37 protein-coding genes (1 of these 37 running past the window's edge) are annotated in these 57,671 nt (G+C 36.9%); 14 read left to right on the top strand and 23 right to left on the bottom strand.

Annotated elements, in window-relative coordinates; genetic code table 11:
* A protein-coding gene (locus L2586_RS00190) for a PepSY-like domain-containing protein (protein ID WP_235290733.1) crosses the window boundary here: on the bottom strand, positions 1-327 show its 5' portion. The gene continues 135 nt to the left of window position 1, outside the view; only the first 327 of its 462 coding nucleotides appear in the window; it begins with the start codon at positions 325-327; its stop codon lies beyond the left edge, outside the window.
* 466 nt (positions 328-793) lie between these two features.
* Positions 794-2,107, bottom strand: a complete 1,314-nt coding sequence (locus L2586_RS00185) for a DUF1349 domain-containing protein (protein WP_235290732.1) — start codon at positions 2,105-2,107, stop codon at positions 794-796.
* 215 nt (positions 2,108-2,322) lie between these two features.
* Between L2586_RS00185 and L2586_RS00180 the strand changes: the two genes are divergently transcribed.
* Together L2586_RS00180 and L2586_RS00175 are read left to right on the top strand one after the other, a co-directional pair.
* Complete coding sequence (locus L2586_RS00180) at positions 2,323-3,894, top strand: DUF1800 domain-containing protein (protein WP_235290731.1); 1,572 nt, start codon at positions 2,323-2,325, stop codon at positions 3,892-3,894.
* A 12-nt stretch (positions 3,895-3,906) separates the two neighbouring features.
* The gene (locus tag L2586_RS00175) at positions 3,907-5,460 is read left to right on the top strand and encodes a DUF1501 domain-containing protein (RefSeq protein ID WP_235290730.1); all 1,554 of its coding nucleotides are present in this window, start codon (positions 3,907-3,909) and stop codon (positions 5,458-5,460) included.
* Between the two features lie 93 nt (positions 5,461-5,553).
* On the opposite strand, the gene L2586_RS00170 is transcribed toward L2586_RS00175, so the two are convergent.
* The 8 genes from L2586_RS00170 to L2586_RS00135 form a co-directional block, all read right to left on the bottom strand.
* Positions 5,554-7,044 (bottom strand): T9SS type A sorting domain-containing protein, encoded by a 1,491-nt coding sequence (locus L2586_RS00170; RefSeq protein ID WP_235290729.1) that lies wholly within the window; start codon positions 7,042-7,044, stop codon positions 5,554-5,556.
* A gap of 111 nt (positions 7,045-7,155) precedes the next feature.
* Positions 7,156-7,725 carry a methyltransferase domain-containing protein gene (locus L2586_RS00165; protein WP_235290728.1) on the bottom strand — a complete coding sequence of 190 codons (570 nt, stop codon included), beginning with the start codon at positions 7,723-7,725 and terminating at the stop codon, positions 7,156-7,158.
* A gap of 10 nt (positions 7,726-7,735) precedes the next feature.
* The gene (locus L2586_RS00160; protein ID WP_235290727.1) at positions 7,736-8,851 is read right to left on the bottom strand and encodes a DUF2914 domain-containing protein; all 1,116 of its coding nucleotides are present in this window, start codon (positions 8,849-8,851) and stop codon (positions 7,736-7,738) included.
* A gap of 190 nt (positions 8,852-9,041) precedes the next feature.
* The gene (locus tag L2586_RS00155; protein WP_262914093.1) at positions 9,042-9,542 is read right to left on the bottom strand and encodes a lipocalin family protein; all 501 of its coding nucleotides are present in this window, start codon (positions 9,540-9,542) and stop codon (positions 9,042-9,044) included.
* Between the two features lie 211 nt (positions 9,543-9,753).
* Positions 9,754-12,351, bottom strand: a complete 2,598-nt coding sequence (locus L2586_RS00150) for an alpha-amylase family glycosyl hydrolase (RefSeq protein ID WP_235290725.1) — start codon at positions 12,349-12,351, stop codon at positions 9,754-9,756.
* 20 nt (positions 12,352-12,371) lie between these two features.
* On the bottom strand, positions 12,372-13,316 hold the full coding sequence (locus tag L2586_RS00145) for an L-threonylcarbamoyladenylate synthase (RefSeq protein WP_235290724.1): 945 nt from the start codon (positions 13,314-13,316) through the stop codon (positions 12,372-12,374).
* A 9-nt stretch (positions 13,317-13,325) separates the two neighbouring features.
* Entirely contained in the window at positions 13,326-14,684 is a 1,359-nt protein-coding gene (locus L2586_RS00140) for a Gfo/Idh/MocA family oxidoreductase (RefSeq protein ID WP_235290723.1), read from the bottom strand.
* A gap of 48 nt (positions 14,685-14,732) precedes the next feature.
* Complete coding sequence (locus L2586_RS00135) at positions 14,733-17,174, bottom strand: TonB-dependent receptor (RefSeq protein ID WP_235290722.1); 2,442 nt, start codon at positions 17,172-17,174, stop codon at positions 14,733-14,735.
* 197 nt (positions 17,175-17,371) lie between these two features.
* Here L2586_RS00135 and L2586_RS00130 point away from each other — a divergent pair, with 197 nt between their 5' ends.
* Both L2586_RS00130 and L2586_RS00125 read left to right on the top strand, forming a co-directional pair.
* Positions 17,372-17,881, top strand: coding sequence for a thioredoxin family protein (locus tag L2586_RS00130; protein ID WP_235290721.1), 510 nt, complete (start codon positions 17,372-17,374; stop codon positions 17,879-17,881).
* 279 nt (positions 17,882-18,160) lie between these two features.
* Complete coding sequence (locus L2586_RS00125; RefSeq protein ID WP_235290720.1) at positions 18,161-19,993, top strand: MutS-related protein; 1,833 nt, start codon at positions 18,161-18,163, stop codon at positions 19,991-19,993.
* A 139-nt stretch (positions 19,994-20,132) separates the two neighbouring features.
* On the opposite strand, the gene L2586_RS24595 is transcribed toward L2586_RS00125, so the two are convergent.
* Genes L2586_RS24595 through L2586_RS00105 form a run of 3 tightly spaced genes read right to left on the bottom strand, consistent with a single transcriptional unit; the run spans position 20,133 to position 24,482 of the window.
* Positions 20,133-21,413, bottom strand: a complete 1,281-nt coding sequence (locus L2586_RS24595; protein WP_284283767.1) for an amidohydrolase family protein — start codon at positions 21,411-21,413, stop codon at positions 20,133-20,135.
* A gap of 6 nt (positions 21,414-21,419) precedes the next feature.
* Positions 21,420-22,760, bottom strand: coding sequence for an amidohydrolase (locus tag L2586_RS00110; RefSeq protein WP_235290719.1), 1,341 nt, complete (start codon positions 22,758-22,760; stop codon positions 21,420-21,422).
* 12 nt (positions 22,761-22,772) lie between these two features.
* On the bottom strand, positions 22,773-24,482 hold the full coding sequence (locus tag L2586_RS00105; protein WP_235290718.1) for an amidohydrolase family protein: 1,710 nt from the start codon (positions 24,480-24,482) through the stop codon (positions 22,773-22,775).
* A gap of 316 nt (positions 24,483-24,798) precedes the next feature.
* Between L2586_RS00105 and L2586_RS00100 the strand changes: the two genes are divergently transcribed.
* Genes L2586_RS00100 through ppgK form a run of 7 tightly spaced genes read left to right on the top strand, consistent with a single transcriptional unit; the run spans position 24,799 to position 33,814 of the window.
* Entirely contained in the window at positions 24,799-26,688 is a 1,890-nt protein-coding gene (locus L2586_RS00100; protein WP_235290717.1) for a tetratricopeptide repeat protein, read from the top strand.
* A 53-nt stretch (positions 26,689-26,741) separates the two neighbouring features.
* Positions 26,742-29,666, top strand: a complete 2,925-nt coding sequence (locus L2586_RS00095) for a glycoside hydrolase family 3 N-terminal domain-containing protein (RefSeq protein WP_235290716.1) — start codon at positions 26,742-26,744, stop codon at positions 29,664-29,666.
* Between the two features lie 3 nt (positions 29,667-29,669).
* Complete coding sequence (locus L2586_RS00090) at positions 29,670-30,887, top strand: FtsX-like permease family protein (protein WP_235290715.1); 1,218 nt, start codon at positions 29,670-29,672, stop codon at positions 30,885-30,887.
* 34 nt (positions 30,888-30,921) lie between these two features.
* Positions 30,922-31,305, top strand: coding sequence for a hypothetical protein (locus tag L2586_RS00085; RefSeq protein WP_235290714.1), 384 nt, complete (start codon positions 30,922-30,924; stop codon positions 31,303-31,305).
* Positions 31,306-32,190, top strand: coding sequence for a peptidylprolyl isomerase (locus L2586_RS00080; RefSeq protein ID WP_235290713.1), 885 nt, complete (start codon positions 31,306-31,308; stop codon positions 32,188-32,190).
* Entirely contained in the window at positions 32,183-33,064 is an 882-nt protein-coding gene (locus tag L2586_RS00075) for a peptidylprolyl isomerase (protein ID WP_235290712.1), read from the top strand. The genes L2586_RS00080 and L2586_RS00075 overlap by 8 nt, the downstream gene beginning before the upstream one ends.
* A 6-nt stretch (positions 33,065-33,070) precedes the next feature.
* Positions 33,071-33,814 (top strand): polyphosphate--glucose phosphotransferase, encoded by a 744-nt coding sequence (gene ppgK / locus L2586_RS00070; RefSeq protein ID WP_235290711.1) that lies wholly within the window; start codon positions 33,071-33,073, stop codon positions 33,812-33,814.
* 320 nt (positions 33,815-34,134) lie between these two features.
* On the opposite strand, the gene L2586_RS00065 is transcribed toward ppgK, so the two are convergent.
* Positions 34,135-34,746, bottom strand: coding sequence for a response regulator transcription factor (locus L2586_RS00065; protein WP_235290710.1), 612 nt, complete (start codon positions 34,744-34,746; stop codon positions 34,135-34,137).
* Positions 34,747-34,779: 33 nt separating this feature from the next.
* A complete protein-coding gene (locus L2586_RS00060) occupies positions 34,780-35,871 on the bottom strand; it encodes an acyltransferase family protein (RefSeq protein ID WP_235290709.1) in 1,092 nt (363 codons plus the stop codon).
* 172 nt (positions 35,872-36,043) lie between these two features.
* Here L2586_RS00060 and mtaB point away from each other — a divergent pair, with 172 nt between their 5' ends.
* On the top strand, positions 36,044-37,366 hold the full coding sequence (gene mtaB, locus L2586_RS00055; protein WP_235290708.1) for a tRNA (N(6)-L-threonylcarbamoyladenosine(37)-C(2))-methylthiotransferase MtaB: 1,323 nt from the start codon (positions 36,044-36,046) through the stop codon (positions 37,364-37,366).
* Between the two features lie 151 nt (positions 37,367-37,517).
* Here the strand turns inward: mtaB and rpoN are convergent, their stop codons facing one another.
* A complete protein-coding gene (gene rpoN, locus L2586_RS00050; protein ID WP_235290707.1) occupies positions 37,518-38,999 on the bottom strand; it encodes an RNA polymerase factor sigma-54 in 1,482 nt (493 codons plus the stop codon).
* Between the two features lie 220 nt (positions 39,000-39,219).
* Between rpoN and L2586_RS00045 the strand changes: the two genes are divergently transcribed.
* The gene (locus tag L2586_RS00045; protein ID WP_235290706.1) at positions 39,220-41,001 is read left to right on the top strand and encodes an aminopeptidase P family protein; all 1,782 of its coding nucleotides are present in this window, start codon (positions 39,220-39,222) and stop codon (positions 40,999-41,001) included.
* Positions 41,002-41,700: 699 nt separating this feature from the next.
* On the opposite strand, the gene L2586_RS00040 is transcribed toward L2586_RS00045, so the two are convergent.
* The 7 genes from L2586_RS00040 to L2586_RS00010 all read right to left on the bottom strand — a co-directional run bounded on the left by L2586_RS00040 (position 41,701) and on the right by L2586_RS00010 (position 51,755).
* Entirely contained in the window at positions 41,701-42,621 is a 921-nt protein-coding gene (locus tag L2586_RS00040) for a PfkB family carbohydrate kinase (protein ID WP_235290705.1), read from the bottom strand.
* Positions 42,622-42,864: 243 nt separating this feature from the next.
* Positions 42,865-43,605, bottom strand: a complete 741-nt coding sequence (locus tag L2586_RS00035) for a GLPGLI family protein (RefSeq protein WP_235290704.1) — start codon at positions 43,603-43,605, stop codon at positions 42,865-42,867.
* A gap of 231 nt (positions 43,606-43,836) precedes the next feature.
* Positions 43,837-46,668, bottom strand: a complete 2,832-nt coding sequence (locus L2586_RS00030) for an outer membrane beta-barrel protein (RefSeq protein WP_235290703.1) — start codon at positions 46,666-46,668, stop codon at positions 43,837-43,839.
* 198 nt (positions 46,669-46,866) lie between these two features.
* Positions 46,867-47,277 (bottom strand): hypothetical protein, encoded by a 411-nt coding sequence (locus tag L2586_RS00025; protein ID WP_235290702.1) that lies wholly within the window; start codon positions 47,275-47,277, stop codon positions 46,867-46,869.
* The gene (locus L2586_RS00020; RefSeq protein WP_235290701.1) at positions 47,277-50,240 is read right to left on the bottom strand and encodes a VPS10 domain-containing protein; all 2,964 of its coding nucleotides are present in this window, start codon (positions 50,238-50,240) and stop codon (positions 47,277-47,279) included. Before L2586_RS00020 ends, L2586_RS00025 begins: the two co-directional genes overlap by 1 nt.
* 48 nt (positions 50,241-50,288) lie before the next feature.
* Positions 50,289-51,596, bottom strand: coding sequence for a DEAD/DEAH box helicase (locus L2586_RS00015; protein ID WP_235290700.1), 1,308 nt, complete (start codon positions 51,594-51,596; stop codon positions 50,289-50,291).
* A 9-nt stretch (positions 51,597-51,605) separates the two neighbouring features.
* Positions 51,606-51,755, bottom strand: coding sequence for a hypothetical protein (locus tag L2586_RS00010; RefSeq protein WP_235290699.1), 150 nt, complete (start codon positions 51,753-51,755; stop codon positions 51,606-51,608).
* 458 nt (positions 51,756-52,213) lie between these two features.
* On the opposite strand from L2586_RS00010, the gene L2586_RS00005 reads away from it, so the two are divergent.
* Positions 52,214-57,671 (top strand): SdrD B-like domain-containing protein (locus tag L2586_RS00005; protein WP_235290698.1); only part of this gene is annotated, 5,458 nt, incomplete at its 3' end.

Raw genomic sequence — 57,671 nt, 5'->3', positions numbered from 1 at the left:
AAGATCTACATCATCAATAGTGTAGCCTGCCATTTCCGTATCTAACATCGTGGTAAGTGAAGCCGGAAGCTCTTTCGTCGTCACCTCTTGTTCCGTTTCTACCCAAACTCCGTCTTCTGTAAATAATGCTGAAAATTCTTGATTATTCATCTTGAACTCTGCTTCCCAATTACCATCATCTTCTTGATCCCAAACAATACCTTTAACAGCAGCATACTTTCCTTCGAAAGCTTTTAATACTTCAGCAGGAACTTCTTGAATCTCTTGAGCAAATGTATTCATTACTAATAAACACATTGCGCCTAAAACCATAATTACCTTTTTCATAATTTTTAATTTTTTTGTTGTTTAATTTTTTTTCTAGATATCCATAAAACTGATTTCAATCCAGGTTAATTATGAGTTATTATACTTATCAGTTAGAAGATATTCGCTATTATATCGCAGGATACAATAGGTCATTTTTAAACTCAAAAAAGGATGAATAGTCGCCTATGGACCTATGAGGGATTAGGGGTGTAAGCCAAGTACGCAGTGTAAGGACTTCTTAGCCATTTTTTCAGAAAAACTTCTTGGTCGCGCACAATATGAACCTAAGATTGGCTTTCGTTTTAGAGTTTTGAATCACAGAGCCAAATTTGAAACCCATGATTCTCATAGCCCGACTGCATGACAGACCATGAAATCATTCCTGGCATAATCTTCCAGAAACTCGCAATCCCACCTCCCTTCAATAAGGGCAGGCAGGAAGGCGGCGCGATCTGCGAAACTTTGAATCTTGAATTGAAATATTTTAGTCCTCTGATATGCTTAATGCAGATCCTGAATAATTGGTCAACGATGAAGTATTATGAATTTCTTTTCCTAATGCATTTGTAATTGTAATTATTCCATGATTCTCTAGTACACCTTCATTGATAAATGCACTTCCAGTCCCTTGTAAGTCTACACTCAGTGTTATGCCTGATTCCACCGTAAACTGCGCTCCTTTCTCCAAATGAAAACCAGAAAACAATGGTGAATCCGATGTCAAACTAGGTGCATTCATTTCTGTACAATTGCAATTGGGGATAACTACATAATCACCAGCAATCGGAACACTACCATTCCAGTTTGCTACATTTCCCCAATCATTAGATTGTGAACCATTCCAAATTTTACTTCCTTCTGGGTACAGTGGCACTGTGGGATAACCAAATAATGATAAAATCAAGCCTTCATCCGCAGTCATAAAATCTGTATTTTCATTTTCTTGTGGCAGATTTACATCATTAAACCTTGCAAATGAAAACCGACCAATGAGATCTGGATTCCAATTAAAATCAGTACTATAATCATCATTAAGAATATTCGTATTACTGTTCATAACATTTGCAATATTATTGTCCCAATGCGCATTAATAGCAGGCCAGTCCGTATACGTCACATATCCGATCTGACAAGTTTCTGGCAAATCTGGTCGAGAATACCTTCTATGAACAACCCAGGTTATATTATCAAAACTTCTCATCACGAGTATAGTCCCATTAACCTTTACCATCCTCATGTAAATTTCACTCACGCCTATGTTTGAAATATTCAGATTAGAATTACTGTTGATGGTATTTTTAACTTCTAACTGAAAGGGACCATTGGCATTTGTATTCGCTCTTCCTATGGATAAGAACACATAATTTTCTCCTCCGGCAGTCCAGCCACTTATCCCATTTGTGAAATTTCTAGGACTTCTTATCATCATCCCAGCCAAAGAATATACTGTACTCGGTAATTGATCCAGACCTGCACGATTCCTAACAATTATCCTAGTGGTAAATACGAAATCGCCTGTGATCTCTTTAAAAATTAATGCACCTCTTAGATCAGCATACCAGGAAGTGGTCCAAGGCATCATGTATAAATCACCGGGATAAGTTCGAGAGATATCAAACTCCTCTAAATGCTCTGCAGGTTGCCCACCCGGCGTCATCCATCCTTCTACTTCCGTTATATTATTCCAATCAGACAAATTACACGGGCTATTGAATTCATCATTCAATGCTGATTGCTGTCCCATTAATACATTGACAGAAATAAAAAAGAATATAAAAAACCAGACAATATTTCTCATAATTAATATAAATATAGGCATCGAAACACCTTGGTGAAGTAGAAATTAACATTCGGGAACTCTCAGTTGACATAGTTCCAAATTGGTTAAGTATTGACATAAAAGAATAAAAAGTAAAGATTTTTTGAGTACAAATGTCAAACTCGTGTCCTCTATGTATAAAAACCAGCATTAAATTGTTAACATGATCAGTTCATTATTATAAAAACCAGCCGATGAGTACACTTAACCCATATACTGGAAATTGGGACTCCAAGAGGGCTTCTTTCCTGCTTGGCAGAACAATTTACGGAAAAACTAAAGCGGAAATCGAGGAGACCGTAAGTTTAGGGCTAGAACAAACGCTTGATAAATTATTCGAAGAGTCTGAAACTCCTGCCCCACCTATTCATCACAAGTTTGAAGATGATCCAGATGCGCCGATCGGAACAACTTGGGTAGACAAATACTATCCACTAAATGATATCCAAGGATTAAGAAATGCTCGAAGAAATTCAGTAATCATATGGCAAACTGGACTTCTACAGGAAAACAAATTTTCACTTCTGGAGAAAATGGTCTTATTCTGGCATGAGCATTTCCCTGTTAATGACATCAACCTAGGTGAAGTTAGTTATGAATATCTTTCAACTATAAGGGCGCACGCCTTAGGGAATTTTAGAACATTGACAGAAAAAATGACGCTTTCACCTGCAATGCTGATTTTTCTGAATGGTAACCAAAACAATAAAGAATCTCCGAACGAAAATTATGCGAGAGAGCTTTTGGAATTATTTACGATCGGCCGAGGAGAAGCAGTTGGAGATGGAGATTACACGAATTATACGGAAACCGATATTGTAGAAATTGCTAAGGCCCTAACTGGCTGGAAAGCCCGTATTTCTGAAACCGGATTTGCAGAAGCCTACTTCCTCAACTTTAGACATGATACAACTAACAAGCAATTATCGGCTCGCTTCGACAATGTGGTTATTCCGAATGAAGGAGAAGAAGAATATAAGAAAGTTATAGAAATCATCTTAGCTAAGAGAGAAGTAGCTAGGCATATTTGCCGTCAGCTTCACATCTGGTTCGTGGGTGCTAACATCGATGATGATGTCGAAATGAACATCATTAATCCGATGGCAGATATCATGTATGTTAATGATTATGATATTAAGAAACCACTTAGAGCCTTATTGGCTTCGGAATATTTCCATAGCGAAGTCCATCGGGGCTGCATGTTGTCCTCTCCATTAGATTTCTTGTATAAGTCTATTAATACATTTGAAATAAAAATGCCAGAGGATATCATTTCCAAGTATTACATCTGGGAAGCTATTGCACAGGCAGGAGCACTATTAGAAATGGTAATTATGAATGTTCCTTCAGTAGCAGGTTGGAAAGCATATTATCAAGCTCCAGGGTATTATCAATTTTGGATTAATTCGGTCACCTTAGGATTTCGAGAAGAAGTTGCGAACGCTTTAATTGTAGGAAATGAAATTCGAGGATTTAGGCTAGGGATAGATGCACTTGAATTTATTTCAAAAATTGACAATGCTTCAGATCCTAACTTGCTGATTAAAAATATTGCAGACTTGATCTTTGAGTTTCCATTATCACAAAATCAAAGCGACTACCTCAAAGAAGTACTCATACCAGGACTTCCAGACTTCGAATGGACCGTAGAATATGGCAAATACTTGGAGAATCCTGAAGATCTAGCACTGAAGATATCCGTCTATACTAAAGTGGCAACGCTATTAGCAACCATGATGAAGATGCCGGAATACTATTTAATGTAAAAACCAACTAAAATGAAAAGAAGATCATTTCTAAAATATAGCTCCTTATTGTCCACGCCATTTATCGTTGGTGGAATTCCTGTAGCATCAATTGCTAGAAATAGCATGCTTAATCTCGTCAATGAAGAATCAGACAGAGTATTGGTTTTAATCCAGTTAAATGGTGGGAACGATGGTCTATCCATGCTTACGCCGCTGAATTCTTATGATGCATTGGCAAATGTAAGATCAAATATTATTTTGCCGCAGAATAAATTGCTAGGAATAGATAATAATCTTGCGCTTCATACTGAGATGACCGGCATGAAAAGCATGTATGATGATGCTAAGGTCAATGTTATACAAAACGTTGGTTATCCTGAGCAAAATCGTTCTCATTTCAGGTCCACAGATATCTGGAATTCTGGATCATCTGCCAACGAATTTCTGCAAACTGGATGGATCGGTCGATATCTTGACACCCAATTTCCAGGATATCCTTCAGACTATCCGAGCCCTGAATATCAAGATCCTTTTGCCCTAACGATCGGTTCTATTGTTTCTGAAACATGTCAAGGTTTTGCTGGGAATTTCAGTATGGCTTTAGCAGATCCAACTAATGTTACTCAGCTCAATACTCCTACTAATAATGAACTAGTCAGTGGATGTGGAGCAGATCAATTAGGCTTTTTGGTCAATGAGATCGAGAAAACAAATGAGTATGGAGATCGAATCAAGGAAGCTTATGAACTTGGAAATAATCTGAGTAGTCAATATGATGATGAAAATCGATTATCTGCTCAGTTAAAGACGGTTGCTAGACTGATATCAGGTGGCCTTGCTTCTAAGTTTTATGTTGTAAGCTTAGGTGGATTCGATACTCATGCAAATCAAACAGAAGATTCAGACCCAAGTGTAGGAATCCACGCGGGTTTGTTAAAAACACTAAGTGATGCGATTGCAGCATTTCAGGATGATGTAAGTAAGTTAGGATTAGAAGATCGAGTATTGGGAATGACCTATTCAGAATTTGGTCGTCGAATCAGGTCTAATGATAGTTATGGAACGGACCATGGAGATGCTGCTCCTCTGATTGTTTTCGGAAATTGTGTCAATGCAGGAGTTGTCGGCACCAATCCAGAAATCACTACCGATGTGGGCGGAAACGATGGTATAAATATGGAAACTGATTTCAGGAATATTTACGGTTCTGTTTTGATGGATTGGTTTGATGTAGAAGAATCAACGGTAAAAGATATGTTCCATGATGAGTTCAGTTACATTCCTATTGCATCTACATGTGCTGCACCAAGTGCGGTAGAGGATATTATTGGTTCGAAAAAATTAACGGCTTATCCGAATCCAATATCGGATGTATTTACAATAGAATTTGAAACAGAGACATCTTATCAGCGGATCAGTCTGCATGATGGCTTAGGCCGAGAAATCCAAGTGGTGAGTAATCGAAAGTTTGAATCTGCATCTCATCAATTGCGAATAGATATGAGAAGTTACCCGTCTGGGAATTACTTTGTCAGAATGCTAGGTTCTAATGGAACAAGGTCTGTGAAAGTGGTTAAGATATAAGGAGAGCTTTGTACCATGAAATGTCTTGCCTCACTCTTAAGAGCGAGGTCCTATAAAATGAGACACTTTTTAGGCTGCTGAGGGCGCAAGAACTTAGTTTTTCACAAACTTCCCTTTCATAGCAGCACCTACTCCATCTGTTGCCGTAAAGAAATACAATCCAGCACCGAGTCTTTCTGTATTGATTTCATAGCGATTCCCATTGAAATTTTCTTGTATCAATTTCCGGCCATTAATATCATAAACCATTATGCTCATCTGACTACTATCTTCAAAAACTAATGTTGCACGTTCATGGACAGGATTAGGGTATATTTTAAAGGTAGCAGGCTTCAAATTTAAACCGCCTACAGCTGAAGAGGTCGAAAACGAAGGAAGCTCCACCACATAAGAATCTACCGATTCGCCATCTTCCGCGCCACTCCAGTCAGACCCGAATAATACTCGCGTTCCGCTAGGGCTAATCACAGCATGCGGTTCTCCCCAATAATCAAACTGATCTTCATCGCTTCGATGATGTCCTATTCTGCAAACTTTAATATTTCCATCTTCTACTTTCGCAATAACCAGTTCTTGGTCTAACAATTCTTGGCCATCTTTATCATATCCCATCATAGACGCGGCAAGCCATCCACCTTCTGTATTTTTATGAGCGAGAGATGAAATATGCGTACCTGACTGCGGATAATCATAACCCTGACTTTCGCTAATCACCGGAATACACTCGCCTGTTGTTAAATCATGCGCAATGATGTCTCCTATGCAGCCACCATTAGGTCCTTCGGCAAATGCGATCGCGAAATAGGCATCGTTTCCATTCGCTAGCTTACCAATGCTAGAATGCTCTGATTTATTGACATTTAAGTCTAAAACCTTATTCCCTAGGCTATCGTAAACATGAGTTTCATGATAAAATCTATTCCCACTTGGTGCAACTGTTGGTGCCGTATAATTCAATTCTGATATTTCAAAAGTCGTCAATTCCTTTGTCGAGATTCGGTAACAATACCCAGTTGCATTTTCACATCGAAAAGTGAAGACATCGGAATCCCAAGACATCATTTGGATGTCATTTCCCATACTAATCCCGCCACCACATGCTGACACTTCTATCATATTTACAAGTGTTTCTTTAGATTGATCACTTACGGAATACTTAATGAAATCTTTAGTCGAATTATCAGGATAGTAAAAAATATTCGGATCATTAAAATCCCAAAATATTTGCTCTATATCATCAGGTGAAACATCATCAAGAGACCTTATAAATTGATAATTCATTCCATCTAATAATTCATGATGTCCAGCCGTCTGATTGTATAAAATCATCATTGATTCATCCGCATTCCAAGCTTGGATCGTACTGTACATCGGGACAATTACTTCACCTGCTCCAGCATTTGAAATTCTTCTAATGGTTGTCCCGAAGGAAGGATCTATGATCGTACTTAAGTAGGCCGGTTTCTCAATGTCTTGCATTGGGTGAAGACTTAGATCATTGACCATAAGACCTTCAGATAGATCTTGCCCTATCATAAAAACTGGCAAGCAAAACATATACAAAACGATAAATCTTAAATTCATACTAGGTCTATTTATTGACAAATGCAACATACGAAACACGTGAAGATGTGGTGCCTAATATTTGGTCAATGTTAAAGGAATGTCGGGAAAGGTGGCTCAATTAATATGTGCTTAAGCCTTCCTGATTGTAAGCATTTCATATTTCGTTTCCGAGCTATGATTCGATGCTTTATCTACAAACTTGTAGATTAATTCAGTCTGCGCAATCGGTTCTACATCCGCTCTAGCCGACACAATAGATTCCAGCGTTTCCAATTTCTTTCCTACTTTCTGAATACAGATTGTGATGATGGTCTCCGACTTAGCCTTTGTGAGTAATCGATTTAATAATGCTTTTTCCTTTTCAATTTCCTTCTTCCCAAAATGAAACATGCTATCTAAAAGTATAAATTCAAATTGATCGAAATCCGAGTAAGTATAAATATCATCTACGAATCCGACAAGGGACAAATTTTGAGCCTTTGCGATTTTATTAAGTTGATCGATTCCGACTCGAGAGTGATCTATTCCTGTTACGTCGAATCCTAATTTCGCCAATGGAATAGCATCTCGGCCTTGACCACAACCCAAATCTAGCAGTCTTCCTTTTACCTGAATACTTTTGTAAAACTGAATCAATTCAGGATAAGCCTTTCCAAATAAATTTTCTGTTTGATAATAATCGTCGTAGCCTATTTTCATTTTCCGTTTATTAAAATTCCTTAACGACCACGCCCCTAGGCTTTAAAGATGGATCCTCAATTATTTCAAAACTAATAACACCTAGAACCAGCTCTTCTTCAGTAAGTACTTCCACCTTCCATAAACCTTCCTTAACATTATTTTTGTAGGTATAACCTCGATAACCGCCATCTCGGCCACCTGTAATATCATATCCGATATTATCCACTACTTCCCAATTTTCCGACACTTCATTATAATAATTCCAGCGATGAAATATCGATTTCTCTAAAGCCGTCGGAGCAAAAATGGAAGAGAAAATATAGACGTTTTCACCAGGTTCTTGAATATACTTCGCCCTGTGCTTTCTCCAAAACTTATACCATACATCCGTTTCGTAGGTAACTACATATTTATTATCTTCTTTATAAACATCATGTGCTACTACACCATCATATAATGCCAGAGGAACAGGAGGAATGAGCTTGAAAAAGTAAAATAAATTGATCAATACATAGATAGACATCACGATTCCTATCAATTTACCTAAGTGTACTTCCTTTCTTGTACTAGGGCTTTTTCGATAAATGACTGTAATTAAAAGCAGTGTGCTGACTAAACTTACAAGACCAGAGAGCAGAAATATCCACACGTTCATTTGCTTGATAAAGACAGGGATCATGAAGGTGAAAAAAGTGAAACTTATAAAATAGTAGACACTGAATTGTAAGTACTTATTGGAAATCCTTTTCTTCAGAAATTCATTGGCAAAAAGTAAGGCCAGTAGAATGATAAAAAAGTAAGCCGTCTTCGTTAACGAAACACTTCTAAAGAAATAAATAACATAAGCACTCGAAAGTCCTCCGAAAAAGAACTGAATGGCCAATGGAAAATAATCTTGGTACCGATCTATAATAGTGTCTTTCCACTTACCGTCATCCACTAAGTTGTATAAGTAAAGGGTTAGACTTAAAAAAGTCATATGAAAACACAAGACTACTAGATCGTAAGTTCGGTCTATTCTTCCAAGTGTAAGCGAATCAAAAATAAATCCACCAACAAAGAAGAGCAAAGGAGCATACTTCTCATGCTTCTTAATAAAGGCATGAAACGCACTTTCTCTATATTTGGCTAATGTTCTTTTCATACTGTTTCCAAGAAGGTAGTAAATATAAAAGAATCAGAAACTATATTATGCAGTTTCCTGTAAAAGCTAGATTAAGTATGAGTTTCAACAAAAATCCCTACCTGCATGAAAATCGGGTCTTCTTACTTTTACTGGCATTTTTGTGACATGGCGAAAGCCACATAGACTTACTAGCCTCTTTCTAAAGTCCTTACTTCTCCATACCTTGATTAACCCATAGCAAATCCGAGGTATTATATCCAATCTCTTCAGCAATCTTTAGATACTCCGCTTTAATATCCTCAGGCATTTCCTGTTCACGAGACAACAACCATAAATAATCCAGGTTCTTACCAGCAACCATCGCATATTGATAATCATCATCCAGCGCAATCACATTATAACCAGAATAAAAAGGTCCAAAAAACGAAACTTTAAGCATGGCAATATCATCATCTCCAACAAACTTTGCTTTCCCAACGGATTGTGTCCATTTTTCTTTTTTGGTATTGTATCCTTTGTTATCAACTTTAATCGTACCGTTGTCATTTAAAGAATAGGTAGCAGTCGTATTGTCCAAGTTCTTTTCAAATTTGAAATCCAATCTGGCAATCTCATACCAAGTACCCAAATATTTTTCTTTGTCAAATGGTTTAACCGCTTCTGCATCTTTAGGTATCGAAGTCGTAGCACAAGCATTCAGTCCTAACATCACAACACCAGCAAAAAGTAGATTATATAATTTTGTATTCTTCACGTTTAATCAGTTTATTATTTCATTTAATCATTGAAATTGCATATTTGTACCTACAGAAAAAAAGAAAAAGTTTTCTCTAAATTCAATCACACTTTCCACTATTAAAACAACTAGATCAACATAAAGTTGTTCGAAATTGACCTCTAATAAAACCTTCCAAATACTATTATTGCTTTACCCAAACTCGCATACCTTCGGGCGGCAAATTAATGGCATGATCTCCACCTTTCAAGATACTGTAATCACCTGAAACACCTTTCACATGATCGAAAGCTTCATTGTTTCCGATCAATTTCCAATTCCCCTCAGATAATTCATGGATATAAAATGTAAAATCATACTCCGCAGAATTTAACAAGACGAGAACCCTGTCCGCAATGATATATCCCAGCGCTTTCTCATCCCTCGGGGCAATCCAATGAAAATAAGAATAATGAGGATGTTCTGCTAACCTGAAGATAGCTCCCTCTTCACTAAGCCTAAATTTTATCAATCCTTGCCAGTAATCATGCATTCCTTTATAGTCGCAAATTTCCGTAGAGCCTACATTTTCCCAGATAAAATTGTTAGGCAATCTCATGTTGTACGTATCTCCCTTTCCATGAAAAGCTAATTCTTGCCCATCATTCATCACTTTAACAACCTCTCTCAATTCTGCAAGGCCTTTGCTACGCATAAATTCAGAACCTCCATGGAGTACAATTGGACCAAGTGAAGTATGCAATAGCAATGCAGCCATTTTATATCGATTCTCATCTACTCCTTTTCTGCCATCCCAGTCATGCAATGCAAACTGATCTGCAAGTGCCCAGTTATCATGAATATCGAGGTAGTTAATCCCACTTAGCAAGGTAGTATCATCTGGAAAACCTCCACTCAAAGCTTTCATTACATCGCCACGAAATGCATAATTCCCACCTGGCCATCCACGATCATACTGCTTATTCACAGGAGTGTTCGTCGTTCCTTTGAAAGCTGTCCTAGAGTCATCTTGAAAAAAGGTTATCGGTGCATTGTGCTTGTACCAATCCCATGAAGGATTTGCTTCGAAATCAGGATCATTCGACCCGATCCACGGCTCGCCATATATGATGATATCATCGCCTAATGCTTTCCGCAAAGCTATTAGCGTCTGGCGATCGATCTGTCCAGCTAGATCTATTCTAAATCCATCTACTCCGAATTCTTCAATCCAATGCTTACACTGGTCTATCAACCATCGCTGCACCATCGGACGGTTTTCTGTCTTCACTTCATTTCCGAAAGCTCCGATATGCTTAAAGTTCTTGGTCCTATAATAATAATCTTTCCCGAATACATTGAAATTGAGATAATTCGATCCACCGTCCATATCTTCTCCTGTATGATTCGGCACGATGTCAATGATTACAGCAATGTCTTTTTCGTGAAATGCCTGTACTAAATCTCTAAATTCCTCTCTTTCTTTTCCTGGTTCTTCTCCTTTCGATCTAAAGGTAGATTCTACAGCAAATGCATGTGTAGTTCTGTATCCCCACTGATAATTCTCTTCTGCAATACCATACTTTTTCATGTATTCATCATCCTGAAATGATGCTTTCCAGACTTCCTCTGGATAATTAAAAAACTCCTGCATAGGCATCAAATGAAGGACATTTACTCCCAAATCTAACAAGTAATCAAAACCTATCGCTTCATTTCTAGTGTTTTTCAATCCTGTTTTGATCATCGCTGGCATCTTACCTTTGATTTGATCATCAACTGGTAACTGATCTGTGAAGTCAATCAAATGAACTTCGTAAGCTACTACATCTTCCATCGCCGGAATTCCATTCTTGAGTGGAGTGGCCGCTTTCGTCGCATAAGTAACTCTCGAGCGTCCGAAAGAACCATCTTGAACACGTGCATATGGATCAGAAACATGGCCATCATATTCCTCGAAATCAGGCATCTCAACTTTGAAATCATAGTAGATTCCGGCTAGATCTCCTTTGGCTTTATATTCCCAAACACTGCTTTCGTCTTCTTGCATTTCTTGAACATCATAGGCCTCACCACCTCCATCTTTGTAAAGGAATAATTTCACACTTGTGGCTCTAGGGGAAAAAACACGGAAATCGGTTGTCTTTTTATCTTCACTCACATTCGCTCCTAAATGTTTATCACTATATAACATTCGATACCATCCATCAAAAGAACACGTAACTTCTACATCATCAAATGAAAAATAATGAACCCTTTTCTTATCAAAAGATTCACTGGTGTGGACCAGTAGAGTTTCTTCTGTATTAGGAAGAACTGCATCGATTTTTATCTCCTTACCTTTCCAATCCTTTAGCTCGTAATCAGATGGTACAAAGGATTTATCCATTCCCCTCACCGTAACCCATAATGTTCTATTATCTATTATTTCTGCCTTTAAATATGGCGCTTCAATATGATTCATAAGTATTAAATTTCCACCCTTTGCATTGGTCGCTGAACGTGGTGGATCTAGCCATTGACCATTATTAATTCTATATTTAAAACCATCTTGTGGCTTCAATTGCTCAAAATTGACATTCTTAACCTTTAAAGTCCAATAATCTTCCTCCTTATTTAACTGCCACTTCATATCATCCATGTCTTGACTCCAACCTCTGAACGAACCCGTAACAACAACTTTCTCAGGCTGAACATCATAGACATTTTCACTAAATAAGAAAACAACATCATCACCATCCAGAGCATAGCCATTCGAAATATCTGATGTTGTAAAATTCTGTGCTGTTAAAAAAATTGGCAATAAAAAAAACAACAACATTCTCATATCGCCGCCCTTTTCAACTTATCATTGATCGCTTTTCCTAGACCTTCATCAGGTACATATTCTGCGATTATCAGATCAATATCCATTTCATCTAACTCATGCATATAAGAAAACAAATGCCTAGCGGCTTCGTTCACATCTCCAGTTTTAGAAAGAATGAGTTGATTTTCCAAAGGGATCATCTTATGAGGATGCTGAAAAGTTAGCACACCGATTCTTTCTATATTGTATTCTTCTAAGTCTTCTAGGCTAGGTTCTATGATCAGTGGTATCCGAGGAGAATAGTGACTTTTCAGCATTCCAGGTGCTAAAGGGTTACTCGTCGAATGTTCTTCGAAGGTCACATTCTCACCTAGCTGTTCTAGAGGCACACCTCCTTTCCTCAAAACATGAAAATGATCTTCTCGCCACTCTACTATAGTAGATTCTAGTCCTACAGTACATGGGCCACCATCTAGAATATAGCTTATTTTTTCACCTAATTGAGCATTCACATGTTCTGCGGTGGTTGGGCTAATGTATCCGAACGGATTAGCACTTGGCGCAGCCAATGGAAAGTCTAAGGCTGCTAATAGTTTAAGGGTAAGTGGGTGAGCAGGTATTCGTACGGCTACCTTATTCGATCCTGCCGTAATTAACTCTGGAATGAGGTCCGTTTTCTCAAGAAGAATGGTCAATGGCCCCGGCATATACTGAGCCGCTAATGCTTTCACCTCGTCGGGAATATTTTTTATAAGCGCAGATATTTTACCTAGATCGTTCGTATGAATGATCAATGGATCAAAGAATGGCCTGTTCTTTACTTCAAATATTTTAGTGATTGCTACTTCACTTAGTGCATTTCCCGCTAAGCCATATACTGTTTCTGTAGGAATAGCTACTAACTCATCCTTTAACAGCAAATCTATTGCCTTTTGTAAATCACTTCCAATAACTGACATGATGTAAAATTAGAGATATTTTTCTGGATGAATATAGCCTTTTCTGTACGCACGCTGTAATAATTTGCTTGCTTCTAAATCATCAACTATTACGCGATTCAAATGATCATATTTTACAGGTCTTCCCAAGTCCATCGAAACATTTGCCAAAATACAAGACGCGCTAGAAATTAAGCCTTCTTCTATGTCAGCAACTGGTTTATTACCAGTTTCTATACACGATAATAAATCAAGCATATGACCTCTGGTCGCAGGAGCAGCATGTATTTCAATCCCTTTTTCGCCTACATCTTCTGGAAATAACTCTTTTTCTAGAACGGCATCGCCCCTGATGACCTTATTATCATTTCCAACAAACTCATACTTATGTACATCACCTTTTAACACTCCATTTTCTCCATAGATTTTGAAACCCCATGGATAATCAGGATCTGGTGCTTTGCCCCATGTTCTATGCTGCCATAGCACATTTAGATCTGGATATTCGAAAATGGCCGTTTGTGTATCTGTTATATTAGCATTGCTTTCTTTCTGAACATAGATTCCACCAGCAGATGAAATCCTAGAAGGCCATCCAAGACCTAGCATCCATCTCACCGCATCTAGCATATGTACACACATATCCCCCATTATTCCATTCCCATACTCCATATAGGCTCTCCACCTTCTATGTGGTAATCCATCGAAAGTTCTCATCGGCGCGGGGCCACACCATAAATCATAATCAAAATAAGATGGTATTTCTTCCGCTGGAGGGTTTCCTCTAAAGCGCATATGGTAGTAACTAAAGACTTCTATATGAGCGACTTTCCCTAATAGTCCTTTTTCTACGATATCATTCTTGGCTTGAATAAGATGTGGTGTACTTCTTCGCTGAGTTCCAATCTGAACTTTTCGATTGTATTTCCTCGCTTGGCTCAAAATTGCTTCTCCTTCTAGTACATCTGTACTTACTGGTTTCTGCAAGTATACATGAGCTCCAGCTTGAATAGCGGAGATCGCATTCAGAGCATGCCAGTGATCAGGAGTTCCGATTAAAATCAAATCGAACTTATGCTGTTTCAGCATTTCCTCGTAATTTCTATAGATCCGAGGTTTCTTTTTGCTTTTCTGTCTTTCACTTATCATCGTCGCAGCATGGTCTAACATCATCTCATCCACATCTGAAATGGCGACAACATCCACTTCTGCAACTTGGATCAATCGAAAAACATCACTCTTACCATACCAGCCCGTTCCGATGACACCCACTTTCATGTTGTCAAATGAACGAATCAAGTCATAGCCATGCTGACCTAAAAAGGACAGTGCAGTTAACGCTGAGGTCGACTTTAGAAAATTTCTTCGATTAATATTAAAAGAGCTCACGGCGCTAAAAGTAAGAAATCTTTAGGATATACTTTCGCCTTTATTTCCTTAATTGCTAACTCTATTAGCTTCTTCTTCTATTCCTGTTTTTCTTTTTCTCGATTTCACGTTCGAATTTCCGAAATTATAGCTAAGACTTAATGCTACTTTTCTGCTATCCCACTGACCCATTCCTTCTGAAACTAATCCATTAAATTCTGATTTTCCAGACCATCCTGACTTATAAAACAAGTCATTCATGCTCAATTTCATATTCAACTTATCATCTAAGAATATTTTCTGCAATCCAAGATTCAAACTCCATGTAGGACCATACTTGAAGACACCTCCCCATACACCAGGACCAGAATAATATCCTGAAATTTCTCCTTTAAATCCAGCTGGCAAAGTGAAAGTCGACTGTTGGAAAATACTGTAAGTAAATGTCTGGACATCTACAATTGCACCTTCTCCATAGTCCGCTTGATTGTCAATGTAAGCCGCATTAACATTAAGGTACATGTTCCACCATTTTTTAATATCAACTGGTGCTGAAATATTCGCACTAAATAATTCTTGCTCAGCAAGATTCTCCCAAGTGATGAAACCTGCTTTAGGATTGGTATCATCTGGAGCAATTAATCGGGTTATCTGATCCGAAGTTTTGCTGTAGCTCAATTTCAAATTATAACGATAAAACAAAGAGTATCCAAGCTCTAAATTGTTAACGATCTCAGGTCTCAAGAAGGGATTTCCTTTTCTAAAAGAAAGCTCACTAGACTGAATATTGAACGGGTTCAAAACATTGTAATCTGGTCTATTGATTCTTTTGCCATAATTAAGAGATACGGTATTCATTTGATTAATCTGATAAGTTAATCCTACCGTCGGAAAATGATTCGTATAATTTAATTCAACTGGCGGCTCTTGTAGTTCTGGGAGAAACGCTTGGAGGTTTCCTGTTGCATCTGTGATTTCACTTCTTACACCAGCAGAAACTGATAATTTCTTAGTGATCGGCCTAGCATAAGTCAGGTAAGCTGCATATACATTTTCCGTATAGTCAAACTGGTTAGATCGTCTATTGTTAATGACTTGACTACCATTTTCTACATTATAAAAACGGAAAGTATTATCTGTCCCGACCTTACTCAACTTAGTCCCTAATCCCACTTTGCCTCCAAATAAATCGTGGTCGTAATCTACCTTAAATGTTAAAATATCAATATTCACAGGAGTCTCATAGGCTGTATTAAACTCAGAGAGTAAATTCGTACTCGTCGGATCAAAATATTGATTAGGCTGTAAAGTGTTATTGTTATTATTATAAATGCCGTAATCGAAATCGACGATCACGTTTTGGACTTTGTCAGAAAAGGCGTAGTTAACATTGACATTAATATTATTTCTATTCGCATCACCTTCATTCTTCGCATAAAGTATACTATCAATTTTTCCAGCGGACTGTTCAGAAGAAATATCCGTCGTATTGGTGCTGTTAGAATTGTTATGGCCAGTTCCTCCTGTAACCAAGATTCCAATGGTCTGCTTAGGCGTTATAAAAAAGTCTGTCCCTACTTTATAGTTTGTAAAATTATAGGTCCCTAGATCTAGTGAGTTTTCATTTAAAATGAAATTATTCTGACGATTTATGAAATTGGTTTCGTGATACTTTTCTCCCATGCCACTGCCCAATGTTCCGAATACATTCACTTTCTTATTTCTATAATTTCCAGATGCATTCACACCTCCTACAGAATATCTACCTTGACTAGCATTAATACCGAAGGAACCATTATAACCTAGGTTTTTATCTTTTTTCAATCTTATGTCTATGATACCAGCGTTCCCTTCAGCTTCGTACTTTGCTCCAGGATTAGTGATGATATCTATTCTATCTATCTGTTCTGCAGGAAGATTAGTCAAGTAAGCTACTAGGTCATCTCCAGAAAGCGGCAATCTCCTTCCGTCTACATAGATCAGGACTCCAGATCTGCTGAGCACAGAAATGTTATCATTGTTATCAACAAGAACACCAGGTGCCTTTCTCAATAACCCCATCCCATTATCACCTACAGAATTAATAGTTCCTTCCACATTAAAAACGGTTCGATCTGGCTTTATTTCTACTAAAACTCTGTTCGCAGTTATAACAGCTTCTGCTAACTGCACACTAGAAGCTTCGAAAACCAATTTTCCTAGATCGACTATTCTTTGATTCTCATTTAGGTCAATATTAGATTTCCTTAGGTCATTATAACCTACATATGTTGCTTCTAAATAATACCTTCCATAAGGAATGTTCGCAAAATTCACTACCCCTTGATCATCAGAGGTTTCGATTTTTGTAATTGTAGAATCTACTGAATTATATAGGACTGCATTAGCATATATAACAGGCATGGATTCATTATCTGTTAGTACGGTTTTTACTTGGCCAGTTTGGCTATAGGCAACGCTATAGGAAAGTATAAGCAAGAAAAATATTAATTGATTCTTAATGGATTCCATAAGGTAATTTTGCGCGAAATTACATATAAAAAAATGCTAGCCGTTAATGAACTAAGTTAAAAAGCTAAATGTTAACAAAATATTATAGTTTGTATTGTAGGGAACACTTCTTATAAAATGGTCTTATGTTTGTATAGGATTTAATACAATTCCTTATATTTGAAGAAGATATGAAAACTGCAGTAAAATATATTAACATGAAAAGTTCATTTTTAAAAATATTTATATTAGCAATATTTGCATTCTCTAGTACTGCAATTCTTGCTCAAGACAAGTCAGATTACTCAGCTCATCAGGATGGTTGGTTAGTAAACTTAGATGAAGCATATGAAATCTCTAAGCAAACAGGAAAGCCAATTCTTGCTAATTTCACAGGAAGTGATTGGTGCGGATGGTGTAAGAGGCTAAGTGCCAATGTTTTTGTTCATGATGAATTTAAAAAATGGGCAAATGAAAATGTGGTTCTATTAGAATTGGATTTTCCACGTAGAACTCAAATTCCTACAAAATATAGACAACAAAACGCTAATCTTCAGCAAGCTTTTGGTGTGAGAGGATTTCCTACGATCTGGGTTTTTAACTTAGATAAAGTAGAAGCTACTAATCAATTCAATATTGAGGCTTTAGGAAAGACTGGTTATGCTAAGACTGTAGCTGACTTCACAGGAGGTGTAGATCAAATGATAGCAAGAAAAGCAGGAGAATAAACAACTTAGATTTCTTTATGTAGAAGAATCAAGTTTTAAAAAAATATAAACTCACGGTTACACGAATGTAACTGTGAGTTTTTTTTTGATAAAAATCTAACACATCAAAATATCTTTTTTCCATGTGCCGGCTACATTAAAGATATTAAATGAATAAATATTACTTCTTCTCTTTGTAGCTGTACTAAAAGTTTCTCTTTAACCTAGCGCAAAAACAAACACCTTATTTATAAATACCCATCTATTTGATAATGCACGCTAAAAGCATAAATTTGCGCGATGAGGTACCGAGAACAGGATCATATTATATCCACCTATGAAGACAGAATAGAAGAATTCAAGAAGTCCTTAGTTGAAAATAAAAAGCTCAGCTCTCAATATTCTTATTTACGTCTGGCTATTTTCTTAGTGGTTATACCTCTAATGTATTTCCTAGCTCAGCTAAATGTTTATGCCGTTATTATAGGTCTAGTCATTGCTATCATATTTTTTGTTCAAGCCGTAATCCGACAGCAAAAATATGATAAGCTAGTTCGAAAATCCGAACACCTCATCTGGATTAATGAGAATGAGATCAGTACCATAGAAACCTTCGATAATGGATATTATGATGGCGAAAAATTTGAACAACCACATCATTTGTATACCGATGATCTTGATATTTTCGGAGCTAATAGCATGTATAGCTTAATCAATAGAGCAAAAACTTTTAATGGTATTCACTACCTAAGTCAGCTATTCTTAACACTTCCAACTAAAAAAGAAATAGCTGATCGTCAAAGTGCTATTCTTGAACTAGAACAAAAATTGGATTGGAGGCAAGATTTTGCGAACACCCTTTTCGAATTCGTCAATGGAGAAAAACGTGACTTTGCTAAAGAGATAGATGCCGAATTACAATTGGAATTAAATTTTGTACAGGGGAAGGTATTAAACTTATACAGAAAAGCATTGCCAATTATTTGGCTAGCCGTTGCAACTCTCTATTTTATCAATATAGACATAGCGAATATCTTCGCATCTGTATTTTTCATGTTCAATTTGGTATTGACCTTTAGAAAAGTAAAAGAAACTACTCATGTTCAAGGCAGACTTTCTAATGCAAGTATTATGCTTAGAAGTTATGGAGATGCATTAGATACTATCTTTTCAGAGCAATGGACTTCACCTTTGCTAAAAACGCAAGTTGAAAAATTCAAAGTATCCGCTGAAAAGGATAGTTCTACGAAAGTACTAAAACAGCTGCAACAAATTATAGAACAACTTGATTATCGGCTAAACTTCATTCCTGCTATCATTCTGAACGGAATGTTTTTGTGGGATTTCAGAGTCTTGTATAAACTGGTAGGCTGGAAAGAAGAGCATGCTGGAAAGTTGAATGAACTTTTCGAATTTGTTGGAGAAATGGAGGCTTTTAGTGGACTAGCTAACTGGTCTTACAATCATCCTCATTACACTATGCCAACCATCGAGGAAGAATATTTCAGTCTTGCCGCCATTGACATCAAGCACCCTCTAATTCCATCTGAAGAAAATGTTGGAAATGATTTCAGCATTCAGAAGGGTGAATATTTGAATATCGTTACTGGTTCCAATATGTCAGGAAAAAGTACTTTATTGAGAACACTGGGAATCAACATGATTCTGGGCTATACTGGCACAAGAGTGGCGGCTAAATCTCTAAGCTTTCCTATTGTAAAATTAATCAGTTACATGAGAATAAAAGACATTCTCGAAGAAAGTGTATCTACTTTTAAAGCGGAGCTTAATCGGATCAAAATGATACTTGATATTCTAAAAACAGATGCACAGTGTTTTATATTGATCGATGAAATGCTGAGAGGTACTAATAGTCGTGACAAATTAATTGGCTCTATCGGAATTGCGAAACGGTTACTTGCAGAAAAGACTTATTCGATGATTGCAACGCATGATATTAAACTGGCAGAACTTGGTCTGGAGATTCCAGAAGGAATTGCTAACTATTACTTCGATATAGACTATGCTGATGGAGAATTGGTATTTGACTATAAAGTAAAACAAGGTATTTGCGAAAACTTTAATGCTTCGTTTCTACTCAGCCAATTGGGAATAGACATGGGTGAGGAATAATTCATCTCAATAATATTTTTTCGCAAAATCAATGAGAAAGATAGGAACCTATTGCGAAAAACTACCTTAAATAAAAAATCTCCATAGCCTCACTAAACGGAGACTATGAAGATTCTTTTCTTATTTTAATAAGTAATCCCTACTTCTTATTTAATCCTGGGCTTCTTTCTATAAACTCATCATAAAGTAAAGTATGTCTACTTTCGATCGGAACGTTCCATCCGTTGATAAACAAATTCAATATTTGAGTTTTCGTTTCGAATGGATCACCGTCAGAAACAAAGAGACTAGCCATTTTTCCTTCTTCTATGCTTCCGTATTTATCAGCAACACCAAAGATCTCAGCGGGAACAATGGTTACCGCTTTTAATGCTTCTTCTACACCCATGCCATAAGCTGCAGCAAATCCTGCATTGAACGGTAAGTTTCTTACATTTTCCGTATCATCGGAACGTATTGCTACTTTAACTCCGGCCTTGAGCATAATACTTGGATTGGTATAACTTGCATCATATGCTGCTTCAGCTCTTGCTGGAACTGCTAACATCGGACCTGTAATAACTGGAAGTCCAGAATCTGCAATTTCTTTTGCTATTTTATATCCTTCTGTAACACCTGTCAAAACGGCTTTGATATCCTTACCTTTTAACCACTTGATTGCCGTTAAGATGTCGTCTTTCTTATTGACTTCTACCATTAACATACGCTCACCATTCACAACTAATTTCAATGCTTCCATTTCTGGATTATAATCAGCAATAGATTTATCCTTGTTCATCGCAGCATACGCTTCCGCTTGTGTCCATATTTTATCCAGATTCTTAATTGCTTTCTCAGTGTCTTTCTTGATATCTTCATCAGATCTCCTATCTCTTCTTCCTCTCTTTCCAGATGAAGGGAAATTCAGAACCACACCTTTGAAACCTGCGTACATCTGATCTGGCGTATAACCTACTAAGCTTATTAAAGAAGCTGTCCCAGCAAATAATCCACCTGCCGGCTTTGCAATGACAGTTGTCACACCACTTACTCTAGTGACAGGGATAAGAACTGAACTTGGATTAATCGCTGTTAATGCTTCCACGTGAGGTGTTAAATCACCAATTTCATTGTTATCATTAGTTAACGAAATAGAACTAACTTCCACTAATCCTAAAGTTGTCCCAGCATCTATCATTCCAGGATATATATGTTTTCCTGAAACATCGATTACTTCTGCATTAGCTGGAGCTGTGATTCCAGATGCAACACTTTTTATCATTCCGTCTTGGATAAGAACATCTGCTTGAATATCTCCTTTCGTGATGGTATGAACGGTTGCACCTTTTAATAAAAAGGTACCGTATGTTGACTTGGCAATTTGTTGTGCATTTAGACTGATCAAACAGAAAAATGCAAATGCTATATTTATAATTTTCATTTTATTTTATTTCTCTGTGAATAATTCCATTGCATCTCTCATACAATTGTCATGATCATGATGCTTCGTGTTTTCGAAAAAAGTTGAAACTTCATCTTCTGGGTTAATGTCAATTCTCATATCTGCAGGATCATTGTTGATATCAAATCGAACAACACCATCTACAATGGTATACTGAGGAATTGCATAAACAGAAAGTGGATGTTTGCTAAAAATCGCGACATCGCCTTCCTTTCCAACCTCTAATGAGCCTACTCTATCATCGATCCCTAATTGCTTAGCAGGATTAATCGTGATTAAAGAAAGTGCTTCCTCATCAGTTAGTCCACCATATCGCTGCGTCTTCGCTGCTTCGTGATACAAGTGTCTAATCAGTTCTCCTGAATCAGAGTTGATCGATGCTACCACACCATTTCTTAGCAAAATCGCTGCATTAAAAGCAGTAGAATAATAAACTTCGAATTTATAAGCCCACCAGTCAGCAAAAACCGAAGCGCCTGCTCCGAAAGCCGCTAGTTCAGGAGCTACCTTAAATCCTTCATTGACATGCTGAAAACATAACTTAGTTATGCCGAAGTCTTTACAAACATTCATCAACATCAAAATTTCATCCGCTCTATAAGAGTGGCAGTGAATAATGATATCACCTTTAAGAATATCTGCAACAGTTTCCTTTTTCAAATCATAAACTGGAGGCACTTTCGTTTTTCCTGAATTATAATCATCCCATTCTTCCATGTATTCTTTAGCTTCTGAGAATGAACGTCTAAATACTTGTTCAACACCCATTCTAGTTCTTGGAACAATTCCTCTTCCTTCACCATGAACTCTCATTGGGTTTTCTCCGAGTGCAAACTTAATCGTACGAGGAGCGCCAACCATTCTTAGTTCATTAGGATCCATCACACCATATCGGTGTTTAATAGTTTCACATTGGCCACCGATAGCGTTAGCCGAACCGTGCATTGCATGAGAAGTTGTTACACCTCCTGCTAAAGCTCTATAAATAGATACATCGAACGGATCGAGTGCATCTCCTACCCACACATGTGCAGTACTTGGATCAGTTGCTTCATTAACAGCATCCAATGCTATGTGTGAATGCGCATCGATAATACCAGGCATAACAAATTGGCCTGTAGCATCTATTGTCTTGGTATCGCTTCCAGCGGAAATCCCCTTTCCTATTTTAGCAATTTTACCATTTGTAATAAGCACATCTGCATTTTCAAGTGTGCCTTTAGTAACTGTAATTACAGTTGCATTTTTGATTAATACATTTCCTGTTTCTTGAGCAAAAGCACCAAAACAGCAAAACATTAATATGGTATATATTATGTATTTCATTTTTCTTTCGTTTTAAAGTTTAGGATCTCCTGTTCTTTCACCTTTTAAAGGAAACGAGCCAAATTCACCGGCTATAACACTTCCATCTATTTCTCCGGCATCAATAGTGAAATCATATTTTAATTTCATTGTGAACCCATCTTCATTAATCTCCATCGGGAAGGATACTCTATTTCCATCAATAGTAAAATCATCAATTTCTTTTTCATCACCTTCATTCTCAATAATTAAAGTATAACTATCATCCGACTTCGCTATACTTATCGTAATGTTTCTTTGATCACCAGGAACATCGATTGTACAAGCATAAAGACCTGTAATCGTGCCTTCTTTCCCTTCTTGCTTCGCCTTCTTTTTCTTCACTTCATATTCGAATTGCTCCCCTTCTACGAAGACATACTTGATCTTAGAATCTTCATCGAAATAAGGTGCTGTTGCAATAAACAGATTAGCGATTTTACCTTTTTCTAGACTTCCCAGCACATTCGAAACGCCTAGCATTTTAGCAGGAGTCAATGTTAGTGAAGTCAAAATCTGATCTTCTGTGATTCCCTGCTCCATCATGATTTTAACGTTTTTCTTTACGTCTTTTCCTTTGATGTCTTTCCCTGAAAAACCGAATTCGATTCCATTCTTAGCAAAAAGAGCAGCTTGCGATTGGTATTCCATAATCGCTTTATCTCTTCTCACCTTCATGGCTTCCACTTCAGGATCTAACTCTTTTTTCTCTTTGTCTTCATCTTTCTTATCCTTCTCTTTCTCTCCTTTCTCTTTTTTGTCACCATCTTTTTCCTTGTCTTTCTTATCCTTTGATTCTGGAATGTCCAAACTGAGAACAAGCGGCATTTTTTGGCTTTTAATAACGTCGATATACTGACCTCCTTGTTTTACATTAACAAGTGCAATATTAAAGCCTAGATCTTTCTGTAATGTAAGTGCGTGAGAAATATCTTTTAATTTCTCCGCTTCCATATATAGGTATTGAGACTTATCAACTACTGGAATTAACGCCATCAAGCTTTTATTATAAGCTGGTCTTGCCATTCCTATAGGATTTGCTTTATACGCCGATTCATGCTTCATCGCATAGCTTGTCTGCCTAAACAAATCGCGATACTTCGCCATAACGCCAATAATCGTGGCTGGATAAATTCGGTTAGCACTTTGGAATGTCCCGATGGTTCCCATGTTTTCTTTCAGTATCGATGAACTTGCATCGTGACCTGAGTGAATGATAATGGAAGCCTTCCCTGGTAACATCCCGTCACTTGGTGCACTCAGACTGGCTGTAAAACCTGCTTCTCTCCATTCTGCAATGGACTTATCTCCGCCGTCGAACACTTCAGATAGGCTTCTTTCTGGTGTAATTCCGGCTCTGTCATTTGGTGGATTACCTGGATTTTCAATTTTTTCTTCGTTTTTCTTCTCCTCTTTCTTTTTTTCGCCAATGTTATTATAAGCGTCAATAAATCCTGGATAAACGTACATGGAATCACCTTTAACAAGAATGGCATCTGCAGGAATAGAAACATTAGTTCCTACATCTATGATGACTCCATCTTTAATAATTAATGTCCCTTTTTCGATTGATTTGCCTGGCTTCTGAATGATATGAGCATTCTGGATAGCATAAGTGCTAGAGAGTTTAATGTCTACATCTTGCGCTCCAATCGAAAATGTAGAAAACATGAGGGCTATAAAAACCCAAAACTTGTACTTCATTTGGTTGGTATTTTATGAAGTAGGAAGGTAAGTAAATTTTATTTCAACTTAAATAGGAAAACTTATAATTTGTTATTTTCATTTTTGCTTTAACAATTCTAAGACGTCGATAAATACTTCATAAGCGCATTCGATTTTTGCTACGAACAAAAGGATGTTTTCATGTTCTATCTATATTGTTACCATCTCATTTTGCTGATCATATAGATAAAACGAGCGAAATAGCACATTGCTTGGTAAAAAAATAAGCAAAGAACTGCTTAAAAGGACGTAACATATTATAAAAATTCATAATTTGTGAGCTAATTTGAACACATTGGCAAAAAAAGCAAAAAATAAAAGCTTCCTTCTTACAGACAAGTGGATCATTATTGGTCTTGGCATATTAGGTTTTATCTTATATGCGAATACTTTAGGTCATGATTTTGCACTGGACGATGCCATCGTTATTACAGATAATGAGTTCACCCAGAAAGGCTTTGGTGGTTTAGCAGATATATTTACCAAAGATACTTTTCATGGTTTTTTTGGAGAATCAGGAAAAGACAAGCTTGTATCTGGTGGACGTTACCGACCCTTCACTCTTGGAATGTTTGCGATAGAAAGAGCCATTTTCGGCACCAGCCCTTTCATTCACCATTTGATTAATATACTACTTTACGCTTTTCTAAGTATTCTCATATTCCTTACTGCTCAACTACTTTTCCAACAAAAATTCCAAAAAGAAACCGCTCAATATCTCGCATTAGGACTCGCTGCTATTTTCTTAGCGCATCCGATCCACACGGAAGCAGTCGCTAATATTAAGGGTCGAGATGAAATCATGGCCATGCTCGGAAGCATTTCTGCAGTCTACATATTGGCTCGAAAACAGTTTCAAAACCTAACTTTTAAAGATTACCTATTCAGTGGCCTCGTCTTTTTTGTGGGGTTACTTTCGAAAGAAAATGCAATTACATTCGTGGCAGTCGCTCCTTTAATTGCATATGTATTTTACAAAAAGCCAATCCAAGCCGTGCTTCCGTTTCTAGTTTCTGCGATAATTTTCATGATCATCAGAACTTCTGTCATAGGTCTAGACTTAGGAGCTGTGCCTTCAGGAGAATTCATGAATAACCCCTATCTCAAAATTGTAAATGGTCAGTATACGCCATTTACAAGTATTGAAAAGTTTTCTACAATCTGCTACACCTTATGGAAATATATTTCTTTAATGGTATTTCCATGGCCACTGACACATGATTACTATCCTAATCACATTAGTTTAAAAACGTTCAGCAACCCGATGGCACTAGCTGGACTAATCAGTTATATTGGATTATTTATTGCTAGCATTTATGGTATTCTAAAGAAGAAAACTTGGGCCTTTTTTACAGCCTATTATTTAATCACGATTAGTATAGTTTCTAATATCGTATTCCCGATTGGCACACACATGTCCGAACGGTTTATCTTTATGCCTTCCTTTGCATTTGCAGGGCTTGTATCCTTACTCCTTTTTAAAAGCAAACCCAAAATTGGATTTTTAGCCCTCGCTGTACTTGTAGCAGTGTATTCTATAATGACGGTAAAAAGGAACCTCGTCTGGAAGGATAATTACACGCTATTCACCACAGATGCATTGACCTCAAAAAATAGTGCAAAAGTAAATAATGCGGCAGGTGGAGTGATAGGAGATTATGTGAAAAACTTACCAGAAAGTCCTGAAAGAGATGCATTAATCAACAAAGGACATACCCACTTAGCAAATGCGATTGCCGCCCACCCCAACTATGTGAACGCCTACTTGCTTAAAGGAAACTTATACTTCTATCAAGACAAATATGAAGAAGCATTACAAATGTATAATACCAGCCTCGCTGTAGATCCGCAATATACTGAAGCAATATCTAATAAGTTCTTAGCGCTTCGATCTGCTGGAAGATACTACGGTGAAAAGAAGAATGATCTTTCGACTTCTGCCCAATATTTAGAACAAGCATTACAACTCCAACCAAACGATTACGAGACCAATAGATTACTAGGAACTTGTTATGGAATCATGGGAAATCATCAAAATGCTTTAAAATATTTTAAAAAATGTGCAGAACTACAACCTAATAATGCTGACATCTTCGTTAACTTAGCGAAAGCCTATGAATTAACCGGGAATACTGAAGAAGCTGCTATTGCAGCAAGAAAAGCTCAGAGCCTAGGTAATAGATAACACTAACTGATTGTTTGATTACAACATCAGAAAATTAAAGACTTTTAACTAATATGCCAAAAACGATTACTTTTTTACTCATTTTACTAACCTCAAATCTGCTTGCTCAGATTACACCTGCTGAAAGGTGGGCAATGGAGACAATGGAAACCATGACCTTAGATGAAAAAATAGGTCAACTTTTCATGATTCGAGCACATTCAGACTTAGGTCCAGACCATGTTGCGCAGGTTGAAAATTACATTAAAAATTACAAAGTAGGAGGACTTTGTTTTTTTCAAGGTACACCAACGAAACAAGCTGAACTTACTAATAACTATCAGAAAATAGCTAATATTCCTTTACTAATCGCTATCGATGGAGAATGGGGATTAGGAATGAGGTTTCCGAAATCAAGCATCAGCTATCCTAAGCAACTAGCGCTGGGAGCGATTCAAGATAATAGTTTGATCTATGAATTAGGTGCAGAAGTAGCTAATGAATTTAAAAGAATAGGGATTCATGTCAATTTTGCTCCGGTGGCTGATGTGAACAACAACCCTGAAAATCCAGTAATTAATGATCGCTCGTTTGGAGAAAATCCAGAGAATGTTGCTTCTAAATCATATGCCTACATGAAAGGTATGCAAGATAATGGATTAATGGCTTGCGCTAAACACTTTCCAGGACACGGAGATACCAATACCGATTCTCATCATGACTTACCAATTATACCCCATGATTATAACCGATTAGATAGTATCGAAATGATGCCCTTCAAGGTTCTTATTAAAGAAGGAATAGAAAGTGTAATGGTTGCACATCTTCATGTACCTACATTAGATGCGGCACCAAACATGCCATCTTCACTATCTTATAAAACGACAACAGGATTACTAAGAGATAGCTTTAATTTCCAAGGACTAATCTTTACTGATGGACTAGAAATGCAAGGAGTTCGGAAAAACTTTCCTCCTGGGGAAATGGAAGCGAAAGCAATTCTTGCTGGAAATGACATCTTGCTTCTGCCGCCAGACCTTCCTAAGGCCGTTAAAACACTAAAGGATTATGTAGCTGAAGGAAAGATTACAACTATTAGATTAGATCAAAGTGTAAAAAGAATATTGGTTGCAAAGTACAATCATGGGTTGTCTATCAGTCCAAGAGTGGTAATGAATAACTTAGACAAAGACATTAACAATAGCGGAGGTATTGCGCTGAAAAGAAAGTTAATAGAGCACTCGATTACACTAGCTAGAGATAAAGATAATATTCTTCCGATCAATATAAAACCAGGAACTAAGGTTGCAAGCTTAAGTATCGGATCTAATTCTACGACAACTTTCCAGAAAACACTATCTGAGTTCAATAAAGTTGATGCATTTAACCTACCTGCTAATTTCCCAGAAGCTAAGATTGCCCAGATGGCGAATATGCTGAAGGATTATGACTATGTAGTGATCGGTGTTTTCGACATGAATAAATATGCAAGTAAGAAATTCGGATTGCACATCAATGCCGTTAAATTAATCAATGCTGTAAGTAAAGAATCCAAAACGGTTATCAACTTGTTTGGAAGTCCTTATGCGCTGAAATTCTTTGACAATTTTAAAACGGTCATGGTCTCTTATACGGATGACAAAATGACTCAAGTCGCGAGTGCTAAAGCCATATTGGGAGGTATGCACATTAGCGGGAAATTGCCCGTTTCAGCTGGAAAGTCATTTAAATTTAGAGATGGTGTAGAAAAAAGAGCTTCGCTGAGTCTTGGATATTCTATTCCTGAAAAAGTGGGCATTTCAAGTGATACGCTTAAACGAATTGAAAAAATTGTTAAAGAAATGATCGCTGAAAAGGCGGCCCCAGGTTGTCAGATTTTTATCGCAAAAGATGGAAAGGTAGTCTATAATAAATCTTTCGGCTATCATACCTATGAACAAAAAATGAAAGTAAAAAACACGGATTTATATGATCTAGCATCTATTACTAAAATTGCGGCAACAACGATAGCCGTTATGAAGATGAATGAATCAGGTCAGATGAATGTCGGTAGTAAGCTTAGCAAGTATATCACTCAACTAGACACAACGGATAAAAAAGATCTGAAAATTGTAGATATCATGGCTCATCATGCAGGACTTGCTGGATGGATTCCATTCTACAAACAAACGGTTTCTAAAGATCGATATCCAAAGCCGCTTTCTCAGTACTATCGATCTGACAAGGATAACGATCACCACTTAGCTGTTGCAGACCGATTATTTATTCGTGATGACTTTGTAGATTCAATATGGACACAGATTTATGTTTCTAAAATGCGAAGTAATACGAACTATAGATATAGTGATCTTGGGTTCTATCTCTTATCACAAGCAGTTGCGAATACTGCGAAAAAACCATTTGACAAATATCTAGAAGATGAATTCTATAAGCCATTAGGTTTAGAAAGAACCTTGTTTAATCCATTAAGTAAGTTTCCTAAAGACGAGATCGTGCCAACAGAAAATGATACCTATTTTCGAATTCAGAAAGTTCAAGGTCACGTCCATGATATGGGAAGCGCAATGCTCGGAGGCGTTTCAGGACATGCTGGTTTATTTTCCAATGCATATGAATTAGGTGTTATTATGCAAATGCTTCTAAATGGAGGATATTACGGAGACACCCAGTTCCTTAAGCCAGAAACCATTAAATTATTTACAACCAGATATCCTCGGTCATCTCGACGAGCAATCGGTTTCGATATGCGAGATCTTAGCGCAAGTGCTAACCTGAATGTTTCAGAGAAAACTTCAAGCCGAACCTACGGACACACTGGATTCACAGGTACATTTGCATATGTAGATCCTGATTACAACTTAGTATTTGTAATGCTAGCGAATCGGACTTATCCTTCTATGAATAATAAAAAGTATATTCGTGGTAATTACAGAGAACGAATACATACGTTAGTGTACAATGCGATGGGCGTTCCCGATAAGGAGGATATTAATAATTAATTCATGAAGCTATCACTAGATATCGCTCGCAGGTATCTCTTCGGAAAGAAATCGACCAATGCGATCAACATCATTAGTTGGATTTCGGTATCTGGAGTTGCCATTGGAACTGCAGCTTTAATCTTGATTCTTTCCGTGTTTAATGGTTTCGAAGGTCTGATATCTGGTCTTTTCAACTCTTACAATCCCGATTTAATCATTACCCCGAAAACGGGTAAGGCTTTCGACGACGACCCCGAATTGTATAATCAGTTAATGGCCATCGAAGGTGTTGAGCTGATTTCTAAGACAATAGAAGAAATTGTCCTTTTTCAATATGACGATCCGCAAGAAGTAGGCATTATTAAAGGAGTAGACCAAAATTTCAGTAAGGTAACTGATATCGATTCTACACTTAGAAGAGGTGCTTTTGTACTAGAATCTGACGACAAGAGCTATGGCGTTGCGGGTGTAGGGATTGCTAGTAAATTAGGTATTGACGTTGATGATGGATATACACCTATCATGGTTCATATCCCAAGGCTAAAAACTTCCAGTCCATTTGCGAAGAATTATAATTCACTGGTCATGTATCCTGCTGCTACTTTTTCAGTTCAGACAGAGCAAGATTATGAGAATATCATTACAAATCTAGAATTCGTACAAAAGTTAAGAGAAGAAGAAGGAACCATCGGAGCGTATGAAATCAAATTAGACCCATTGGTTAAAGAATCTAATGTGAGATCAGAGATTGATAAATTAATGTCTGAACGTTTTGTGATTAAAAACAGATTTGAACAAGATGAGGCTTTTCTAAAGTTAATGAATATTGAGAAATGGGTGAGTTACTCATTAGCTGGATTTGCATTTATATTAATAGCATTTAACCTTGTAGGCTGTTTATGGATGATCGTCTTAGATAAGCGAAAAGATATCTCTATTCTACGTTCTATGGGCTTTACATCTGCAAATATCCAATGGTTATTCATGTTAGAGGGCTTATTAATTTGTGCATTCGGCATTATAATAGGCTTAAGTATGTCATTTATTTTTTATCTTTTGCAGATTAATTTTGGGATCATTAGTATTCCAGAAGGATTTATAATAGATGCTTATCCAATAGAAATGAGGTTAAATGATACCATAATTGTCATATTGACGGTATTAATTATTGGTTTTATGGCATCTATTCCTGCTTCAATTAGGGCTAAATCTATCAAGTCATTTGTGAGAGAGGAATAGCTGTGTTATATTTGCACACAATTTTGAAAAAATTATGGAAATTTGGGAACTAGATTTTGAGTGGCTAAAGGTAAGGCATATCGTAAAGAATGCTTTTAACAAGCCTATTCTGCCAGATTTGCAAAGCATATTATTTTTGATTGGTGTACAAGAATTGGGAAAAGTCCAGACTGAGTTCACTAAAGAAGAAAAGGTAGATATATTACATATAGCTGTCTGTTCATTGCTATCAAGAAAAGGTATCTATGAATTTATCGGTAGAGATGAAGATGCATGGCCACATTATCAGCAACGTATAGGAATTGATAAAGATGGTGTCGAGAACCAGGAAATATTATTAAAAGAGTGCATCATCGACTACTTCAAAGAATTAAATCTGGAGAATGGTGGATTTGATTTAGAAAAATTAGAAACATAAATGAATAAGATTTTATATTTAGTGGTATTGGTTATAGTACTTTTTTCTTGTACTAAACCTCAACCAAGTTTTGTAGCTGGGTATGCGAATGGACCAGAGAATCCAACAGAGATTAGCTTTACTAACACCTCTGCCAATGGAGACTCTTATGTCTGGTATTTTGGTGATGGAGAAACGAGTACCGTAGATCATCCTATTCATACCTTTAAAGCATTTGGTCAGGTTATGGTTATTCTAGAGGCAAGAAAAGGGACTGAAAGCGCTAGAGATACACAGTATATTGAAATTCCAGAACCTCCTAGACAAAAGGTTAAAATCGAAACTCCGATGGGAACTATGATTGCGGAATTGTCTAATACAACTCCTGCTCATAGAGATAACTTTATAAAATTAGTCAATGAAGGATTCTATGATGGCCTTCTTTTCCATAGAGTAATGGATAATTTCATGATTCAAGGTGGTGATCCAGATTCAAGAAATGCAGCTCCTGGCCAACAGTTAGGATTAGGTGATCCTGGTTATACATTAAAGAACGAGATTAGAGAATTGCACTATAAAGGAGCTTTGGCAGCAGCGAGAAAACCTGATGGAATAAATCCTAATAAAGAATCTTCTGGGTCTCAATTCTATATCGTAGAAGGAAAACCATATTCTAGCATAGAGTTAGCTAATGTAGGAAGCCAATACGGACTGACTTTCAATGAATATCATAAGAAAAAATATGCAGAGCTAGGTGGAACTCCATTTTTAGACAACCTCTACACCGTATTCGGTCAGGTTATAGAAGGACTTGAAGTCATAGATGAAATATCGAAAGTGCAAGTTGACTCTGCCAATAGACCATTAGAAGATTTGAAAATGAAAATATCGATTGTCAATGAATAAATTTCTATTATTCGCCTTAGCGCTGTCCATAGCATCATGCTCTAGGCCGATTGCTCGATATACGATTACAGATCAAGATGATACCGCACCTGCTAAGTTGTCGTTCACTAACGAATCAGAAAATGCGGAAACTTATTCATGGGATTTCGGTGATGGTAACACTTCTTCAGAAGAAAATCCAGATTACAAATACTTGTTATCTGGAAAATACGATGTTGCCTTAACCGCAATGAAAGGTAAAAAGAAGAATGTCACTAAAAAAACAATAATCGTGAATGCTCCAGAAATATGTCTCGTCCAGTTAGAAACCAAGTATGGTAATATGCTCATCGAACTATATGAAAACACACCTGGTCACAGGGATAATTTCACAGAGTTAGTTAATAAGGGTTTCTATGATAGCTTATTATTCCATAGAGTAATAGAAGGTTTCATGATTCAAGGAGGAGATCCTAACTCAAGAAATGCAGGTTCAGATGTAAGACTTGGATCAGGCGGTCCAGGCTACCAAATCAATGGAGAGTTTCGAGAAGAAAACGTTCACATAAAAGGAGCGCTAGCAGCTGCTAGACAGCCAGATGGAGCTAATCCAGAAAGGAAGTCTTCTGGTTCACAATTCTACATAGTGCACGGAAATAAAGTTACTGATGCGACTTTAGATCAAATAGAATACAGAAAAGGGATCACATATTCCGAAGAACAGAGGTCATTATATAAAGAAAAGGGTGGATATCCTTACTTAGACGCGGATTATACCGTTTTTGGAATGGTTATAGAAGGATTAGACGTGATAGATAAAATTGCAGAATCAGAAACAAAACCCGGTGATCGTCCCGTTGAGGATATCAAGATGAAATTAACAGTTATTAAATAAGAAAGAATGGATATAGTTTTAGGAATAGATGTAGGTGCGACAGGAATTAAAGGAAACCTCGTTAATATAAAAAAGGGAACTTTAGTAGGAGAACGCTGTAAAATTGCGACACCGAATCACTCTACTCCTGAAAACATTGTTAAAGTCATTAAAAAAATAATCGAACATTTCGATTGGGAAGGCAAAGACATTGGAATTGGTTTTCCTAGTATTATCAGTAATGGCAGAACTTTAAGTGCTGCAAACATTGACAGAAAATGGATGGATTTCGAAGCTGAAAAATTTTTTAAAAAAGAATTAAAGGCTAATCTCTCTCTTATAAATGACGCAGATGCCGCTGGAATATCTGAACGCTACCACGGTGCAGCGAAAGATGTAAAAGGTACTGTGATTTTACTTACACTAGGTACTGGAATCGGTTCTGCGATCTTTCGAGATGGCAAATTAATTCCTAACACGGAACTTGGGCATCTTAAGTACAAAAAGAGCATTACGGAACATTACGCAGCAAATAGCGCCCGAGAAAACAAAGGCCTGAAGTATTCAGAATGGGGCGGAGAACTGGAAAATGTTTTATTGTATATCGAACACTTATTTTCTCCTGACCTTTTTATTCTGGGTGGTGGAATCAGTAAGAAATTTAATAAATACGAGAAATATCTAAGTAAAGTTAGAGCTAAAGTTATTGCTGCTGAAATGAAAAATGAAGCAGGAATTATCGGTGCTGCAATGGCACAGCGTATGAACTAATCGTTTTCTAAATCAATATATCCCATCAATCATAAAAAAAGAGAAGGCCATTTTTTATCTGACTTTCTCTTTATTTTGGACCGAATATAAAACTCGATACATTACAATTGCAATTAGTTGTAATTCACTTATCTAAAGTTTTATACTTATATGAACCTTACATAATAGAATACACCCACCTCATTCTCTAATAAAAATGTCAGCTTTTAGGCATTAGAATTAATACTTCATTCACCTCTATATGCATAGAATCATCTCCTGAATTATAGAGCAGGTTGTATATTGCTAATTACTAGTATCGCAAAAAATGAATTAAATTACTATATCTCACTAATCCACTTAACCAATTCTGCCCTCGTATGCACCTCTATTTTTCCGTATAAATTTTTGACATGGGTTTTCACCGTATTGATAGAAATGAATTGCTTAGATGCAATTTGCTGATTCGCTAAGCCACTAAAAATATCTAATAAGACTTCATATTCCTTATCCGTTAATTCAGCGTGAATTTTATTATTGATATCTTTTAATTCAGGTGCACCTTTTCCTTTTTCATTTTCAAATCTAAACATGGCAATTTCAATCGTCGCCTTTAATTCAACTTCACTAAATGGCTTTAATATATATCCATATGGGAAGGTATGCTTCGCTCGATCTAACGTGGCTTTATCTGCATATGACGTAATATAGATGAAAGGCTTCTTGGTTTTAGTTCTGATGACTTCAGCTAGCTCTATTCCATCTAGATGACCTCTTATATTGATATCTAATAAGATTAGATCAGGATTACGATTCGCAATGATATCTAATGCTTCATCCCCATTGTCTGAAATCCCCACAACATTGAAGTCCATTGACTCTAATATCATTTCTAAATCCATAGAAATTAAAGCCTCATCTTCTACGATCACCACCTTCTTTTTATCTTCCATTTATCTAGGTCAATGTTAAATTTTCATAATGAGTTACAGCTTAATCACAATATTCTTTCTATAAAGTAGCCAGGAAAAAAACCAAATCAAAGCCATATAAGTAAAGGCTTGGAAAAACGATCCAAAATAATTACCAAATGTCGGATTGAAAAAATGCTCATAAGCCCACTTATAAGGGTGTGTTCCATCAAACTTAAACACATAAATAAACAGCCTAAAAACTAATCCAGATAGTGCATAAGCTAATAACGGATTCAATCCAAATACTCGGAATGGATAAGCCCATTTCTTCCAACCAGCAACATCGATAACATAAATCAATATTGCAAATACTAATAATGCTAAACCTGCAGTATATAAAACATAACTACTTGTCCAAAGCGCCTTAATGATCGGGAAACTCATTCCCCAAACCAAGCCTGCACCTACTAACAATGCACCCGCAATCGTATATTCTTGAATCAATTTCGACTTCGATTCTACTGCTAATATTCTACTTCCAAAGATATAACCCAATAAAACGGTGCCTATACTTGGAAGACAACTTAACAGTCCTTCTGGATCAAATGGGATTCCAAAACCGCCATATAAATGTGACTCTCCTAGTATCTTCAAATCCACAGTTCTGACGATGTTATCATCTAATCCATACGGAATTTCTCCTCCGAGTCCATATAATAAAGCCCAATAACCGAGTAAAACGACAGCCGTTATATATGGCAACCAGCTCTTCCTAGCATATAAAACAATGAATGCTGCTCCTCCATATGATAATGCGATCTTCTGTAGAACACCCATGATTCTTAGATCTGCAATGTTTTTATGAAAAAATGGAAACCAATTCAAGAATAAACCCACTAAAAAAATAAGAGCTGTTCGTCTTAAAATCTTTAACGCAATAGCTGATTTTTCTTGTCCAGCTATACGAGAAAATGAAAACACCATCGATAATCCCACGATAAAAACGAAAAATGGAAAGACTAAATCAGTAGGTGTACTTCCTTCCCAACTTGCATGTTTTAAAGGCGTATACACATATTTCCAAGTACCTGGAGTATTCACAATGATCATAAAGCAAATGGTCATTCCTCGAAAAACATCCAAGGAAAGTAATCGTTCTTTCATAATAGCAGATTTATGTCCTACCAATTAGCAATTCTGAATGTCAATCAAGAACACTTTGTCTTTTTTATCAAAATGTAGACAATTTCATTTTCAATCCTAATTGGTATTATGTTGAAAATTAAGAAAATTATATAAGAACACTTACCTTTGCACCTCAAATATTGAATTAAGAATGGCTACACCTACCAGCGTTGCATTTCATACCTTAGGTTGCAAACTGAACTTCTCGGAGACTTCTGGCATCAGACAAATGTTTGAAAAAGAAGGATATCATACTGTAGCTTTCGAAGAACCGGCAGATATTTTTGTGTTGAATACTTGTTCCGTAACAGATTTCGCAGATAAAAAATGCAGGTATGCCGTCCGACAAGCATTAAAAAGATCACCAGATGCTAAAGTGGTAGTTGTAGGTTGTTACGCCCAGTTGAAACCTAAAGAAATTTCAGAGATAGAAGGAGTCGACCTTGTTCTTGGAGCAGCAGAAAAATTCAATATACTTAATTATATTGAAGAGCTGACCCAGCATTCTGGTCGCGGAATGGTCAAAGCGGGTGAGATTAAAGAAGTGAACACATTTATCTCATCTTACTCGATGGGAGACCGTACTCGTACATTTTTAAAAGTCCAAGATGGTTGCGATTACAAGTGTACTTTCTGTACAATTCCTTTAGCAAGAGGTAAAAGCAGAAGTGATACGATCGAAAGTGTATTACAAAACATCACCGACATCAAAGAAAAAGGAACTAGAGAGATCGTTCTTACTGGTGTTAACTTGGGAGACTTCGGAAATGGTACAGAAGTCATCGAAGGGACCAGAACTAAGAAAGAAGCCATGTTTATCGATCTGGTACAAGAAATCGAAAAACATGACGGCGTAGATCGTTACCGAATATCATCTATCGAACCGAATTTATGTACGGACGAAGTAATCGAATTTGTTAGTCAATCGGAAAAATTTGCTCATCACTTCCATATGCCGCTCCAGTCCGGATCGAATAAAATCTTAGGCATGATGAAGCGCAGATACCGAAGAGAACTTTATGCTTCTCGAGTAGCTAAGGTGAAATCCTTGATGCCAGATGCTTGTATAGGTGTAGATGTCATCGTAGGATTCCCAGGAGAAACACAAGAAGATTTCTTAGAAACTTATCATTTTCTGAAGGAGTTAGACATCGATTATCTTCATGTATTCACTTATTCAGAAAGACCGAATACGCCTGCTGCTGAGCTTGGCGGGAAAGTTCCGATGAATATAAGACGAGAAAGAAATGAAATGTTACGCATCTTATCGGAAAAGAAAAAACGAGCTTTTTATAATCGTCAAGTAGGAACAACTAGAACGGTCATCTTCGAAGATGGCAATGTAGGATTCACAGAGAACTACGTAAAGGTATTTCAAGAAGGAGCGATCCCAAATTCAATTATGAAAGTTAAACTGGAAAGACTGAATGTAGAAGGTTTAATGGAAGCCCGATCGTCAGTTTTGAGTCTTTAGTGTTGAGTCAATATAGAAAAGTTGAGTTACATAATAGACCTCGACTTTAGGTTGATATATTTTAGCCCCATCGCTTTTTCTCACCCTCATTTTCTTGCTTAAAAGTAATGTGCCAAGATACTAGATCAACTAAAAACTAAAAGCATCCAACTTACAGCTCCTTTCTTAACCTTGCAACCGGAATATTTAATTGCTCTCTATATTTAGCAACCGTCCTTCTTGCAATATTGTATCCTCTTCCTCTTAACATGTCCTTCAGCTTTTCATCAGATAAAGGCTTCTTTTTATTTTCGTTACTGATGATTTCCGCTAATATATTCTTCACCTCTAAAGTTGAAACTTCCTCACCATCCATGGTCTGCAAGGACTCAGAGAAGAAACTTTTCAACTTCCTAGATCCAAATTCTGACTGAACAAACTTACTATTTGCTACTCTTGAAATTGTAGAAATATCTAGATTAGTAATGTCCGCTATATCCTTCAGGATCATTGGTTTCAGCCTTCGCTCATCACCTGTCGTGAAATAATCTTTTTGATACTGCATGATCGAATACATCGTCTTGAATAAGGTATCTTGACGTTGTAGAATAGCATCTATAAACCACTTTGCAGAATCTATTTTTTGCTTAATAAACATCACCGCTTCCCTTTCCTTCTTAGAACTTCTTCTTCCGTCAGTTGCGTGCTTATAAGACTTCAACATATCCAGATACTGATCATTAATCCTTAGATCTGGAGCATTTTTATTATTCAATGTCAGTTCCAATTCCCCATCTCTATTGCTGATGATAAAATCTGGAACGATATAATGAGTCGAATTTCTTCTAGAAGAATCTATACTAGTCGCTGGCTTCGGATTCAATTTCAGAATTTCTTCTATCGCATCCTTCAGTTGGCTTTCAGATATAAATAGAGATCGCTGAAGCTTTTGATAGTGCTTCTTAGTAAACTCATCAAAGTAATCAGAAAGAATCCGCAATGCGAGTGCCTTCGCTTCTATATTATTTTCTTCTTTTCTGTCAATTTTATCTTCTAGCTGAATAAGTAAACACTCTTGCAAATCCTTAGCAGCTACACCAGCTGGATCAAATCGCTGAATTCGCTTAATCATCGTAATTACCTCTTCTTCTTCCGCTTCAATATTCTGAGAAAAAAGCAAATCATCAATTATTGCTAGTGGATCTCTTCTTAGATAACCATCATCGTCTATACTTCCAATAATCTGTTCTGCAATCTTCTGCATCCTTTCATCTTGGAAATTCAACAAACCTAATTGTCGCTCTAATTCCTCGTGAAAAGATCTTTCGACAGCATATGGAATATTTTTATCTTCCTCAATAGATGTTGTATTATCCTTTAACTTGTACGAAATCGGATCATCCTCTATATATTCATTGATGTAATCATCTAATTCAAAATCATCTGAATCTGAATCAGAGTCTGAATCAGAATCCTCTAAGTCAAAAACTTCTTGAAATTCTTCTTCTCCTTCTTCTAGGGCAGGATTAGACTCTAACTCTTCTTTGATTCTTTGATCTAAAGAAGCAGTAGGTATCTGCAACAACTTCATGACCTGAATCTGCTGTGGGGACAGCTTCTGGATCATTTTCTGACTTAATCTCTGCTTTAACATCGGTAATGGATTTAGAATTACTAAATTTCCGCTTATATTAACAATACCATAATTGGTAAAGTTCTTATAGCTTCTTATTTAAATGTACATTCTCAGAACCGTTGGTAGGTTTCTCTGATAATGTTCAAGCAAATATAAAGCCAATTATTTCATATTAAAACATTTTATAATATATTTTTCATTTATTTTTAATCTAATACACTTTACACAATATCGTAATATGTCGAATCATACAAATTTAGCTGCTCTTCGTAATCTAATGAATAATCACCAAATAAGTGCATATATTATTCCTAGTAGTGATCCTCATCAGGGTGAATATGTTGCTCATTATTGGAAAGGACGAGCTTGGATTAGCGGATTTACTGGTTCTGCAGGTACCGCAGCTGTAACTATGAAGGAAGCAGGTGTGTGGACAGATTCTCGATATTTTATCCAAGGAGAAGAGGAACTGAAAGGAAGCGGATTTGATCTTTATAAAGTATATAACCAAGACAGCCCTCAATATATTGATTGGATTATCGAAAATCTGGACGCTGGTGATACCGTTGCTTGTGATGGTCGCTTGTTTTCTAAACGTCAGCTTGCGTCTTTCGAGAAAAAATTGACCAAGAATAATTTAAAACTGGATGCCACGCTAGACTTAATAGCTGAAATATGGGGCGACAGACCAAGCTTGCCACAAGACCCAATCTTCGAATTAGAAATAACTTATGCTGGCGAATCCAGATCTTCAAAGTTAAAGCGAATAAGAAGTCAAATGAAAGATCAAGGTGCAGACTATCACTTAGTGAGTACGCTAGATGATATTGCTTGGATTTTCAATATAAGAGGAAAAGATGTACAGTATAATCCCGTTGCCTATTCTTATGCATTAATAACTCATGAAGCTGCCACCTTATTCATTGATATTGCAAAGGTACCCACCAATCTTATAGATTTATTTGAAATGGAAAACATTGACCTAAAGCCCTATGATAATATATGGAAGGCATTAAATGAAATTCCAGTAGAAAAGTCAATCTTAGTTGACAATGCTACGATAAGTTATGCATTAGCAAGAGCCATCAATACGAGGAATATCATTGATAAAACCTTGCCATCTATAGGAATGAAAGCCCTTAAAAATGAGGTAGAAATCCAGCATTTTCGAAATGTAATGATCAAAGATGGAGTTGCACTCACCCGATTCTACATTTGGCTGGAGAATAACATCCACTTAGAACCAAGTGAATATGACCTTGTGCAAAAAATTGCTGAGTTCCGTTCACTTCAGCAAGGCTACCAATCTGAAAGTTTCGGAGCAATCGTCGGTTACAAAGGAAATGGCGCAATCGTCCATTATTCGCCTTCTGCTGAAAAATCTGCAAAGATAAAACCAACCGGTGTTCTATTAATTGATAGTGGTGGTCAGTATCTAGATGGCACAACTGATATTACAAGGACCATCACTTTAGGACAGCCATCCAATGAGGAAAAAGATGCTTACACACGTGTTCTGAAAGGAAATATTGCACTCGATCGAGCTGTATTCCCTGAAGGAACTTTAGGGGTTCAGTTGGATACATTAGCCAGATTTTCGCTTTGGGAAAAGCACTTAAACTTCTTACATGGGACAGGGCATGGTGTCGGATTCTTTCTGAATGTTCATGAAGGTCCACAAGGGTTTCATCCTGGGGTTGCTTCGAAAAGTAAGAACAGTATCGAAGAGCATATGGTTACGACTAATGAGCCAGGATACTACGCTTCAGGCAAATTTGGGATTCGAATAGAGAATTGTCTTTTGACGGTTAAGTCAGGAAATAGTGATTCGGGCAAATTTTTAAAATTTGAAACCTTAACGCTGTTCCCTATTGATACTGCGTTAATTGCGTTGGAAATAATGTCTCCACAGGAGATCGAATGGTTAAACAAATACCATGTTAAGGTATATGAAAAACTATCTCCTTTTCTAGATGATTCTGAGAAAACATGGTTGAATAAGAAATGCGAGGCGGTTTGAGGTTTGGCTTCTTAAAACAGTTCAGATCGTAAAATAGGGTGTTAAGTTGATAAATCAGTGGATTTCAGCCTTGGCTGCCACATGTTTCATAAGAACCTAATAATCAAAGCGCTATAGCTTATACAGCCAAGTACGCTTCACAATGTTCGGTGGTGAAACGCATGAAAACCAATTCATTTGAATCTTTTCATTCTTTTCACTTGTAGAATAGGATATCTTTGTTTTACTTTGCAGCAAAATAAGACGTTTAAAAGATGAGCAGTTCAGACAACAATTATGGTAAAAAAGGATCTTGTTTAGGGAAGTTCGTCATCTTCTTTGCCCTTTTTATAATTCTCCTGATATGGGTTTATTATAAAAACTTCAACCTTACGTTTTAATTAGGAGTAAGCCTCTACTGTTTATTTCTTCGACAGATTTCTAAAGAATCTCACTTAATAGTGAGCTTTCATTTCTTTTCTAGGTAAATTTTTTTGAGTTCTAATAGGATCTTGATTTTTATATGCGCGACATTCAATTATCATGACCATAAGTTCGTGCTCCACTAATGTGAAATACGATATTAAGTAAAGAAGGTACTATTGAGTAATAGGATTATTAGGCCCTCGCTAATCAAAGCGAGGCTAACAATTCCAAAGGACCGAAGTCCATAGCTATCATAACTAATTGAAGATTCTCGGAACTAATGTTCCTGCTCTTTTAATGTTGTAAGCTTACACCGCTTATTTCGACAAACTTTTCAGCTCTTTCTTTAATCATCTCTTGAGTCAAATTCTTTAATTTTTCAATACTGAATTCTTCTACACAAAATGATGCCATCGTAGAACCATATATCACAGCACGCTTCAAGTTCTCAAAAGATAAATCGCTATTTCCCGCTAAGTAACCGATGAATCCACCAGCAAAGGTATCTCCAGCTCCTGTAGGATCGAATACTTGAGCCAATGGTAATGCCGGTGCAGAAAATATCTGACCTTCATTAAATAGCAATGCACCGTGCTCACCTTTCTTGATAATTACAATCTTAGGGCCCATTTCATGGATTTTCTTCGCAGCGGTAACTAGTGCATGCTCACCTGAAAGTTGTCTCGCTTCTTCATCATTGATCGTAATCACATCCACTTTAGCAATAACCTTGTGAAGTGCATCAAGTGCAATATCCATCCAAAAATTCATAGTGTCCATTACTACAAGCTTCGGCTTAGTTTCCATTTGCTCTAATACTTGAAGTTGGATTTCAGGTGTCAAGTTCCCTAGCATCAAGAAATCACTAGATTTATATGATTGTGGTAACTGTGGATCGAAGTCTGCAAGAACATTAAGATCTGTTGTGATCGTATCACGTTGATTCATATTATCATGATACTTTCCAGCCCAAAAGAAAGACTTCTTCCCTTCTACGATTTCAAGACCATCCGTATTTACACCTCTTTTATGAAGTAATTCTATTTCTTCTTGAGGGAAATCATCACCTACGATAGATACAAGGTTAATTTTATCTGTAAAGTAAGATGCTGCCCATGAAATATATGTACAAGCACCACCGATGCACATTTCAGCTTTGCCGAATGGGGTTTCTATGGTATCGAATGCGACTGTTCCAACAGTTAATAAGCTCATTTATTTTTATTTTATATTGGGCGCAAAAGTAATAAAATTAGAACGTTATCTGAACAATAACTGCGATCAATAGTAAGGAAGTTGAATCTATAGTATAAGATAGGCCATGATGTTAGCGCTTTTTGCGATGACATCAATCTCGCCGATTAAGATCTAACATCGCTTAAAGCGCTGTCAGATCGAGAAAGACTGTCAGATCGAGAAAGAGTGTTAGATCGAAGAGTGCTGCCAGATCGATACTAATTAGTATCTCATCTGCCAATACGGATTCTTCCGCCCTTCGATCGATTCTTCGATGTATTTCTTGGCCTTGGTATTCATTTCTGCAACCGTCAATTTTCGTCCCTTCATTTTCTTAGGAATCGGTAATTCAACGACCTCGTCTGAAAAAGTAACCTTAGTTGCTTCAACGATTACATCGCCATCATTAAAATCTAATCCCAATATCATTCCAGGCAATCCGTAGAATCCTTCTGGACCAGCATAAACAGGTATTTCATCTGAAAACCATGCATGAATCTTAGTCCCTTTTACGGTATCAACTGTTTCTGCCTTCATACACAGATAACCTGCCACTTCCTTTATCTCATTAAGAATTTTCCATTTTATTCGAGGTGCATCTTCCTGTAAAATATAGGTTCTACCTAAAAAATCAATCTTATCGTAAATGGTCTTATTTTCATAGTCCCTAATAACTACGTAGTCATCTTTCTTCCATGAATAACCGTAATCACTCACTTCTTCTTTGTACGTATACAGACTCTCGTTTTCGTTAAAATACAAGATGAATGGCTGCCCGTTTCCCTCATTCTTCCCCCACGTCAATCGACTTCTATCGATTTCTTCTTGGGTCATATATGGCAACTTGGACATGATCTGAATCCAATCTTGTTTTCGATCAAATTCTATGGTTCCAGATTTCTTCTGAGCATTCGCACTGAACGCTATGATAACGACTAAAAAAACGGTTATTATTTGTTTCATACTTTACTTATACTTCTTTTCTCAATGTTATAAAGGTTCCTTTTTTGAAATCACCTTACCCTACATTAATTTTTGTTTTTTATCTTTTTAAAACCTCTGGCTCACCCACCCGAATCTGATGATTCGGTTCAATCGTTTTAAAGAGACATTTAGTCTCTTTAATATTAACTTCGTTAATACCTCTCCTTCCCATTTAGTCTCTTTAATATTAACTGCGTTAAAACCGAGTGATTACCACCAACTATTTCTTCTAACATCCGATTTCATTCCTCTTATGTTATACGTCAAACTAAACATAACATACCTCCCTATTGCAAATGTTTCTGATGAACTCACACTATTACCAGAAGCATATTGAGATACATTCCGATTTTGATTTAATCCATCATACAAAGAAATTCTTGTTTCTAACTTATCTCCAGCTAACCACCTTTTGTAAATGGATGCATTAAGGATAGGAACACTCTGATTAAAATCAAATCGATCATTTCTATACTGATCGAAATTGAAATTCGAATTCAAGTAAATCCCTGCAAAAGTTTTTGCGTTGAATTCTGCACCATAAGAGTTATTAAATGTTCTCTGATCTTGACTCGTATTAATATTATACTTTGTATTAACGATGTTGAAATTGGCATTCAAGTAAAGTGATAAATCCTCAGAAGCGGTTATGTTAAATCTCACAGAAGGTCTGTAACCTATGGAATTTGTTTCATTTAATATGTCATTGACAATAGCGAAACTCTTACTAATATTCGAAGAGAAATTAACTCTTGCTGTAATCTTATTCTTTAAAATAGGAAGACTCACATTAGAATATAATCCTAATTGTTGGCCACCTGAATAATTAACTGGTGTTGTATAGGTTACGAGATTCTCATCAACTGTTTGTTTATTGATGATCTGATCCTCGTTGTAAGTATATGAAGCATTCACACTAAATCTCAATGAAGTTGCTGGCTTATTCACACTAAAGTAACCACTAATTCTATGATTAATAGACGGAACCAAGTTCGGATTTCCTTCCCTGATGTACAATGGATTTCTATTGTCTACGATGGGCTGAAGATTAGTAATAGACGGTTCTCGAGCACTTACACTATAATTCATAGATACATAACTATTCTTCACAGGATTGAAATTGATACCTACATTCGGAATCCATTTTGTGTACGACTTGTCAATATCTCCCTTGATTCCTTCACTCCCTTTACCATTATAAACGCCCGTTAGGTCAAAATTTTGATATGCAGAACCCACAGAAACATTTACACCTTGATAAGTATATCTTATTTCTGCTCCTAATCTATTCAGCATGATCTGATTCCGGTAAGTCCGACTTAGGAATCCGTTAACCTCTTTATTTTCATTCGTTATGTCAAAAACATCACGATCTCCATCTTCGATTCTCGTACTATGATTAAAGAAGGTCTGAAAGAAGAACTTTTTCCCAATAGGCTCGACGTATAATGCATTCGCCTTAAATTGATTTTTATTAGCAAGGCTGCTATTGATCTGGTCTATCAATGAAACACTGTCAATCATCTCACTAGGATCATAGAAGTTATTTTCAGATTCAAGCGTTCCCTCATCATCTAATCCCGTATTAAGATAAGACGCATTTAATCCCATTCTTCTTCCTTTCTTTTTAAATTTCTTTCTTAGAAGTGCTTGCGCATTGATTAAATACCCTTGTGATTGTAGAATATCTTTGTAACCACTGGTAGTGGATAACAAATCATTTCTATATAGTTTTGTGGTACCAAATTCTCGATCAGTTTTATTAATTGATGCGAGATTCAAGCCTACTTTTATCGTGTGAAATGTATCGATTTCCTTCTCGAAACCTACTTCCGCTCTATGCCCTGCTGAAACATCATCATTCCTTCGATTTGAAATATTTTCACTCGTGAAATCATCGAAGAAAGACTCTGTTCTAGAATTAGTCTCTTTCTCTAGTCCCGACTGATTAAAATAGTAGACAGAATTCAATTTATTTTTATTGTGATCATAATTAAAGTTAAGACCACCATTATAATTCTGCGGATAACCTCCATTATTTCTATTATTGAAAAATACATTCTGAATACTGGATTCTATACCTGCATCACCACCACCAAATGTTATGAACATACCACCGCCTCCTCCGAAGCCATAGTCACCACCATCATTGAAATTAAAGGAGTTAGATCCCATAAAATCTTGGTAATCATCCCATCCCAGGCCATTTCTACCCGTATTATTTCCTACACCGAGCATAGCAAACTGGATTTTCTCGTTGAACTTATTGTAATTCCCCTTTAATTCAGCTCTAGATTCAGTTCCTATTCCACCTACTACTTTCCCGAAACCACCTTTCTTAAAGTCATCTTTCAGCTCTAAGTTCATAGTCTTGGTCTGGGCTTCCGAAGTCGATCCTGTTATTTCTTCTGTCTCTGTTTTCGTATCAAAGACCTGTATTTTAGATATGCCTTCTGCTGGTAAGTTTTTAGTTGCTGCCTTCGGATCAGATCCAAAAAATGACTTTCCATCAACTGTAACTTTTGAAATGTTCTTTCCTTCTGACGTCAAGCCACCATCTTGTCCGACTTCCATACCTGGCAATCTTTTGAGTAGTTCTTCCACAGAAGATCCTGGCGGAACTTTGAATGTGGTCGCATCATATTCTATGGTATCTCCTCTGATTTTCATTGGCGCTTTTGCCGCTTTGATGACAACTTCCATCAGTTCTTGAGCAATTTCTGTTAATTCAAGCCTTCCTACGTCAACATTAGAACCATCTGTAGACGAAGCATCTACAGCCATAGGTATAAATCCTAGATAAGTAATCTTAACAACGTGTTCCCCAGGTGGGACTTTCTTGAAGACAAAAGAACCATCTAAATCAGTCCTTGCAAAATCGATCATCGTAGAATCAGATTTTTCAAGTAATAACACGGTTGCAGCAACTAATGGATCATTCAAAGTGTCGAATGCCATCCCGTCTATTCTGTAAGAGTTTTTTTGCGCATTTAAGGATATAGAAATGCAGATAAGCAGAAATGCTAAAGTAAGTTGTTTCATTTGTCTTGGTTTAAAATAGAAGCTATTGCATTCTATAACGTAAATTTGCGTTATAAATTTTCATTTAGCTATTAATAAAATGTTAAGGTGTTCATTATATAGACCAATAGATGCATAAATCCGTTGAGTTGGTGCTAAACTAGATACTAACCTTTCTGAAAAAGGTTGCGCAAAACCCGAAAAAAATCAATTTTTAACTTAAAAAGTCATGATTTTTAGTGTCCAAATGAAAATGATAGTCCAGATCCAAGCTCTAATCCTATTCATCTTCATAAGCTTTTTCAAAATAGTACCAATGTTTCCTCCCTGCTCTATCGATCGATGAAGAGGCACTGCCCATAAAAATGTAATCAGCCATGTTGTGATGACTAACACTAAATTCAAAATGATGAACGTTGCATTGCTAATCGTCATTACGTAAATGGACACTCCTAACTGCGCAAGCATTAACGGCCCAGCAATCCACATCATGGATCGGGTATATTTCGGGTGCCAATTCAGAAGTTCTTCTTTGGAAAAATATTGAAAACTTGGATAGATGCTATAGTGAACGAGCCATACCATAATTAGTAACCCAAAATCAATAAGCAATTTAAAGTATTCGATCATTATTCTAGACCTTCTATTTTTTCAAATTCTAGTTGCAACTCCTTCCACCTTTTCATTGCATCATTGTTAATATACTTATAAGAGCCATTATTCGCACCGAATAAATACTTTAATTGTGCTAGATACATTTGCTGAGGATAAGCAATATTCTTTTCATTTTCTATTTTTGCCAATTTGCTGTTAAGGATTTTCAATTGTTTTTCTTGTTTCGAAGTTCGACCTTTAATCGCTTCTAATTCTTTAACTTTTTTCTTCGTTTCTTTAATATACAGCTCTACCCTATCTATCAATTCAGCTACTTCTATTGAAAATTTCTCTTGAGCTTTATAGTCCGCTTCGGAAAATCCATCCGCAGTCAATCTAGGATCAGCCAACAGATTAAAATTCTGAGACTCATCGAAACTCTTGCTAAACAACCTTATCTTATATTTCCCTGGACTAGCCAAAACTCTCGAATCATGTCTCATGTCCCATTTGAACCGGTAAGCACCTTTCTTCGTTTTCAAGGATTTTGTTTCCGTATATTCAACAGAACTGGTATTCATATTCTCTTTCACTGTCGCTGTATCCTTCTTTCCTTTCTCTGAACGATAACGCCTTACAACCTGATTGTCGGCATTTAATATTTCCATAAAAATAGGATCCTCTAAGTCTTCTTTTAGCGTATAGTCAAAATGAACCCCTGGTGAAGGATAAGTAATATGTGTAGAAATTCGATCTGAAGGTGTTCTAGAACTGTATCTATATGTGTAGGTGTCACTTGGTTTGTGCAGAATTTCATTACTAGATGTACGCAATACTGCCATATCATCCAATATCCAGAACCCTCTACCCATTGTACTGATGACAACATCGTTTCTATGTATTTTCAGATCTGTAATCGGAACAACTGGTAAGTTCTTTTGAAATTTATACCAATGATCGCCATCATCCATGCTCATAAATAGTCCATATTCTGCTCCCGCAAACAACAAACCTGGCTTTTCGGAATCTTCTCTTAATACCCTAACTGGAAAATCATCCGGAATACCCTTTGTAATTAACTCCCACGATTGACCATAGTCTAATGTTTTATATATGTAAGGTTTCTGATCACCTAGCTGATATCTTAATACACAGACGAAGGCTTTACCTTTAATATGAGCTGATGGTTCTACAGCATCTACTCTTCCACCTGGCGGCAAATTTTCAGGAGTTACATCTATCCAATTTTTACCACCATCCTTGGTGACATGAATAGGTCCATCATTGGCTCCTACCCAGATAACTCCCTCTTCCAATGTAGATTCTTTTATCGCATAAATAGTGCTGTAAAATTCTTCCCCGGTGATATCTCTTGTAAATGGCTCACCAGATACTCCTTGAGTTTCTGGAGTGAAAGCAGTTAAATCTGGTGAAATAATCGTCCATGTTCTTCCTTCATCCTCTGTCTTATGGACAAATTGTGAACAATGATAGATTACGCTTGGATTATGGGGAGACACATGAATGGGTGACACTCTTTGAAATCGATAGGGTAAATCTTTTGGGTCATGACCATACATATAATAACCTCCGACGCTATATTCTTGTGCTTGCCCTGTTAATTTATTATACCTACTAAAACGGCCCTTGCAATTAGAATAAACAATATTGGAATTGATCGGATTAGGAACAGCGGGTCCTGTTTCACAGCCTCCAGTATTCATAATGTACGCTGTATGTCCCGCTTGCATTCCGTATGGAGGCAAACTTGGAACAGATATAGTGGAGTAATTGTCTTGCTGACCTCCATACACCCAATAAGGAAATTGGTTATCAACTTCTACTTGGTAGATTTCAGCAGTTGGTTGATTAAATTGTGTGGACCACGATTTTCCACCGTTCAATGAAATATTGGCTCCTCCATCATTAGACTGTACGATGTAATTCGGATGATTAGGATTCATCCAGATATCGTGATGATCCCCATGTCTTGCATTAAATGACTTCCATGTTTTCCCACCATCATGAGATTCGTAACCTCTCGTAGCTAAGGAATAAATATGCGCTGCATTAGTTGGATCAGCATATAAATTAGTGTAGTAAAACGGCCTATTAAGCAAACCATCTTTAGAAGAAACCTGTACAAAATCCTTACCTCCGTTATCTGTCCGGTATAAACCGCTTTCTTTTCCCGCCGCTTCTACCAGCGCATATAATCTTTCCGGATCAGCCGCAGAAACCGCGAGGTCTATTTTTCCTTTCAATTTAGGCAATCCATTGTCAACTTTCTTCCAAGTTGCACCGCTATCTTCAGATTTGTAAATACCATTTTCATCTCCACCACTAATAATCGTCCAAGGCTTCCTCTGTGCCATCCAAGCAGCTGCGTAGATTATTTTAGAATTACTAGGATGAAACTCCAAGTCAGAAAATCCAGTTTTATCGGATATGTTTAAAACTTTATTCCAAGTTGCGCCACCATCAGTCGTTTTGTAAACTCCTCGTTCCTCATTTTCAGTGAAAGCATTTCCAATCGCAGCAACAAAAACAATGTCTGGATTCTCAGGATGAATTTCTACACTTCCGATCTGTCCAGCGTCTCTAAGCCCGACAAACGTCCAGGTTTTCCCAGCATTCACCGACTTATAAACTCCTTTTCCTTCTATAAGATTACTTCGAATGCCGTCCGTACCTGTTCCAACATAAATGATATTGGGATTCTTCTGATAGACATCTATAGAACCGATAGATGGAGAATCGAAAAATCCATCAGATATATTCTCCCACGTTTCTCCATAATCCTCCGTTTTCCATACACCACTTCCAGTATACCCTGCATAATAGACATTCACTTGGTCATTAACACCTTCTACCGCAGTACATCTCCCTCCTCTTTCAGGACCAATGTTTCGAAACGATAGGGCATTAGGAGGTACATCTAATTGAGCAAAAATTAGAAATGGAATCAAGCTCAGAGCAATAAATAAGGATAATTTCATAAATGGTTATTTATAATTATAAAGATAAAATTATAAATAATGTCTAAGCTATAATATCCGAACTAGTGCCTTCTTACCTTTGATTTTTTGATTATTGGTTTTCTTTACAAGAGAACTTGCTGCGTTTCTAGAGACACCTGCAAGTGAAAAATTATCTTTTACTTCGATTAAGCCAAGTTCTTCTTTTCCTAATGCTCCAATTTTAAATAAAAATCCGACAACATCGCCTTTTCGAACCTTGTCTCTCTTCCCTTTATTGATCATGACGGTTTCGAAATCTGGCAGTGGCAAATCACGTGTTTCTCCCGTCGGCAGATATTCATGATCAATTTTTTTTATAAAATCAGGTGTTTCTTCCTCATGAAAAGTAATGGTGTAAGCATCGCCATCAGATTCCATCCTTGCTGTTCTTCCATTCCGATGAATAAAAGTTTCTTCGCTAGATGGTAAGTGGTAATGCACGACATTTTCAACTAAAGGAATATCTAATCCCCGCCCAGCTAGGTCTGTTGTTACCAAAATCCTAACAGAACCATTTCGAAACTTGCTGAGGACATTTTCTCTATCCATCTGCTGAAGACCTCCATGTAAGATATCGTTATGAATCTTCTTACTCTTCAGATAATCGCTGATTCTTTGCACGGTTTCTCGATAATTGCAAAAAATGAAGGTAGACTGGTGACCGATATCATTGATCAATTGAAATAATGTTTCTAGTTTATCTTTAGCAGGTGAAGGAACTACATGTAGTTTAAGTCCTTTAATGGTTTGATCTTCAATGTAGTTTATCGTCTCCGCATTGTTAAGTGGAACAAAACTTGGAATCTCTAATGCTTCTGTAGCAGAAGTCAAGATATATTGGGGCTTGTATCTTAAATGCTTGATAATAGATTGCATTTGTTCGTGAAAACCCATTTCGAGTGTTTTGTCAAATTCATCCAAGACCAAAAACTTAAGCGTAAGGGGATCGATTGTTTCTCGATCTAGATGGTCTAAAATTCGCCCAGGTGTTCCAATAATGATATCTGGAAATGATAATAATGCTTTCTTTTCGAAACGAATCGGGTGTCCACCATAACAACATAAAATATTAAAGCCAAACCTTAGATCTTGAGTAACACTTGTTAACTGAAGTGCTATTTCTCGTGTAGGAGCAATAATAAGAAGCTGTGTTCTTTTAATGGCAGGATCAATCTGGTCTAAAAGAGGTAATAGAAAGGCAAGTGTCTTTCCGGAACCAGTCCGAGACAGTAAAACGACATCTTCACCAGAAGGAATCTTTTCAAAAGCTTCCTTCTGCATTTCGTTAAAGGAAGTAATATTTAATTTTTGCTGAGCTTTAGCGTAGATATTCATCCCACAAAGCTACTCTTCTTCATCGTAGATTTCGATCGAATACTTAGATAATATTTGTTTCTTGGGTCCAAGATGCAATTTCTTCTTTTTTTTCGGTGGAGTTTTTATTGCATCAACATCCAATTCAAGGCTATCTCGGAATTTTTTTCCCTTTTTCATTTTACTTAAAGCATTTTACAAAAATAAATGTCATAACGAAAATATACTATTTACTAAAAGTATCAAATTTATCCGTATTAATTTAACATTTAATCACTATAGGCTGAATTTCATTCCTAAATGTTACTTGGATTCACGATGTTTCTTTAAATGTAAAAGATTTGACAATTGTAGGGGTAATGAAATCTATTGCTGTCTTATTATACGTATGTCTACTGTAAACAATCACAATTACCTAAGTGACTGGAATATAGACATATAGAATTTAACCCTAAAATTCAAAGACCTAAAGTATTGCATTTTTTATAAAATTAGACACCCTTTCTCGTCTATATTTTATGTGACCTAGCATTTTTTTCAAGTCTTACCAATACATAATATAATTCTAAGAAACCTGGAATTTCTTTCGAGTTATTATTTTTTGAAAAAAAAGAACATAAATACAACACTACAAAATAATGAGGAAAATTGCACATGCAACTATTGCAAAAACAAAGAATGGCCCAAAACCAACTTTACTAAGTCCGACTAACTTAGTATTCTTTGCTTTACTTTTTTTAACTTTCTTATCAACTAACCTGCAAGCTCAAACTTGCGACGTTGGCCAATACGAAGCTAATTTCGATTGGGACATCGCTAGATGGAAATCCGGAGAACCAACCATAGATTATGGATTCGGCTCTACTAATCTAAATATTGATGTTTCTATTTCTGGAACAACTTTCAGTAACAATTCTCCATTTAGAACAAATGGTTTCAACCAAGCAGGTGGCATCAATGGAAATGGGGTAGCGTTGCGTGCTTCAGCAGATGGAGGTGGAACGATAACTTATAAATTGACATTTTCTGAACCTGTAGACAATCTACAGTTTTCGATGTATGATATTGATTACAATGATGCACTTGTATTTACAAGCGATAATGGAAATCCAACGTTAACACCTGCATCTGGTTCTCCTACTTTTGTTCATGCATCACCAACGGTAACAGGAAGAGGCCGATCATCTGATAACGATACAAACGGAACGCTAAATGTACTTTACCCGAATCCAGTAAGTTCTGTTACGGTTACGTTTTCAAGACCTGGTGGTGGTATTAATTCTGGTTTAGGAGATATTAAAGCATGTGTGAATGATGCTCCAGAAATTGCATGTACTACAGGAATGACCAAGTTAGACTGGGCAGCAGGTGCAGAAGGATATCCAGCAGGTGCGCTTTCGCATACTTATGAAATTACTAATCCGAATGGAGGAAGCATTTACACTGATATTAGTTTTAGCGGTGATACTGAAGATCTTGTACCTACTAATATTGGCACAAACTCACCAGATGAAACTACTAGATTTAGTGAAAACTATGGTGGACTTGGAGATGGACTTTCTAATTTAAAAATTAGAATGAATGGACCTAGCGATGCAGTAAGAAATAGAAGTTCTGTCAAAAGTTCAGTTGTCTTTAATCAACCTTTAGAAGATGTACGATTTTCCGTATATGATGTTGATAATAGTACATCAAACCCTACGGAAATTGATGATAGAAGAGACCAAGTACAGATTATTGGTTATGCTAATGGAATAGCAATAAATCCTACATTCGAATGGCCAGCAGTTTCTCCGACTAATGGCGGGACTGGGAATACAGTAACTGCCCATCCACTTGGATTGGATGATGCTCAAGATGGTGAAAATGATAGAACAACGTTCAATGTTTACTTCGAACAAGCGATAGATAGTTTTACGCTACAATATAATGAGGAAGGATATAATGATCCATCAAAACCTAGTCCTTATGACCCCACTACAAGAGTTATAGCCATTACGAATATTCTTTTCTGTGCTCCAGATCAAAACGCTTCGATTTCTGATCAATTATTTATTGACAACAATAACAATGGTGTATATGATGCTGGAATTGATGATCCAATTGCAAATGTAGATGTGATTTTAACAGATGCTTTTGGACATAAAGATACGGTGACAACAGATAGTAATGGTCAATATATTTTCGATGAATTACCTGGAGGCGAGTTTACAGTTGCTGTAGATGCAAATGATGTGGACTTTCCTGCTGATGTAACACCGTCAGTTGATTTAGATGGTATCGGTTCTGCGAATACAACAACCGTAATTCTAGCAGACGATGAAGTTAAAACGAATGTAGATTTTGGTTACCAAGGTCCTGGATCTATTGGAGATTTATTGTTTGTAGATATTGATAATAATGGTGTTTTCGATCCTGCAGTTGATTCTGTAATTGCAAATGTAACCGTAAATCTAGAGTTAGCTAATGGTAACACTATTTCAACTACTACAGATAATAATGGACTTTACTTGTTTGACAATTTGCAACTTGGAGATTATACAGTAACAGTTGATATAAATGATACAGACTTCCCTGCTGGTGTTGCGAATAGCATCGATCCAGACGAAGGAAATAATAATACAAGTGATGTTACTTTAACATCTTCTGCTCCGAATAACTTAGAACAAGACTTCGGTTATAAAGGTGCGGGTTCTATCGGTGATCAATTATATGTTGATCTTGATAACAATGGTGTTTTCGATCCTGCAATTGATGAAGTGATTGCGAATGTGACGGTAACATTGACTTTACCAACGGGTGAAACAATTGCTACTATTACAGATGAAAATGGAAAATACCTTTTCACAGATCTTGCTCCTGGTGATTACAGCGTAACTGTTGATACTAATGATACAGACTTCCCTGCAGGTGTTGCGAATAGCATTGATCCAGATGGTGGAGATAATAATACTTCTGATCTTACTTTAGCAGCGAATGAAGCTAACTTAGCTCAAGACTTCGGTTATAAAGGTGCGGGTTCTATCGGTGATCAATTATTTGTTGATCTTGATAATAATGGTGAGTTCGATCCTGCAGTTGATTCTGTGATTGCGAATGTGACGGTAACATTGAATTTACCATCTGGTGAAACAATTGATACCATTACAGATGCAAATGGAAAATATATTTTCGAAGATCTTGCGCCTGGTGATTACAGCGTAACTGTTGATACTAATGATACAGACTTCCCTGCTGGTGTTGCGAATAGCATCGATCCAGACGAAGGAAATAATAATACAAGTGATGTTACTTTAACATCTTCTGCTCCGAATAACTTAGAACAAGACTTCGGTTATAAAGGTGCGGGTTCTATCGGTGATCAATTATATGTTGATCTTGATAACAATGGTGTTTTCGATCCTGCAATTGATGAAGTGATTGCGAATGTGACGGTAACATTGACTTTACCAACGGGTGAAACAATTGCTACTATTACAGATGAAAATGGAAAATACCTTTTCACAGATCTTGCTCCTGGTGATTACAGCGTAACCGTTGATACTAATGATACAGACTTCCCTGCAGGTGTTGCGAATAGCATTGATCCAGATGGTGGAGATAATAATACTTCTGATCTTACTTTAGCAGCGAATGAAGCTAACTTAGCTCAAGACTTCGGTTATAAAGGTGCGGGTTCTATCGGTGATCAATTATTTGTTGATCTTGATAATAATGGTGAGTTCGATCCTGCAGTTGATTCTGTGATTGCGAATGTGACGGTAACATTGAATTTACCATCTGGTGAAACAATTGATACCATTACAGATGCAAATGGAAAATATATTTTCGAAGATCTTGCGCCTGGTGATTACAGCGTAACTGTTGATACTAATGATACAGACTTCCCTGCTGGTGTTGCGAATAGCATCGATCCAGACGAAGGAAATAATAATACAAGTGATGTTACTTTAACATCTTCTGCTCCGAATAACTTAGAACAAGACTTCGGTTATAAAGGTGCGGGTTCTATCGGTGATCAATTATTCGTAGATCTTGATAATAATGGCGAGTTTAATCCTGCAGTTGATTCTGTGATCGCAAATGTGACGGTAACATTGACTTTACCATCTGGTGAAACAATTGATACCATTACAGATGCAAATGGAAAATATCTTTTCGAAGATCTTGCGCCTGGTGATTACAGTGTGACTGTTGATACTAATGATACAGACTTCCCTGCTGGTGTTGCGAATAGCATCGATCCAGACGGAGGAAATAATAATACTTCTGATCTTACTTTAGCAGCGAATGAAGCTAACTTAGCTCAAGACTTTGGTTATAAAGGCGCTGGTTCTATCGGTGATCAATTATTTGTTGATCTTGATAATAATGGCGAGTTTAATCCTGCTATTGATTCTGTAATTGCGAATGTTACGGTAACATTGACTTTACCAACGGGTGAAACAATTGATACCATTACAGATGAAAATGGAAAATATCTTTTCACAGATCTTGCTCCTGGTGATTACAGCGTAACTGTTGATACAAATGATACAGACTTCCCTGCTGGTGTTGCGAATAGCATCGATCCAGATGGTGGAAATGATAATACTTCTGATCTTACATTGGCTGCGAATGAAGCTAACTTAGACCAAGACTTTGGTTATAAAGGTGCGGGTTCTATCGGTGATCAATTATTTGTTGATCTTGATAATAACGGTGAGTTCGATCCTGCTATTGATGAAGTGATTGCGAATGTGACCGTAACATTGACTTTACCATCTGGTGAAACAATTGATACAATAACAGATGCAAATGGAAAATATCTTTTCGAAGATCTTGCTCCTGGTGATTACAGTGTGACTGTTGATACAAATGATGCTGACTTCCCAGCTGGTGTTGCGAATAGCATCGATCCAGATGGTGGAAATGATAATACTTCTGATCTTACTTTGGCTGCGAATGAAGCTAACTTAGCTCAAGACTTCGGTTATAAAGGCGCTGGTTCTATCGGTGATCAATTATTTGTTGATCTTGATAACAATGGCGAGTTTAATCCTGCTATTGATTCTGTTATCGCAAATGTTACGGTAACATTGACTTTACCATCAGGTGAAACAATTGATACCATTACAGATGAAAATGGAAAATATCTTTTCGAAGATCTTGCGCCTGGTGATTACAGCGTAACTGTTGATACAAATGATGCTGACTTCCCTGCTGGTGTTGCGAATAGCATTGATCCAGATGGTGGAAATGATAATACTTCTGATCTTACTTTAGCAGCGAATGAAGCTAACTTAGACCAAGACTTCGGTTATAAAGGTGCGGGTTCTATCGGTGATCAATTATTTGTTGATCTTGATAACAATGGTGTTTTCGATCCTGCTATTGATGAAGTGATTGCGAATGTGACCGTAACATTGACTTTACCAAGTGGTGAAACAATTGATACAATTACTGACGCAAATGGTGAATATCTTTTCGAAGGTCTTGCTCCTGGTGATTACAGTGTGACTGTTGATACAAATGATGCTGACTTCCCAGCTGGTGTTGCGAATAGCATTGACCCAGATGGTGGAAACGATAATACTAGTGATGTTACTTTAACATCAACTACACCAAGTAACTTAGACCAAGACTTTGGTTATAAAGGTGCAGGTTCTATCGGTGATCAATTATTTGTTGATCTTGATAACAATGGTGTTTTCGATCCTGCTATTGATTCTGTGATCGCAAATGTGACGGTAACATTGACTTTACCAAGTGGTGAAACAATTGATACAATTACTGACGCAAATGGTGAATATCTTTTCGAAGGTCTTGCTCCTGGTGATTACAGTGTGACTGTTGATACTAATGATGCTGACTTCCCAGCTGGTGTTGCGAATAGCATCGATCCAGATGGTGGAAATGATAATACTTCTGATCTTACTTTGGCTGCGAATGAAGCTAACTTAGCTCAAGACTTCGGTTATAAAGGTGCGGGTTCTATCGGTGATCAATTATTTGTTGATCTTGATAACAATGGTGTTTTCGATCCTGCTATTGATTCTGTGATCGCAAATGTGACGGTAACATTGACTTTACCAAGTGGTGAAACAATTGATACAA

Origin of the sequence: Portibacter lacus (genome assembly GCF_021533215.1) — a bacterium.
Lineage (GTDB): Bacteria > Bacteroidota > Bacteroidia > Chitinophagales > Saprospiraceae > Portibacter > Portibacter lacus.
This window is presented reverse-complemented; position numbering and strand designations above follow the sequence as displayed.

Bases quoted from the DNA above. Each gene is read 5' to 3' on its own strand.
- L2586_RS00185 (WP_235290732.1), bottom strand. From the start codon at position 2,107: ATGAGAAATATTGTCTGGTTTTTTATATTCTTTTTTATTTCTGTCAAT.
- L2586_RS00180 (WP_235290731.1), top strand. From the start codon at position 2,323: ATGAGTACACTTAACCCATATACTGGAAATTGGGACTCCAAGAGGGCT.
- L2586_RS00175 (WP_235290730.1), top strand. From the start codon at position 3,907: ATGAAAAGAAGATCATTTCTAAAATATAGCTCCTTATTGTCCACGCCA.
- L2586_RS00170 (WP_235290729.1), bottom strand. From the start codon at position 7,044: ATGAATTTAAGATTTATCGTTTTGTATATGTTTTGCTTGCCAGTTTTT.
- L2586_RS00165 (WP_235290728.1), bottom strand. From the start codon at position 7,725: ATGAAAATAGGCTACGACGATTATTATCAAACAGAAAATTTATTTGGA.
- L2586_RS00160 (WP_235290727.1), bottom strand. From the start codon at position 8,851: ATGAAAAGAACATTAGCCAAATATAGAGAAAGTGCGTTTCATGCCTTT.
- L2586_RS00155 (WP_262914093.1), bottom strand. From the start codon at position 9,542: ATGTTAGGACTGAATGCTTGTGCTACGACTTCGATACCTAAAGATGCA.
- L2586_RS00145 (WP_235290724.1), bottom strand. From the start codon at position 13,316: ATGTCAGTTATTGGAAGTGATTTACAAAAGGCAATAGATTTGCTGTTA.
- L2586_RS00135 (WP_235290722.1), bottom strand. From the start codon at position 17,174: ATGGAATCCATTAAGAATCAATTAATATTTTTCTTGCTTATACTTTCC.
- L2586_RS00130 (WP_235290721.1), top strand. From the start codon at position 17,372: ATGAAAAGTTCATTTTTAAAAATATTTATATTAGCAATATTTGCATTC.
- L2586_RS00125 (WP_235290720.1), top strand. From the start codon at position 18,161: ATGAGGTACCGAGAACAGGATCATATTATATCCACCTATGAAGACAGA.
- L2586_RS24595 (WP_284283767.1), bottom strand. From the start codon at position 21,413: ATGAAAATTATAAATATAGCATTTGCATTTTTCTGTTTGATCAGTCTA.
- L2586_RS00110 (WP_235290719.1), bottom strand. From the start codon at position 22,760: ATGAAATACATAATATATACCATATTAATGTTTTGCTGTTTTGGTGCT.
- L2586_RS00105 (WP_235290718.1), bottom strand. From the start codon at position 24,482: ATGAAGTACAAGTTTTGGGTTTTTATAGCCCTCATGTTTTCTACATTT.
- L2586_RS00095 (WP_235290716.1), top strand. From the start codon at position 26,742: ATGCCAAAAACGATTACTTTTTTACTCATTTTACTAACCTCAAATCTG.
- L2586_RS00090 (WP_235290715.1), top strand. From the start codon at position 29,670: ATGAAGCTATCACTAGATATCGCTCGCAGGTATCTCTTCGGAAAGAAA.
- L2586_RS00085 (WP_235290714.1), top strand. From the start codon at position 30,922: ATGGAAATTTGGGAACTAGATTTTGAGTGGCTAAAGGTAAGGCATATC.
- L2586_RS00080 (WP_235290713.1), top strand. From the start codon at position 31,306: ATGAATAAGATTTTATATTTAGTGGTATTGGTTATAGTACTTTTTTCT.
- L2586_RS00075 (WP_235290712.1), top strand. From the start codon at position 32,183: ATGAATAAATTTCTATTATTCGCCTTAGCGCTGTCCATAGCATCATGC.
- ppgK (WP_235290711.1), top strand. From the start codon at position 33,071: ATGGATATAGTTTTAGGAATAGATGTAGGTGCGACAGGAATTAAAGGA.
- L2586_RS00065 (WP_235290710.1), bottom strand. From the start codon at position 34,746: ATGGAAGATAAAAAGAAGGTGGTGATCGTAGAAGATGAGGCTTTAATT.
- L2586_RS00060 (WP_235290709.1), bottom strand. From the start codon at position 35,871: ATGAAAGAACGATTACTTTCCTTGGATGTTTTTCGAGGAATGACCATT.
- mtaB (WP_235290708.1), top strand. From the start codon at position 36,044: ATGGCTACACCTACCAGCGTTGCATTTCATACCTTAGGTTGCAAACTG.
- rpoN (WP_235290707.1), bottom strand. From the start codon at position 38,999: ATGTTAAAGCAGAGATTAAGTCAGAAAATGATCCAGAAGCTGTCCCCA.
- L2586_RS00045 (WP_235290706.1), top strand. From the start codon at position 39,220: ATGTCGAATCATACAAATTTAGCTGCTCTTCGTAATCTAATGAATAAT.
- L2586_RS00040 (WP_235290705.1), bottom strand. From the start codon at position 42,621: ATGAGCTTATTAACTGTTGGAACAGTCGCATTCGATACCATAGAAACC.
- L2586_RS00035 (WP_235290704.1), bottom strand. From the start codon at position 43,605: ATGAAACAAATAATAACCGTTTTTTTAGTCGTTATCATAGCGTTCAGT.
- L2586_RS00030 (WP_235290703.1), bottom strand. From the start codon at position 46,668: ATGAAACAACTTACTTTAGCATTTCTGCTTATCTGCATTTCTATATCC.
- L2586_RS00025 (WP_235290702.1), bottom strand. From the start codon at position 47,277: ATGATCGAATACTTTAAATTGCTTATTGATTTTGGGTTACTAATTATG.
- L2586_RS00020 (WP_235290701.1), bottom strand. From the start codon at position 50,240: ATGAAATTATCCTTATTTATTGCTCTGAGCTTGATTCCATTTCTAATT.
- L2586_RS00015 (WP_235290700.1), bottom strand. From the start codon at position 51,596: ATGAATATCTACGCTAAAGCTCAGCAAAAATTAAATATTACTTCCTTT.
- L2586_RS00010 (WP_235290699.1), bottom strand. From the start codon at position 51,755: ATGAAAAAGGGAAAAAAATTCCGAGATAGCCTTGAATTGGATGTTGAT.